Below are 57,671 nucleotides of genomic sequence, written 5' to 3'. Positions count from 1 at the left end.
CGAAACCCGCCCCAAAGACGGCCGTGTGCCGGCACCCTACATGGATACCGCGCTGCGCGACCCGGGCGCGCAACGCACCGAAGATGACCCGTTGGACACCAAAGGCTCGGCGGATTCCGCACTGGTGGCGGCGAAGTAACGACATAGCCCCGAACGTGCGAGATGCCCGAAACGGTTCAGGCAGCCGCAGGTGGGGTTCGCCAATACGCTCGGAATTTGCGCCAATTCCGGCTTATACTTATGCGTTTGGTTGACCGAATGATGGGTGCAGATGCAGGTCATCCGCGGCATTCATAACCTGGGCGCCCACCCACTGGGCTGTGTGGCGACGATCGGCAACTTCGACGGCGTGCATCGGGGGCACCGGCATGTGCTGCGGCATCTGCTCGAGCGGGGACGCGCACAGGGTTTACCGGCGACCCTTATCACCTTCGAGCCCCAACCGCTCGAGGTGCTGGCCCCGCAGGCGGCCCCGGCGCGACTGACGCGGCTGCGCGAGAAGCTCGCGGCCGTCGCCGATTGCGGCATCGAACGGGTGGTCCTGCTCGGTTTCGGTCCGCGCCTGGCGGCAATGGCGCCCGCCGAGTTCGTCCGCGATCTGCTCGTCGATCGCCTCGGGGTCGCCTGCCTGATGGTCGGCGATGATTTTCGCTTCGGCCGCGGGCGCGGTGGCGACATCGAACTGCTACGCGCGATGGGTGCCGAGTTCGGCTTCGTCGTCGAGGACCTGGCAACCCTGACGCATGGCACCGAGCGCATCAGCAGCACCCGGATCCGCGAGGCCCTCGAACAGGGCGACCTGGACCAGGCCCGGCATCTGCTGGGGCGTCCTTACCGGATCTGCGGGCGGGTCGTGCATGGCGATCAGCGCGGCCGGGCGATCGGCTTTCCGACGGCCAACATCGGACTCAACCGCCGCGTGAGTCCGCTCCGCGGCGTCTATGCGGTCATGGTTCAGGGTGTCGCCGAGGCGCCGTGGCCAGGCGTCGCCAATATCGGCTGGCGACCAACGGTCGGCGACCAACCCCGCCCGCTGCTCGAGGTCCACCTGTTCGACTTCGCCGGCGACATCTACGGCCGCCACGCCGAGGTCGAGCCGCGGCTCAAGCTGCGCGACGAGCGGCGCTTCGACTCGCTTGCGGAACTGACGCAGCAGATCGGGCGCGATGTCGCCGCAGCCCGGACCTATCTGGACTGTCCGGCCAGGATCGCTCGATGACCCCGGCCGGTACCTGACCGGAGCGCCCGGTCCAACGATTTCGCACCGCTTCCTTCGAGAGACCCTATTCGTGGCTGATTACAAAGATACGCTGAACCTGCCGAAGACCGGCTTCCCGATGAAGGCCAACCTGCCCCAGCGCGAGCCGGAGATGCTGGCCCGCTGGGGCGAGCTGGATCTGTACGGGCGGATCCGGACCGCACGCAAGGGACATCCGACCTTCGTGCTCCACGACGGCCCGCCCTATGCGAACGGCGAAATCCACATCGGCCATGCGGTCAACAAGGTGTTGAAGGACATCATCGTCAAGGCACGGACGCTCGACGGCTGCGATGCGCCCTATGTGCCGGGCTGGGACTGCCACGGCCTGCCGATCGAACTGCAGGTCGAGAAGCGCCGCGGCAAGCCGGGCGCGAAGATCAGCGCCACGCAGTTCCGCCAAGCGTGTCGCGAATACGCGGCCAGCCAGGTCGATGCGCAGCGCCGCGATTTCCAGCGCCTCGGGGTCCTCGGCGACTGGGAAAATCCATACCTGACGATGGACTTCCAGTTCGAGGCCGACATCATCCGCGCGCTGGGCCGGATCATCGCCAACGGTCATCTGCAACGCGGCGAGAAGCCGGTGCATTGGTGCATCGACTGCGGGTCGGCGCTGGCCGAGGCCGAAGTCGAGTACAACGACAAGCAATCGATCGCGATCGACGTGCGCTTTCCGGTCGTCTGCGAGGAGTCCCTGTTGGCCCGTTGCGACGGCCGGCCGGAACACCAGGGTCATGGACCGATGGCCATGGTGATCTGGACCACGACCCCCTGGACCCTGCCGGCGAACCAGGCGGTGGCGCTGAACCCCGAGCTCGAATATGTCCTGGTCCAGACCGGCGACGGGACGGCCGGCGAACGGCTGCTGGTCGCCGAAGGTCTGCTCAAGGACACGATGGATCGCTGGGGCTTCGAGTCCTATCGCGTGATCGCGTACGCGCAGGGCGCCGCCTTCGAGGGGCTGAAGCTGCGCCACCCCTTCTACGACCGGGAGGTACCGGTGATCCTCGGCGAGCACGTCACGCTCGAGGCCGGCACCGGGGCCGTGCACACGGCGCCCGGACATGGGCTCGACGACTACATCGTCGGCAACCGCTATGGGCTCCCGGTCGACAACCCGGTCGGCGGCGACGGCCGCTTCCGGCCGGGGACACCCCTGTTCGCCGGCGAGAACGTCTTCAAGGCCAACGAGCACGTCGTCGAGGTCCTGAAGGCGCGCGGTGCCCTGCTGCGCGAGGAGCGCTTCACGCACAGCTATCCGCATTGCTGGCGCCACAAGACGCCGATCATCTTCCGCGCCACGCCGCAATGGTTCATCAGCATGGATCGCCACGGGCTGCGCGCGGCGGCCCTGCGCGAGATCGGCCAGGTCTCCTGGCTGCCCGACTGGGGTCGGACGCGGATCGAGAACATGGTCCTGGGTCGGCCCGACTGGTGCATTTCGCGCCAGCGGACCTGGGGCGTGCCGATCCCGCTGCTGCTCGACAAGACGACGGGCGAGCCGCATCCGCGCACCGCCGAACTGATCGAAGAGGTCGCCCGGTGCGTCGAGCAGCAAGGCATCGAGGCCTGGTTTGCGCTGCACCCGGCGGACCTGCTCGGCAGCGACGAAGGGGACCGTTTCACCAAGGTGCAGGATACCCTCGACGTCTGGTTCGACTCCGGCGTGACCCACGCCTGCGTCCTCGAGCGACGCCCCGACCAGACGCTGCCGGCCGATCTGTACCTGGAAGGGTCCGATCAGCACCGCGGCTGGTTCCAATCGTCGCTGATGACCGCGGTCGCGATGCGCGACCGCGCGCCCTATCGGCAGGTGCTGACCCACGGCTTCACGGTCGACGCCAAAGGCGAGAAGATGGCCAAGTCGAAGGGCAACGTGGTCCGGCCCCAGGATGTCATGAAGACCTTCGGCGCCGACATCATCCGCCTGTGGGTCGCGGCCACGGACTACCGTGCCGAGATGAGCGTCTCCAACGAGATCCTGACGCGCACCGCCGATGCCTACCGGCGGATCCGCAACACCGCCCGCTTCCTGCTCGCGAACCTCGATGGCTTCGACCCGGCGACCGACCTCGTCGCGCCGACGGAGCGGCTCGCGTTCGATCGCTGGGTCGTCGATCGCGCCTGGCGCCTGCAACAGGAGATCATCGAGGCCTATCGGCAGTATCAGTTCCATCTGATCTACCAGAAGGTCCACAACTTCTGCGTCGTCGATCTCGGCGGCCTGTATCTCGACGTGATCAAGGACCGTCAGTACACCACGCGCTCGGACGGACGGCCGCGGCGCTCGTGCCAGACCGCGATGTACCACATCATCGAGGCGATGACCCGTTGGCTCGCGCCGATCTTGAGCTTCACCGCCGACGAGATCTGGCCGCACATCCCCGGCCAGCGCGGTGCCTCGGTCCATCTCGAGACCTGGTACTCGGGGCTCGAACCACTGGCCGCCGACGATCCGTTCGATCGGGCCTTCTGGGATCAGGTGATCGCCGCGCGCACCGCGATCGCCCCGGCGCTCGAGGCAGCGCGCAAGGCCGGGCAGATCGGCTCCGCGCTCGATGCCGAGCTGGACCTCTATGCCGAACCCGCGTCGCTCGAGCGACTGACGCGGCTCGCAGACGAGTTGCGTTTCCTGCTCATCGTGTCGGAGACTCGGCTGCATCCGATCGCGGACCGGCCAGAAGCGGCGGTGGCGACGGTCCAGCCCGATCTCACGGTCGCGGTCACGGCGTCGGCGCACACCAAATGCGTGCGCTGCTGGCACCATCGTCCTGATGTCGGCACGCACCCGAGCCACCCGGCCTTGTGCGGCCGTTGCATCGAAAACCTCGACGGGTCCGGCGAGACCCGGCAGTTCGTCTAGGAGTCGCCGATGGCACGTTGGCTGTGGCTTTCGCTGGCGGTTCTGGTCCTGGACCAGATCACCAAGGTCCTGGCCCTGGGCTGGCTGACCCCGTATCTGCCGTATCCGGTCATTCCCAACTTCAACCTGACCTTGATGTTCAACGAAGGCGCGGCCTTTAGCGTCCTGGCCGATGCCGGGGGCTGGCAGCGCTGGGGCTTGTCGGCCTTCGCCGCCGGGATGAGCCTGGTCCTGGCCGTCTGGCTCACGCGGCTTGGATCCGGCGAGCGGCTCCTCGCCGTATCGCTGGCGCTGATCATCGGTGGCGCGGTCGGCAACCTGATCGATCGCGTCCTGTACGGGCATGTCATCGACTTCGTGCAGGTCTACCTGCCGGTGATCCCACTCGCCCTCTTCAATCCCTGGCCGGCGTTCAACATCGCCGACAGCGCGATCTCGGTCGGCGTCATGCTGCTGCTGTTCGCGTCGTTTCGCGCGGACGGCACAGCCCGGACTAGCAGTGCTCGTGATTGACCTGCCCAGCGCCGGCGCGATGGTCGGCCCGCGCGCTCAGAAGGCCAGACGCAACGCCAACCGATCTGGCATCATGGCTACCGCGCATCCAGCGAATGCCGCCCGACGCACGGCCGAGGCAAGCCGATGAAGATTGCGATCCTGTCACGCGACTCGAGCCTCTATTCGACCCGCCGCCTGGTCGAGGCGGCTCGTGCCCGCGGTCATGAGGCACGGGTCATCGACGTGCTGCGCTGCTACATGAACATCACGTCGCACAAGCCCTCGATCCACTACAAGGGCGAGGAGTTGACGGATTTCGATGCCGTGATCCCGCGGATCGGTGCCTCGGTGACCTTCTACGGGACCGCCGTGCTCCGCCAGTTCGAGATGATGGGCGTCTACCCGCTGAACGAGTCGGTCGCGATCAGCCGTGCCCGCGACAAGCTCCGCTCGCTGCAACTGCTGTCGCGCCGCGGTATCGGCCTGCCGGTGACCGGCTTCGCCCATGCCCCGGATGATGTCGAGGATCTGATCAAGATGGTCGGCGGGGCCCCGCTGGTCATCAAGCTGCTCGAGGGCACGCAAGGCATCGGCGTCGTCCTGGCCGAGACCGGCAAGGCCGCCGAGAGCGTGATCGAGGCGTTCATGGGGCTGCGCGCGAACATCCTGGTTCAGGAGTACATCAAGGAGGCGGGTGGCGCCGATGTGCGCTGTTTCGTCATCGGCGACAAGGTGGTCGCCTCGATGAAGCGCCAGGCCAAGGAGGGGGAGTTCCGCTCGAACCTGCACCGTGGTGGCACCGCCGCGTCGGTGCGGATCACGCCGGAGGAACGCTCGACCGCGGTCCGCGCGGCGCGGATCATGGGGCTCAACGTCGCCGGCGTCGACATCCTGCGCGCGAACCACGGCTGCGTGGTCATGGAGGTCAACTCGTCGCCCGGCCTGCAGGGCATCGAGGCAACGACCGGCAAGGACATCGCCGGCATGATGATCGAGTTCATCGAGAAGAATGCCGTCGAAGGCAAGACCCGCACGCGCGGCAAGGGCTGATGTGACCAACGCACCGCTACGTATCGGAAAGCGCTCGATCGAGCCCGGCGAGCGGGTCGATGTCAACATACCGCTGCCGAGCCTCTACACCCAATCGCCGGTCTTTCTGCCGGTACAGGTGCGGCACGGACATCGCCCCGGACCGATCCTGTTCGTCACCGCGGCGATCCATGGCGACGAGATCAACGGCGTCGAGATCATTCGTCGACTGATGGCCTTGAAGACGTTGCGCCACCTGCGCGGCACGCTGCTCGCGATCCCGGTCGTCAATACCTACGGCTTCGTCCGTCAGTCCCGCTACCTGCCGGATCGACGCGACCTGAACCGGTGCTTCCCCGGCTCGGAGACGGGCTCGCTGGCGGCGCGGCTCGCCAATACGCTGATGCGCGAGGTCGTCAATCACGCGACCCACGGCATCGACCTGCATACCGGTGCCGCGCACCGCGAGAACCTGCCACAGGTGCGCACGGCCCTGGATATGCACGAGGACCTCCCGGCGCTCGCGACCTCGTTCGGCGTGCCGGTGATCCTGAACTCGGAACTGCGCGATGGCTCGCTGCGCGCGGCGGCCGCCGAACGCGGCATCCCGCTGCTGGTCTACGAGGCCGGCGAGGCGTTGCGCTTCGACGAGATCGCGATCCGGGCCGGGCTGCGCGGGATCCTCGCGGTCATGCGCCACCTTGGCATGCTCCGTGGCCCCACACAATGGCACGCCCGCGCGCCGGCACCGCCGGTCCTCGCCCGCTCCAGCCTCTGGGTGCGCGCCCACCAAAGTGGCGTGCTGCGCTCGTTGACGGCGCTCGGGGCACGGGTGCAGCGGGGCGAGCGACTCGGTATCATCGCCGATGTCTTTCGCCACACGGAGGACGCGGTCGTGGCGCCGGTCAGCGGGGTCGTCATCGGCCGGACGAACCTGCCGCTGGTGACCGAGGGCGAGGCCCTCTACCACATCGCGCGCTTCGGCCGCCCGGACGAGGCGGCGGAAACCGTCGAGCGTTTCCAGTCGGCGCTCGCCAACGGCGAGCACGAAACGGACCCGAGCCTGCAACCGGATCCCGAACCACCGATTGTCTGAAGATCGACTTGCGCAGCCCCGCTCGCCGGGATCCGTTGGATGAACCATGAATCTGCGTGACCTCAAATACATCATCGCGGTCGCCGAGACCCAACACTTCGGGCGGGCCGCGGAGCGCTGTTTCGTCAGCCAACCGACGTTGAGCGGCCAGATCAAGAAGCTCGAGGACGAGCTCGGCGTCACGCTGTTCGAACGAACCAATCGTTCCGTCGTGGTCACCCCGATCGGCCACACCATCCTCGGCCATGCTCGCACCCTGCTCGAACAGGCCGATGCGATCGAGCGTGCCGCCCGCGCCCATCAGGATCCGCTGCAAGGCCCCCTGCGGCTCGGGGCGATCCCGACCCTGAGCCCTTACCTGATGCCCTTGATCCTGATTCCGTTGCGTCAGCGCTATCCGCAACTGAAACTGGTCCTGTTCGAGGAAATCACCGAGAGCCTGCTGCGGCGCCTGCGCCGACACGACCTGGATGCGGCGCTGCTGGCCACGCCGCTTGACGACCCCGAACTGGCCACACTGCCGCTGTTCGAGGAGCCCTTCTGGCTCGCGCATCCGTGCGGACATCCGTTGGCCGAACGGGACCCGATCGGGCCGCAGGAACTCGAGCAGATCGATCTGTTGCTGCTCGCCGAAGGGCATTGCCTGACCCATCAGGTCATGGAGGTCTGCCGTCTCGCCGAACGACCAAGGCACGGGGACATGGCCGATCTGCGCGCGGCGAGCCTCGAGACCTTGCTGCAGCTCGTCGACGCCGGTTTCGGCTGCACGCTGCTCCCGGCCCTGGCCACCTCGGGCCACCGGTTGACCAACGGCGGTATCCAGATCCGCCCGCTCGAAGTGGCCGATGCCTTTCGGCGCATCTCGCTGGTCTACCGCCGCAGCTTTCCGCGGCGCGAGGCGCTCGAGGCGCTCGCGCGGCTGATCGTCGCGCAGCTGCCCGCGTCGGTGCGCCCGTTGCTATCGCCGTAACAGGCCGCGACCTCATCCGCGTAGGCTCGCCGGCAAGGTGCCCCTCGTCAGCGCCTTGCGAAACGGGCGAGACAACCGATCGGAAGCCGGGCGGGCTCAGCGCTGCTGCTCGAACCACACGGCGACCCCCTCAGCCATAGCGGCCGGTGATGTAGTCCTCCGTGGCCTTCGCAGTAGGATTCGTGAAGATGTGCATGGTGTCGGCGTATTCGATCAGCTCGCCCAAATACATGTAGGCGGTGTAGTCGGACACGCGCGCCGCCTGCTGCATGTTGTGCGTGACGATCAGGATCGTGTACTTCTGCTTGAGCTCGTCGATCAACTGCTCGATCTTGGCCGTCGAGATCGGGTCGAGCGCCGAGGTCGGTTCGTCGAGCAGAATCACCTCGGGCTCGATCGCGACGGCCCGCGCGATCACGAGCCGCTGCTGCTGACCGCCGGAGAGGCCGAAGGCGTTGACCTGCAGACGATCCTTGACCTCGTCCCACAGCGCGACGGCCTTCAACGAGCTCTCGACCACCTCGTCGAGCGTGCGCTTGTCCTTGACCCCCTGCAGCCGCAAACCGTACGCGACGTTCTCGTAGATCGATTTCGGAAACGGGTTCGGCTTCTGGAAGACCATGCCGATTCGGCGCCGCAGCTCGGCGACATCGATGCCGCGCCGATAGATGTTCTCGTCATGCAGGTTGATCGCGCCTTCGATCCGACAGCTGTCGATCAGATCGTTCATCCGGTTGAAGCAGCGCAGCAGTGTCGATTTGCCGCAACCGGACGGACCGATGAAGGCCGTGACCCGCTTCGCGGCGATCGCCATCGTGATCGACTTCAAGGCCTGATCGTTGCCGTAATAGAGATTCAGGTCCTCGACCGTGATCGCGATCTCCTCGTCGGTCAAGGAGCGAATCTTGCGATTCGCCGTGTCGAACAGCGCGGCGTTGAGACTCGGCGCCGCCGCGGCATGGGTTGGGATCATGATGCCTCTCCGATGATCTTCGTCGATTCGCTACAAGCCACGCCAGACGTCAAGACTAATCGCTCTCGGCACGGTACTTCTCGCGCAGGTGGTTGCGGATCGTGATGGCCGTCAGGTTCAGCACGACGATCAAGAGCACCAGGATCAGCGCGGTCGCGTAGACCAGCTGTTCGGCGGCCTCGGCGTGCGGACTCTGGAAGCCGACGTCGTAGATGTGAAAACCCAGATGCATGATCTTGCGTTCGAGGTGGATGAACGGGAAGTTTCCATCGATCGGCAGGGTCGGCGCCAGTTTGACGACCCCCACCAGCATCAAGGGCGCGACCTCGCCGGCCGCGCGCGCGATCGCGAGGATCAGCCCGGTCATCATCGCCGGTGTCGCGAGCGGTACCACGACCTTCCAGAGGGTTTCGCCCTTGGTCGCACCCAAGGCCAACGAGCCCTCGCGGATCGTCGACGGGATCCGTGCCAGCCCCTCCTCGGTCGACACGATGACCACCGGCAGCGTCAAGAGCGCGAGCGTCAACGAGGCCCAGAAGAGGCCAGGCGTCCCGAAGGTCGGTGCCGGTAAGGCCTCGGGATAGAAGGCGCGGTCGATGGCACCGCCGGTCAGATAGACGAAAAAGCCCAAACCGAATACACCGAACACGATCGAGGGCACGCCAGCGAGATTGTAGACCGAGATCCGAATCGTCTTGAGCAAGGGCCCCTGCTTCGCGTATTCGCGCAGATAAATCGCGGCCAACACGCCGAACGGCGTCACGATGATCGACATCACGAGCACCATGACGACGGTCCCGAAGATCGCCGGGAAGATCCCGCCCTCGGTGTTGGCTTCACGCGGGTATCCGAAGATGAACCCGACGAAATCATCGACGTAGAAACCGATCTTCGCCGGGAGCGACATCTGGTTCGGCTGCCAGGCCTTGACGATGTCCGCGAGGCGGATGGTCACCTCGCGTCCATCGGCAGCCCGCATCAGGATGGTGTCGCGTGCCACCTCGCGGTACAACTCATTCAAGCGTGTCTCGAGGACCGCATAGTCCGCCTGCAAGTGCTCGCGGCGCTCCTGCAATTGCGCCTCGAGCTGCTCGGTCAGGGTGCCGCGCAACTCCGCTCGGCGCCGGTCGAGACGGACCCGTTCGAGCGCGAAGTTCACGTTGCCGATCGCCCCCCGTTCGATCGAGCGGATCTCGTCGAACAGATCGTTCGCGCGGCGCACGCGTGTCTGGAACTCCGACCACAGGGCCTCGCCTTCGGCCACCACCCGCCCGTCCTCGAAGAGGCGCACCGGCGTGCCGTAGAAGTCGCCCCATTCACGCCGCTCGAGGACCGCCATGTCTTTCGGGTAGCGCCATTCCTCGAGGAAATCGTCGATGAAGTAGCCGAAGTCCCGGCCCGTCACGTCGCGGTTGCCCATCTTGATCAGATGGCGCGTCACCACTAGCTGCTCTTCGGGGATCGGGATGCCCGTCTCGCGAATCGCCTGCGCGGTCAGTGTCTCCGAACGACGCAGCTCACCGACCACCGGCACCGGATCCTGGCCAGGAAGCTCGTAGACCGTCTCGAACACCGGATGCGGCCAGAAGGCGCCGAATCCGCGCACCAGGATCAGCAGCAACAGGCCGAAGACCATGATCATGCTGATCGTGACCGCCCCCCCGTTCAGCCAGATCCACGGGGCCCCGCTCTTCCACCAGTTCTTCACTTCGCTTACCTCGACTCGGATCCGGGGTTACAGGGACGCGTAACGCTTGCGCAGGCGCTGGCGCACCACCTCGGCGGCGGTGTTGAGCACGAAGGTGAACACGAGCAGGACCAGAGCCGACAGGAAAAGCACCCGGAAGTGCGTCGAGCCGACCGCCGTCTCCGGGAGCTCGACCGCGATATTGGCCGCCAGCGTGCGCATCCCTTCGAACAGGTTGAAATTCACGATCGGGCTGTTGCCCGAGGCCATCAGCACGATCATGGTCTCGCCAACGGCCCGCCCGAACCCGATCATGATGGCCGAGAAGATCCCGGGACTGGCGGTCAAGAGCACCACCCCGGTCACCGTCTGCCAAGGGGTGGCACCAAGCGCGAGCGACCCTTGCGTCAGGTGCTTCGGGACGTTGAACACGGCGTCCTCGGCGATCGAAAAGATCGTCGGGATCACCGCGAAACCCATCGCCATGCCGACGATCAAGGCGTTGCGCTGGTCATAGGGGATGCCGACATCGGTAAACCATTGCCGCATCGATCCATCGAAGAAGGCAATCTCGATCCAGGGGCTCGTGGTGACGACGATCCAGCCGGTCGCGATCACGACCGGGATCAGCAAGGTCGCCTCCCACCCGGACGGGATCAGGTGGCGGAACCCGGCCGGCAGACGCGACCAGAGAAAACCCGCGAGCAGGATGGTCGCCGGGAACAGCAAGGCGCCCGTGACCAGGATCGGCAGGTTGTTCTCGACATAGGGGGCGAGCCAGATACCGGCCAGGAAGCCGAGGATGACGGTCGGCAGGGCCTCCATCAACTCGATCGACGGCTTGACGACGCGGCGGATCGACGGCGCCATGAAGTAGGCGGTATAGATGGCCCCCATGATCGCCAGCGGGGTCGCCAGCAGCATCGCGAACAGCGCCGCCTTGAGCGTCCCGACCGACAGCGGAACCAGGCTGAGCTTGCTCTCGAAGGCATCGTCGGCCGATGAGGATTGCCAGATGAACTCGGGCTGCGAGCGCCCCTCGTACCAGACACGGCCCCACAGCGCGCTGAGCGAGGTCTGCGGGTGCGGGTTGTCGATCTCCAGCACCCGTATGAGCCCCTGCTCCTCGCTCAGGATCAGGGCGCGCGCATTGTTCGGCCCCATCGCCATCCGCGTCACGCCCGCTTCGAACACCGGTTCTTGCGCGAGCGTGACACTCGAGGTCGCGTAATGCAGGCCTACCGTGCCCGAACGATCCCCGGACAGGAATCCCTTGCGCAGATACTCGGGCGCGATGAAATCGACGGCGCCGGGATGGTCGCGGAAGCCTCGGACCAGGGTCACCCTCGGCGTGCCGGTCTCCTCATCGCGGACCAGCATCCACTGGCGGACGCTACCGTCCGACCCGCCGACCATCAGCGACCGGGAGCCGACCAGGAACTCGGCCGCCGTCACACGGACGCCTTCGCCGACCAGATCGACTTCCTCGATCAGGAAGGCGTTTCTCGGATCGACGATGTCATACGAGGCCAATCGCCCGCGGTCATCGATCGCGAACAGATTGCGCAGGGATTCGTTGACGAGGATCTGACGAACCGGCCGCCCCAGCGGCGGCAGCTGGGAGTCCTCGCGTTGTACCTGGACTACGCCCGTCATCAGGTTCCGCCGCGATGAAAACATCGCGACGGCGATGGCGCCCTCTTCGGTACCGACCGCGACGATATAGCCGCCGCGTCCTTCGATCACCGCCAACGCCGAATAATCGCCGGTGATCTCGGCGCCGATCTGGATCGGATCCGAGCCGAGCGGGTAGGACAGCTCGGGACGGATCTGGCGTTCCCCATGGACGAAGACCTGCGCAAAATCGAGCTTCACCGGCAACACGCTGCCATCGGAATAACCGAAGACGAAGAGACTGCGACGGGCCTCGGCGCGGCCGAAGCTGGTGATCCGTTCACCGTCCGGGATCGGCACCTGCAGCCGTTCGCGCGGCTCCCCGGTCAGCGCATCGAAGAAGGTGATGGCGCCCGACTGCGAGAACCGGGCACCGAGCTGCTCGAAGCGGTCGAGTGCCAGATGCAGCGTCGGTGTCCCGTCGATGTCGCCAGGCACCGCATACTCCGCACGTATCTCGACGGCCACCGGTTTCAGCAGCGGGAAGGTCTCGTAGAACAGGTACACGAAGATCAGTGCCAACGCGATGATCACGCCGATACCGCCGGCACCCACGCCGTAGAGCGAGAAGCCGTCGCGCAGCGATCGCCATTTCCGAAGCTTCCGGCGACGCTCTTCGGTCGGCAACAGGGAACGCGGAGCGCGCGCCAGCTCGCTCGAGGACTCGGACATGGTGTACCTCAGACTTGACAAAGGGAGGTAGCGAGAACGTCTTACGAGACAGGCCCCCGCCACCGTGCGGCGGCGAGGGCCTGCATCGGTTCAGCGGGGGCCTCAGTCGAGGTTCGCCTCGGTGCGGAACCGCGCGGCGGCCTCGGCCGACAAGGTCACATAGCCGTCCTTGTGCACCACTTCCTGCCCTTCCTTCGCGAGAACCATCCGGAAGAACTCACGCTCCATCGGGTTCCAGCCATCGTTCGGGTGCTGGTTCGCGGCGATGTACAGGAACCGGGCCAACGGGTAATCGCCGGTCGCGGCGTTGTCGCCGGTGGCTTCGAACGCCTGACCGCCATGCTGCTTGGCGAGAGGAACGACGCGCACGCCCGCGGTGCGGTAGCCGATGCCCGAGTAACCGATGCCGTTCAGGGTCTGTTCGACGCCACGGACGACCGCGGAGGAGCCGGGCTGCTCGTTGATCGTGGACTTGAAGTCCCCGCCGCACAGCGCGACTTCCTTGAAGAAACCGTAGGTGCCAGAGACGGCGTTACGGCTGTAGAGGGTGATGTCACGGTTTTCCCAAGCGCCTGTCAGTCCGACCTGACCCCAGGTCGTGATGTCCTCGCCCAACCCGCAGGCGCGGGTCGCCGAGAAGATCGCATCGACCTGCGGAAGCGACAGGGACTCGATCGGGTTGTCCTTGTTGACATAGACCGCGACCATGTCGATCGCGACCGGCACCAAGGTCGGTGGGTAGCCGTGGCGGTCCTCGAAGGCCCGTTGCTCGGAGTCGCGCATCGGCCGGCTCATCGGGCCGAAGTTCGAGGTGCCTTCGGTCAGGGCCGGCGGCGCCGTCGAGGTGCCAGCGCCCTGGATCTGGATGTTCACGTTCGGATAGAACTTCGCGAACTCCTCGGCCCACAGTGTCATCAGGTTGTTCAGGGTGTCGGAACCGACCGAGCTCAGATTCCCGGAGATCCCCGACACACGCTCGTAGCTGGGCAGATTCGGATCGACTTCGGCGGAGGCGATGGAGGCCGTCAGGCCCATGGCCGCGGCAACACCAAGCGCCAGGGTCGTCTTAAGCAACATCTGGATAGTCCTCAGTTGGCAATGGAAATCATGAGCGGACCCGGGGAAGGAAACCGGGTCCCGTCCCGTGGAGCCGCGCCGCCACGAAGGTCCGCGGTCGCGCAGCGAACATCAGTATGGCGGCTCCTGGTAACGGCAAGATGAAGGAATCGTGACGAAACCATGACAAGCAGCGACACCGGCCTATCGCTGCCTGATCGGCCAACCGGGGCAGCGCGTGGGCCGACCGGCGATCGAGCGCCATCGAACGCCTCTCGAATCGCCGTTCGTGACGACGGGCGGCCGCGCTGATCCGACGGTTGGGGCCTCATCGCAATCCCTCATCGCAATCCCGGTACCGGCTGCTGTGTCGGGTCGAACTCCGGCGGCGCGTCCGGGACGACGATCGCGAGCAGGTCCAGTTCGAAGACCAGGGTCTCCTCGGGGCCGATGACGCCGCCGCCGGCGCGGCCATAGGCCAACTCCGGCGGCACGACGAGCCGCGCACGCGTCCCGACCGGGAGTGACACCAGGGTCTCGCGCCAACCGTCGATGGTGCGCGCGACCGGAACTGTCGCCGGCATGCCGCGACGCCACGAGTTCTCGAACTCGCGCCCGTCGAGATGCCGACCGCGATAATGGACTTCGACCCAGTCGTCCTCGGTCGGAATCTCCCCGTCGCCCGGCCGCAAGACCTCGACCTGCAACCCGCTCGCGAGCGTGACGACCCCGGCGCGCAGGCGATTGGCGGCGCGGTAGGCGGCACCCTCCTCGGCATTCAGCTCGGCGAGCAGGATACGGTCCTCGATCTGCGCCGGGCTCAGGCCGCACGAGCGGACGAACAGGAAGATCCCCGCGAGGGCCACCAGACTCACGATGATGACGCGCAGCATCTCGCTGTCTTCATTGGTGCCTGACCGCCCAGTCTAGCGCCCGCCGACGCGCGGTTCCGACCTCGCCCGCGGACAGCTCGTCCTCGAGCGCCACCCACAGCTGCTGGCCCAACGAATCCCCATTGGCCGCGGCCAGATTGGCCCACATGGCCGCGGCCACCGGATCCGGTTCGACCCCCCGTCCCGTCAGGTACATGAAGGCCATCCAACCCTGTAGTTCGGCATGGCCGCCGTCCGCACCGATCCGGGTGAAGTGCGCCGCCCGCTCGGCATCGACCGGATGACCGCCGATCCCTTCGATGTACAAGCGGGCGATGAAATAGGCCGCCGGCGCCAGCCCTTCGGCGAGGGCCTGGTCCAACAATTCACGTGCCTCGAACACCCGCTCCGGCGCGCGCCCACCCTGCGCATCGGCGATCAGCACCGAGGCCCAGGCGACCCGCGCCGGCGCGTGACCGGCCTCGATCGCCCGCCGAAACCAGCCCTCGGCCGTCGCCCGATCGCGCGCGACTCCGTCGCCGCCGAGATACATCCAGCCGAGCTTGACGGCAAAGTCGTGGGCCCCGCCGCGCGCCGCTCGCGCATACCAATCGGCCGCCGCGCGGCCATCGGCGGGGACCCCATGTCCTTGCTCGTAAATCCAGCCGAGGTAGGCCATCGCAGTGACCGACCCGGCCTCGGCGGCCTCCTCGAACGCAAGCCGTGCCGCCGCCCAGTCGGGCGGCTGCCGTTCCAGGTAGGCGTGGGCGCGCGCCTCCGGCCCGCTTGCCGAGGGTCGGGCGGCTTCCTCATCGGCCGCCGTCGCGGGTAAGGCGACAATCAGGGACGCGACTAAGAAGGCGGCCACGAGGATCCGATCCACCCACGGCGGTCGGGGGCCAGGAATGCGAGGCATCAGACTATCGTCCTGTGCTGCTGGCGATCGCGTGATCTTATGACACGAAGATGACCATTCTGTGACGCCCAACCATCGGCCCCGCGCGGACCAGAGACACAAGGTCCATCGGAACAGGCTCTACGTTCGGCTCAACCCCCGGCTGGGATCGGTGGTGGTGCATTCCTTGCCGATCCGTTTCGCCATTTGCCAATCACATCCCGGTTGTCGGCTAGAATTCGAGTCATGATGGTCCGGCCGGATGCTCTCTGCCGAGTTTGCGCCGGGCCGTGGAGCACAGGCCCTGTGGCAATGAAGCTCCGAATCTGCCGGCCAAAGAACCGGGGCGTCCGTGACCGGGTCGGGTCGTCGAGAACTCGACAGCGGTTGGCCGCGAAGCTCGACTCGAGTCCAACCGACCGGGTCACGGATGGAGACATCATTGACTTCCGCTGCGCATCTGCCTTCCGCATACCGGCCCTTCGGCGACGACCTCCGCCTGCGAGCCCTTCTCGAGGCCCTCCCGGATCTGGTGTTCGAGGTCGATCGGGATGGTCGCATCCATGCCTACCATGCGCCGACCGAGGACGCACTGGCCGTCCGGCCGCCGGACTTGCTCGGTCGCCCCCTCGGTGAAATCCTGCCCGAGAAGGTGGCCGGGGTCTGTCTCGCGGCACTCGAGGAGGCCGCCGGCACCGGAGCCTCGCGCGGCTCCCAGTACCGGCTCGATACGCCGGCGGGGCGCCGTTGGTTCGAACTGTCGATCGTCGAGCTGGGGCGTTCAGACCACGCCGACAGGCGTTTCCTCGCACTCGCGCGCGACATCACGGATCGGCGACGATTCGAAACCGCACTGGATCTGCTGACGACCCGACTCGCCGGTTTGTCCGGCGAGGCCTTCCACGAGGCCATCTGCCGGCATCTTGCCGAGGAATTGGAGGTCGATCGCGTCTTCATCGGCCACCTCGACCCCGCGGGAACCGGGCGGCGGTTGGTCGCCGGTTGGGTCAACGGGCAGCCAACGAGGCGATACGATGATCCTGTGGCGGAACGCGGCGGCTCCGACGAGATCGTCGGAGACCCGACCCCTGTCGGCCTCGTCGGGGTCGCCGAGAGCGACGAGGGATCCAAACCGACCCAGGACATCGCCGCCCGCTATGAACTGCCTTTGTTCGATGAACATCGGGTCCCGCTCGGGATCATCCTGCTCGAAAACCGCCGCCCGTTCGCCGACCTCGGCGCCGTGCGGATGCTGGTCGATATCTTCGACAGGCCGGTGGCCGCCGAGCTCGAGCATGCTCGGCTCGATGCCGCGTTGCGGCACAGCGAGGGGCGATTCCGGCAACTGTTGGAGCGGCTCCCGCGCATCTCGGTCCAAGGCTACGATGCGAATCGGCGCGTGATCTTCTGGAACGAGGCGAGCGAAGAGATCTATGGCTACACGGCCGACGAGGCCATGGGCCAGCGACTCGAAGACCTGATCATCCCCGAGACGATGCGGGCCACCGTCATCCAAGGCATCAGCGATTGGATCGAACGAGGCATCCCCATCCCGGCCGCGGAGTTGGAACTGCTTCGCAAGGATCGCACGCGCGTGCCGGTGTTCTCGAGTCATGTGATGCAACGTCGCGCAACGGGCGAGCCCGAGATGTACTGCATCGATATCGACCTGACCGACCAGAGGCACGCGCAGCACCAGGTGAAGCTGGCCGCCAGCGTCTTCACACATGCGCGCGAGGGAATCCTGATCACGGATCCTTCCGGGGTCATCGTCGAGGCCAACGAGGCCTTCTGCCGCTCGCTCGGCTACGACTACGGGGAGCTGGTCGGCCAGACCCCGCGAATTTTCCGCTCGGCCCGGCACCCGACCGAGTTCTACGCGCGGATGTGGCAACGTCTCCGCGAGCGAGGCTACTGGACCGGCGAGATCTGGAATCGCACCAAGGATGGCCAGATCCGCCCGGCGATCCTGACGATCAGTGCGGTGCGCGACGAGATGGGTCAGACCCGGCAATACGTCGGACTCTATGCCGACATCTCGGCCCAGAAGGCGCATGAGGCCGAGCTCGAGTTCCTCGCTCATTACGACCCGCTGACCAGGCTACCCAACCGCAATCTGTTGCGCGATCGCCTCGAACAGGCGCAGGCCCAATCGATTCGCCGGCGACGACTCGTGGCCGTGGCCTACATCGACCTCGACGGCTTCAAGACCATCAACGACCGGCACGGTCATGAGTTCGGCGACCGGGTACTCATGGTCCTGGCCGACCGCATGAGGGCCTCGTTGCGCAAGGGGGAGACCTTGGCCCGCATCGGCGGGGACGAATTCGCCGCTGTCCTCGTCGACCTGTCTGACCAACGCGAAGTCACGCCCTTCGTCGACCGCCTGCTCGGCGTGATCGCCGAACCGATTCCGCTCGACGACGAGGAGCTGACGATCTCGGCCAGCATCGGCATCAGCATCTATCCGCAAATGGAGCCCCTCGATGCCGAGCAACTGTTGCGCCAAGCCGATCTCGCGATGTACGAGGCCAAAAGGTCGGGCAAGAATCGTTTCAACCTGTTCGATGCGGATCTCGACCGTCGTGTCCGAATCCATCATGCGCAACTCGCGCGGATGCGTCGCGCGATCCATCAGAAGGAGATCGAGCTCTTCTACGAGCCCAAGGTCGACATGCGTACCGGGACCGTCATCGGCTGCGAGGCCTTGCTGCGCTGGCGCCATCCGGAACAGGGGCTGCTGTCCCCGGCCAGCTTCCTGCCGGAATTGGACCAGGGCACCATGGGTATCGAGCTCGGCGAGTGGGTGCTCGACCAGGCGCTGAGGCAACGCCAAAGCTGGCAAACGCGCGGCTTGGACCTCTCGCTCAGCGTCAACATCGCGGCCTATCACCTGCAACGGCCCGACTTCGTTCAATGGCTGCGCCGTATGTTGACCGTGCATCCCGGGGCGGCCGGCGGGCTCGAGCTCGAGGTGCTCGAGACCAGCGCCTTGACCAATCTCGCGGCGGTCGGCCGCGTCATCGAGGCCTGTCAGGACCTCGGCGTCAAGGTCGCGCTCGACGATTTCGGAACGGGCTATTCGTCGCTGACCTATCTTCGCCATTTGCCCGCCGGCCTGATCAAGATCGACCGCAGCTTCGTCGCAGGGATGAGGGAGCACCAAGATGACCTGACGATCGTCGAGGGGGTGCTGGGCCTGGCCCGCGCGTTTCGCCGGCAGATCCTGGCCGAGGGGGTCGAGACCGTCGAACATGGTCGCTGGCTGCTCCGGCTCGGCTGCCGGTTCGGCCAAGGCTACGGCATCGCCCGCGCGATGCCGGCCGACGAACTGCCAGAATGGCTGGCCGGGTGGCAACCGGACCCGACCTGGTCCGGCATCCGCGAACTCGACACGACCGACAAACTGCTTCTTCACGCGATGGTCGAGGTCAGAACCTGGAGCCGCGCGATCCAGGTTCCCGGCCGAACGGACGGGCCGTGCCAGCCGAGGATCGGCCATGACGGAAGCGCTCTGGCTCGCTGGCTCGCCAGCGCTGGGCGCACGGGCGCCGACCCGCATCTCGTCACCGTGCTGAGAGAACGGCTCGCCCACGCCCGGGGCCTGTCGTGCGGTGGACAGCACCACGGCATAACCGAAGCCCCACCCGACCACGACCCGGTCGCCGATTGCCGCGATGCGCTGCTCGAGGTCTTGGAGCGACTCGCCGCCCGATGACGTCGCTCGACCATACCGCATCGGGCATACACGGAGCATCATCGACGCCTGCGGCGACGGTCCTGTTGGATCCGGTGGACGGCACCCGACCTGTCCGCCGCCTGACGGCTTCCCAACGTGACCCGATCGAGTGGGCGCCATTGGACCGGCGTTGCAACGCCCCCATTGTCGCCGCTCAGTAGCGGGCATGATCGCCCCACCGGAGACCAAGCGGGTGGCGGGCGGTCGGCCGCAGGCCCTGATGGCTTTCCCACCGAATCGCGCAAGGTGGCAACCCTCGCCCGATCCCTACCAAGGCCGCGACCCATCGGGTCCTCGCCTCATTGAACCGATGGGGTTGTAGGACCGAATTCAGGACGATCGTTTCTCATGCTGTACGTCGAGAACCTCTGTAAGCGCTTCGATGGCACCTTCGACCAGCCGCTGTTCGAACTGGTCTCGCTGGCGCTCGCACCGGGTGAGACGGTCGCGATCATGGGCGAATCCGGTGTCGGCAAGTCGACGCTGCTCAACTGTCTCGCCGGCCTCGAGCCCGTCGACGGCGGCCGGATCCGCTTGCACGATCAGGACCTGACCCGCCTCGGGGAGGACGCGTTCGCGTTGCTGCGACGGCGCGCGTTCGGCTTCGTCTTCCAGGCCTTTCACCTGCTGCCGCACCTGACGCTCGCGCAGAATGTCGCCGTGCCGCTGTGGCTGCTCGATCAGGACGAGGCGCTTGCGGACCGGCGTGCCCGGACCATGCTCCAACAGGTCGGTCTCGGCGCACGTGCCGACGACTGGCCACGCCACCTGTCCGGTGGCGAGATGCAGCGGGTCGCGATCGCCCGGGCGCTGGTGCACGAGCCGGCGGTCGTACTCTGCGACGAACCGACCGGCAACCTGGATCCCGAGCGGGCCACCGGGGTGCTGGATCTCTTGTTCGCGCGCATCCGCAGTGCCGGTGCCATCGGGATCCTGGTCACCCATTCGCGGGTCGCCGCGGCGCGCGCGGATCGGATCCTGCGTCTGACCCGTCACGGCCTGGTCGCCGACCCCTCGGCCGACGAGGCGCCGCGCCCGGTCGCAGCGGCGCAGGAATGAACCGCCCGCACATCGACCCGGTGCTGCGCCACCTATTCATCGCGAGCCTGTGGCGCCGGCGGTTGGCCACGACACTGTCGCTGATCGCGATCGCGCTGGGCGTCGCGCTCGGTCTCGCGGTCCAGCTGATCCACGCCGCGGCGATCGATGAATTCGGCCGCGGCCTACGGCTATTGAGCGGCGAGGCCGACTTGCAGGTGGTCGGGCCGCGGAGCGGCTTCGATGACAGGCTCTACCTGGAGCTCGCCCAACGACCCGAGATCGCCGAGGCCAGTCCGCTGCTCGACATCGAGGCGCGGCTGCCGGGCCGCGACGAGACACTGCGCATCTTCGGCATCGACCTCTTTCGCGTCGGCGCCGTGACACCGCCTTTGATACCGGTGGCCGAGACCCCCTTCGAGACGGACGCGGATGATCCCGCCGCGCCGACCGATCGACTCGCCGCCTTGCGGCCAGACGCCCTCTTTCTGAGTCCGGCGGCCGCGACCCGATTGGGGTTGGCGGTCGGCGATGAACTGCTGGTCCAGGTCGGCCTCCACGAAAAGCCGCTGCGGATCGCCGGCGCGGTGCCTGGGGCCGGGGTCGGACAGGCCCTCGCGGTCATGGACATCGGCGCGGCCCAGCAGCTGTTCGATCGGATCGATCGACTGACCCGGGTCGATCTGCGGCTGGCCGCCGGTGTCGACCGCGACCTCGCGCAACGGCGGCTCGCCGACAAGCTCCCCGCCGGCGTCAGCCTGCTGACGCCGCGCGAGGCCGAGTCCGAGGCGCTAGGCGTGTCGCGCGCGTACCGGGTCAACCTGACGATGCTCGCGGTGATCGCGCTGGTGACCGGCGGTTTCCTGGTGTTCTCGGCGCAATTGCTCGCCGTCGTGCGCCGCCGCCAGGAGTTCGCGTTCCTGCGCGCGCTCGGTCTCGACCGCCGCGGCCTGGCCCGCGGGCTGCTCGCCGAAGGGGCGATGCTCGGGCTGATCGGCGGCCTGATCGGTGTCGCGCTCGCACACCTGCTGACGGCGCTGGCGTTCCGTATCATCGGTGGCGATCTCGGGGCCGGCTTCTTCCAAGGCGTCGCCCCGCCGTGGCGCCCGGAGCCCGAGCTCAGCCTGCTCTACCTGGGTCTCGGCCTGCTCGCCGGGTTGGCCGGGGCCTGGCTGCCGGCGCGCGAGGCGGCGCGAATGGTCCCGGCGCGTGGACTGCGCGCCGGCGACGAGGCCGAGGTCTATCGGGCACGGCCGCGCTGGGGCGCAGCACTCGCGGCGCTCGGACTCGCCGCGGCGTTGAGTCTGCTGCCTCCGGTCGACGGCCTTCCGATCTTCGGCTATCTCGCGGTCGCACTGATCCTCGCCGGGTCGGTCCTCGCGCTGCCCGGCGCGACGCCTTGGGCCATGCGCCTGTTGAAGCGACGGCGCACGACACTCGTTCGCTTGGCCCGCGCACGCCTCGCCGCGGCCCCGGGCCAGGCGGTCGTCGCCGGCGCCGGCGTCCTCGCCAGCGTCGCGCTCGCTGTGGCCATGGCAATCATGGTTGCCTCGTTCCGCGACTCGGTCGACGACTGGCTTTCGCAGATGCTGCCGGCCGATCTCTATCTGCGGGCCTCCTCGTCGGTCGCTAGCGGTTACCTGGATCTGAACGCCGTCGACCGGGTCACGGCCCTGCCTGGGGTCGCATCGGTGCGGCCGGTACGCTTCGAGACGGTGCGTCTGGATGCCGCGCGCGAGTCGGTCGCGCTGATCGCGCGCCCGGTACTGGGTGGTCACAGCCTGCCGTTGGTCGCCGGTTCGCTGACGCCCGTGCTCGGACCCGATGCACTGCGACCGGCGTGGATCTCGGAGGCGATGGCCGATCGGCTGCGCCTCGGCGTCGGCGATCGCCTCGAGGTGCCGCTGGCCGAACGGCGTTACGCGTTCGAGGTCGCTGGCATCTGGCGCGATTACGCCCGCCAGTATGGCGCCGTGGTGATCGAGCTCGACGACTTTCGCGCGCTGACCGACGATTTTCGTACCAACGACCTGGGGGTCTTCCTCGCCCCCGGAACCGATCCCGAGATCGTCATGGCCGCGATCCGCGTCGCGCTTGGCGAGCGCGTCAGCGAGATCGCCGAGCCCGGCGCGATCCGCGCGCTCATCCTCGAGGTCTTCGATCGCACCTTCCTGGTGACCTACCTGATGCTGATCGTGGCCGTGCTGATCGGCCTTTTCGGCGTCGGCACCACGTTCGCAGCGCTGGCCGCCAGCCGCCGCCGGGAATTCGGCATCCTGCGCCACCTCGGATTGCGGCGGCGTCAGGTCGGCACGCTGATCGCGCTCGAGGCCGCGCTGACCGCCGCGGTCGGCGTCGCGATCGGGTTGGCGGCCGGCGGCGCCATCGCGATCGTGCTGATCGAGGTCGTCAACCGTCAGAGCTTCCATTGGAGCATGGACCTGCAACTGCCAGCCGGTCTGCTGGTGATCTTCAGCATCACGCTGGTGACGCTGGCCGCGTTCAGCGCGCGACTCGCCGGCCGTCAGGCGATGCGCCAGGATGCCGTGCTCGCCGTGCGCGAGGATTGGTGACGATTGGGATGAGCCACGGATGATCTCTCCGCCCGTGGTCCATGATGTGCCTCACACGAGGCCGCGACCCACCACCGTTGGAGGAACGAATCAGCGATGACGAAACTCGCCCGTTTCGCGCGGACCGTCGGTCTTGCGCTCCTGATCTCGCTGCCATGGACCCCGCCGCTCGGCGCGGATCCGTTCGCCGCGGTCGTCGACGGGCGCCTGCTGTCGTTCCCCGAGGACACCGGCGCCCATCCCGACTACCGGACCGAATGGTGGTACATCACCGGCTGGTTGACCGACGACGCAGGCCATGAGCGCGGCTTCCAGGTGACCTTCTTTCGCATCGGCACCGGGATCGGCGCTGACAATCCAAGTCGTTTCGCGCCGCGTCACCTGATCCTCGCGCACGCGGCAATCGCCGATCCGACGAACGGGCGCTTGATACACGCCGAGCGCGTCGAACGTGCGCTCGAACCGCTGGCCGGCGCCGCGCAGGGGGCGACCCGTGCCTGGATCGGCGATTGGCTGCTGGCCCTCGAAGATGAGCACTATCACACGCGCATCGACGCCGATGGGTTCGCCTTCGATCTGATACTGGACCCGCCCGGCCCCCCGGTCCTCAATGGTCGCGCCGGCTTCAGCCAGAAGACCCCGAACCCGCAGAATGCCAGCTATTACTACAGCCGACCGCAACTGGCCGTCAGCGGCCGGCTCTCGATCGGGGGCCGCGAGCGGCCAGTCTCGGGTCATGCCTGGCTCGACCATGAATGGTCGAGCGAGATCCTGCCCGACGAGGCCCAGGGCTGGGATTGGCTCGGCATCAACCTGCACGATGGCGGCTCGCTGATGGCCTTTCAGATGCGGGCGCGCGACGGAGACGAGTTGTGGGCCGCAGGCACATTGCGTTCGGGCGACGGTCGCAAACAGATCCTCGATCCGGATCAGGTGCGCTTCACACCGCAAAGGCACTGGACCTCGCCGCGCACCGGCGCCCGCTATCCGGTCGCCTGGACCATCGAGATCGACGACCAAACCTGGCATGTGCGCCCATTGATGGACGATCAGGAACTCGATGGTCGCCGTTCGAGCGGCGTCGTCTATTGGGAGGGGGCGGTCTTCGTCGAGGACGCCGAACGCGAGATCGGCCGCGGCTATCTGGAGATGACCGGGTACCTGGACCGCCCGACCGACCTCTAGGGCAAGTCCACGAAGTCAGGGTGACCGCGGCGTTGTCGGGTCACGGCGCGCATCGAGCGCCATACCGGATACTTCGGATTCAGAGTTGGCGCCCCTAACCCGACCTACAGGGTACTGGCGCCTGGTTCCCGCCTCTTTTCACCGTAAGCCAGGCGATAAGCGGGCGGTGCCCCAAGTGGGCGGCGGCACGAGTTTCGCTGGGTTATCTGGCCCTCACCGACCTCGCGTCAGAATCGCCTCCTCGAGCCGGTCGATCTCACTGAGTTCACGACGCAGCTGGCCGCGCTGCTCGACCGGTTGGGACCCCCGGGCCAAGGCCTCATGGATCGCGCGGCGGCGCATCCGCAGCTCGCGCAACCTGAGCTGATCCTGATACCCGATCCCGGCATCCTGCTGCGCCCGACCCGCATCGGTTCGGGCCTGGACACGCGCCGTCCGTTCGTCGCGCAGACGCTGATAGGCCTCCCATTCCGGCTCCGTCAGACCGCCTCGCCCCGTCACAGAATAAGTCGAATCGTCGATTTCGCGGTCATGTGACGCGGCCCGGCACGGGCGATCCTGGTAGAGGATGTGTCCGAGCGCGTCTTCGCATTTGTAAATCGGCGCCGCCTGCACCACCAGGGCGATCCCGGCGACCAACCCCACCAAGGCGAATTTCCTATCCATGTCGCGCACCTCCTTTGCGCTCGCTCCGAGCCTTGAAGGATAACCGACGCCCGACGCGGGGTCACTATCACCGCACGGATCCCGAGGGCGGCATCGAACCCCGCCTGCCTGACGACCCGTCGCGGAACACTGCGTCGACCGCGAATCATCCCCAGCGGGTGTCGAAAGCCTGTGGACAAGCCTGTGCGCGACGCCGGTAACCCTTTGCTCAACCGGCAACTCGCCCCAGATCGACCACGAACTGGTCAGGGGCTCGCGGCACAGCTCTTCGGGGTCTCGTGCCCCTGTGTCGATGCCGACAATGAGGCCGCGCATCCCCTGTAGCAATGCCGACAGACCAGCCGGCGCAGCGATTCCAACGCCTTGATATCGCTGGTTACGGCGGCACCGAAAAACGATGGCATGCCGATTGCTTTGATCGCATCAGTCATTTTCGGTGCGCGGGGCCTGGCCCCGCTTGATGTGGAGGCCGGGCGATGGGCGTTTCCAGCATGGGGAAGGGTAGCGGCAGAGCGGGATGTGCCGCGAGCAGCTGTGGCGGGGCAGCGGATCAACTGGCGCACCTGCCGCCGGCGATTCGCGACAAGGTCCGCGACCATCCCTGTTTCTCCGAGGAGGCTCATCAGCATTACGCCCGGATGCACGTGGCCGTGGCCCCAGCGTGCAACATCCAGTGCCATTACTGCAACCGCAAGTACGATTGCTCGAACGAGTCGCGACCGGGCGTCGTGTCGGAACTCCTGACGCCTGAGCAGGCGGTCCGAAAGGTCCTGGCCGTCGGCGCCCACATCCCGCAGCTGACAGTGCTCGGTATCGCCGGGCCGGGCGACCCGCTCGCGAACCCGGAGCGCACGCTCGCGACCTTCCGCGCACTGTCCGAGCAGGCCCCGGACATCAAGCTCTGTCTGTCGACGAACGGGCTCGCCTTGCCCGGCCTGGTCGATGCGATCTGCGCCCACAACATCGACCATGTCACGATCACGATCAACTGCATCGATCCGGACATCGGCGCCCGGATCTACCCCTGGATCTTCTGGCAACACCGGCGCGTCACGGGCCGGCGCGCGGCCGAGATCCTGATCGAACAGCAACAGCGCGGCCTCGAACAGCTGATCGCCCGCGGCGTCCTGGTCAAGGTCAACTCGGTCATGATCCCCGGCGTCAACGACGACCATCTGAAAGAGGTCAGTCGTCTGGTCAAGGCCAAGGGGGCCTTCCTGCACAATGTGATGCCTTTGATCGCCGAGCCCGAACACGGCACCTTCTATGGCCTGATGGGCCAACGCGGCCCGACGGCCGAGGAGCTTCGCGCGCTCCAGGACGCCTGCGCCGGCGACATGAACATGATGCGCCACTGCCGTCAGTGCCGGGCCGACGCGGTGGGCCTGCTCGGCGAGGATCGGCATCAGGAGTTCACGCTAGAGCGGATCGAGGCGATGGAGATCGATCCGGTCGCGGCGATGGAGCGCCGTCGCCAGGCGCGGGCCGAGATCGAGGCACGCCGCGCGGCGGCGAAGGCGCCGGTCGGTGAGATCCGGGTCGCACTCGCGACGCTGGCGCGGCCCACACCCCCGACACCGCCGCCGAGCGTCCGGCCGCTGCGTATGGCCGTTGCGACCCGCGGCGGGCATCTGATCGACCTGCCCTTCGGCCAGGCGCGCGAGTTCTGGATCTACGAGGTCACCGAGCACGAGATACGGCAGCTCGAGCGGCGCACGATCGACCGGCAGTGTCCCGGCCCGGACGACTGCGGCGATCACGACGCGGCCCTCGACCGAGCGATCGACGCATTGAGCGACTGTTCCGCCATCCTCTGTTCGAAGATCGGGTTCGCGCCCTGGGGCCGCCTGGAAGCCGCCGGCATCGAGCCGAATGGCGAACATGCGGATCGGCCGATCGACTCGGCACTGCGGGCCCTGTACCAAGAGATGGCGGCCGCAGGGCGGGGTCGAGCACCGGCCGCGGCCAGCCGAAAATCAGCGTAAGGCCCCTCTCGGGTTCGGTCACGACGGCCACGATCAGGAGACCGGTCAATGGCTTATCAGATCATCGAAGGTTGCGTCCGTTGCTGGGCCTGTCTGCCGCTGTGCCCGAACGAGGCGATCGTGGCGGCCGAGCCGCATTTCCGGATCGACGCGCGGCGCTGTTCCGGATGCACCGGGGTCTTCGACGACCCGCAGTGCGCCAGCATCTGCCCGGTCGAGGGGGCGATCCTCGACGACCGAGGCCTCCCGGCGAACCCACCCGGCTCCCTGACCGGCATCCCGCCGGAACGTCTGACGGCCGCGATGGCCGAGATCCGCGCACGCTGAGGGTCGCCGTGATGAACGATGCCGTTCAGCACCGCGAGGGGGTCGAGATCGCCGACGGCGTGCATTGGGTCGGGGCGCTCGATCCAGATCTGCGGACCTTCGACATCTGTCTGCACACCGACCATGGCACCACGTACAACAGCTACACGGTGCGCGGGCGAGACGGGGTCGCGGTCATCGACACCGTGAAGGCCAGTCACGCGGACGAGTTCTTCGCGCGACTCGAATCGGTCGCCGACTACGACGAGATACGCGCCATCGTGCTTGATCATCTCGAGCCGGACCACTCGGGCGCGCTGCCGGAATTGATGCGGCGTGCGCCCCAGGCGCGCTTGTATCTGTCGCCGCGCGCCCTCGGCTTGCTGAACGCGGTGCTCAAACCCGCCGACGGGGATCCGCCGCCGTCGGTGGAGACCGTGGACACCGGCGATAGCCTGTCCCTCGGCGATCGCACGCTGCGCTTTCTGCACACGCCTTTCCTGCACTGGCCGGATACCCAGTGCACCTATCTGGCCGAGGACGGCGTGCTCTTCTCGGGCGACATCTTCGGCAGCCACTATTGCGACGGCCGTCTGTTCGACGACCGTGTCGGGGCCTTCGATCCCGAGTTCGACGATTACTACCGACAGATCATGCGCCCCTTCCGGCGACCCCTGATCGCGGCGCTCGAGCTCATGGAGCCGCTAGATCTGACGGTGATCGCACCGACCCACGGCCCCGTGCTGCGCGACCGGCCGCGACGCTATCTGGCCCGCTACCGGCAACTGGCCGAGCGGCCGCGGATCGGCGCGGACAGCGACGGCGCCGGGCCATCCCTGGTCATCCTCTACGCGAGTGCGTACGGCGCCACGGCCCGGATGGCCGAAGCCATCGCGGCCGGGGCCTCGGATCAGGCCGGAGTCCGAGTCACGCACCACGACTTGTCCGACAACGAACCGGCCGCGCTCGTCGATCTGATCGACGGCGCCGACGGCCTGGTGATCGGCTCGCCGACCTTCAACGGCGACGCGGTCAAACCGGTCTGGGACCTGCTGTCGTCGCTGAACACGCTCGAGCTGGCCGGCAAGATCGGCGCGGCCTTCGGTTCCTACGGCTGGAGCGGCGAGGCGGTCCGGCTGATCGAGGAGCGGCTGCGGGCACTGAAGCTGCGGGTACCGGTCGCCGGCGTGCGCGTCAAGCTGGTCCCCTGCGACACGGAACTGGTTGCGTGCCGCGCCTTCGGACACCGCCTGGCCGAGGCCCTGACCGGTACGACGGACACCGGTCGCGTGATCGAACTGGAGGAGCTCGGCTAGGGCAAAGCGACCTGGCGTCTCACCGAGTCCTTCCAGACCGCCGCGGATGCGGGAGCTCGGACCCAGCGCTTGGTCCTTGCCTATGAAGAACGGGACATCCCAGGGCGCGAGCCGCGTTGGACGGATACGACCACATCCACATCAACCTGAACAGGAGAGCACACCGTGGCCAAGGCCAAGATCACCTTCGACGACATCGCACAGACCGTCAACGTCCCCGCCGGCACCCGCGTGATCGAGATCTCCGAGAAGATCGGTGCCGGCATCCTCTATGGCTGTCGCGAGGGCGACTGCGGCACCTGCATGATGCACGTGCTCGAGGGCTGGAACAATCTGACCGAACCCTCGGTACTGGAGGAGAAAGTCCTGCGCGAGAACATGGCCGGCCGTCATGACCGGCTGGCCTGTCAGGCCCAGATCCTCGGCGATTGCCGCGTCAAACCGGCCTGATGCCGGATCGAATCATCCACCACAAGACAACCCTATCGGAGACATCAATGGCACTCGTGACCTTTTCGAACCCGGCCCACAAGGACAAGACCGTGTATGCCGTGGCCGGCAGCCACACCGAGACCCTGCTGAAGCTGGCCAAGACCAACCAGGTGCCGGTCCAGTTCGACTGCCAGGACGGCGAATGCGGCCATTGCGTGGTCCGCGTGACCAGCGTCGACAAGAAGGACCGGATGGGCTATCACCTGACCGACAAGGAGAAAACGGTCCTGCGTGAACTCGGCAAGCTCACCGCCGACGACATCGATCGACTGGCAGTCGACGACATGCCGAGCGAATGGCGCCTGGCCTGTCAGATGATCGTCCGCGACGAAGACGTCCTCGTGGAGTATTGACGTGGCGGCGGCCGCGATACGGCGCGAAGACGAGGCCGAGCGTCTCTATGCGTATCTGATGGCGGCGGCCGCAGGCGATGGCAACCATCATGTCGTGGCTAGCCTCTATGCCACCTGGGCCACCGGCGGCGGCGCGCTGCCGGACTGGCTCGGGCTGACCCCGGCGACCTTGCGGGAGATGCTGACCGAACTCTTTCCGACCACGCGACTCGGCCGCGTCCCGAACCCGGGGCGGCCTCCGCCGCCCGGCCGCGACGACGAGGTCGAGGATTTGGTGCACCTGCTGCTCGCGCACCGCGCCGGCGTATCCCCAACCGAGGTCGGGTTGGCCCGGATCGTCGCGGTCGCCTGCCTCGGTGACGATCACCTGTGGCAGGACCTCGGACTCTGGTCGCGCGCCGATCTCAGCGAGCTGATGCAGCGCAATTTCCCGGCCCTCGCCGCGCGCAATGTCCGCGACATGAAGTGGAAACGCTTTCTCTACAAGCAATTGTGCGAAACGGAGGGGCTGCGCGTCTGTCGCGCCCCGTCCTGCGACGCCTGCGGTGATCATCATGTTTGTTTTGGACCCGAGGAGTGATCTCGGCAGCGCCCAACCGGCGACCCGGCTCGGTGACCGCGCCGCGGCCGCTTACCTGGGGCTCGCGATCGGCGATGCGCTCGGGGCGACCGTCGAATTCATGACCCCGCGGGAGATCCGCGAGGTCCATGGCGAGCACCGGGATATCGTCGGCGGCGGCTGGCTCAGGCTGCGCAAGGGCCGGGTCACCGACGACACCGAGATGAGCCTCGCGCTCGGCCGCACGATCCTCGAGCGCGGTGCCGTAGAGCCACAGGCGATCGCCGAGGCCTTCAGCGACTGGATGCGCAGCAAGCCGATCGATATCGGCCACACGGTGCGACGCGGCATCGCGCTGTATCGCCGCACCGGCGCCACCGAGGTTCCGCCGAACGACTACGATGCCGGAAACGGGGCCTGCATGCGCTGCTTGCCGATCGCGCTGGCGACGCTCGGCGCGCCCCTGGCCGAGGTCGCCGAGGCGAACCGGCGCCAAGCCCACGTCACGCACCACAGCGCGCTCGCCGATCTCGGCACCCTGTGCGTGATCCGCATGGTGCAGACGGCCCTGCTCGGCGGCGACCGTGCCGCGCTGCGCGACCTGGCCAACGAACTGGTCGCCGAGGACCGACGCTACGCGTTCGATCGGCGGCGGATGGAGAATCCCGGGGGCTACCTGGTCGAGACGCTGATCGCGGTATTCCAGGCGTTGTTCGCGACCGCGGACTTCGAATCAGCGCTGATCGACGTCGTCAACCGGGGTGGCGACGCCGACACCACCGGTGCGATCCTGGGCATGATCGCCGGTGCCCTCTACGGCCTCGATGCGATCCCACGCCGGTGGCGCCGGGTGCTCGATGCCGGCATCGAACGCGCGTGCCTGAGCCAGAGTCACGACCTGCTCGCGTTCGCGACAGGTCGCGGTGCCTAGCCGCGAGTCGTCCTGTTCGACCGCCTCGTAGAACTGGAAGCTGTTCCCGCCCGCGCGTTTCGCACGGTACATCGCTTCATCAGCCTGCTTGAAGAGTCGCTCGGGCGTCGCCGTTTCCGACCCGCCGACGGCGATCCCGATGCTGAAACCGATCCGTGCCGTGCGCCCGTCGCCGACGTACAAGGGTCGCGTTCCGGCTTCGACGATCTTTTGGGCGATGCCCTCGATCACGTCGGACCGATCGGTCTGTTCGAGCAGGATCACGAATTCATCGCCGCCGAGCCGACCGACGAGATCCGAGCGCCGAACCAACCGTTTCAGGAGTTGCGCGATGTCGATCAGCGCCCGATCGCCGGCATCGTGCCCCAGCGAATCATTGATCTGTTTGAACAGATCCAGGTCGATCAGCATCAGGGCCACCGACCAACAGGGGTCCGGCAAGCCGTGCCGGAACCTGTCCCGCATCTGGGCCACGAACCCCATCCGGTTCAGCAAGCCGGTCAGCGAATCCGTCTTTGCCGCTTCGAGCGCCTCGAGCTCGACCCGCTTGCGTTCCGTGATGTCATTGACGATACCCTGGAACAGGCGGTCGCCGATCGGGGTCAGGGTCAGGTGAATCCACCTTTCCTGCTGACGGAGGCCGCGCGGAATGGCCACACGAAGGTCCTGATGGATCGAACGATTCTCTTGTCGGCACAACGCGGTCAACGCCTTGACCCGGGTCAAGTCCCCGTCGAACAGGCCGGCGAGGTGCAAGGATCGCTCGCCGGCCGTCGGGGCCGCCTCCTCGAGGATCTTCATGAAGCTCGGATTGTGGGATAACAGCTCGCCGGATCCATTGATCAGGAAGATGCCAGTCTCGGCATGCTCGAAGATCGAACGGTACATGCGCTCATCGATCTCGAGCTCCTGCCGCAATCGCCGCTCCTCGTCGATGTGCGCGACCATGCGTCCGAGCAACCCATTGATATACCGGACCAGCTCGCCGATCTCGTCGGCCTCGTGACCCCGAGGGGGGTCGAGTTGTGCCCCGCGCTCGGGCTGAAGGCCATGGAGTCGCACGGCCACTTGCCGCAAGGGACGGGTGACGAGCACATAGGCGAGCAGCGCCGTTGCGATTCCGATCGCCAGGACCTGAAACAGCATCAGGAGGCCGACGAACCAGGACGCCTGGGCAACCCGTTTGGCGATCTCGCGCTGATCGGGGATCAGCCGGATCTCACCCACCACCTCGGCTGGATCGAAGGGTGAGCGGATCTGGCGGGTCAGGACCCTCGACGAATCCAACGCCGCGGCTGGACCATCGGTGGCCGACGCCAACGGCTTGGCAGCGGCATCGATGAACACCCCCTGGACGATTCGATTGCCAAGGAGTCCCTGCGCGACCTCGCCGGCCAACTGCGGATCCTCGATGAAGCAGGCGATCGCCACCGATGGCTCGACGGTGTCCATGAGCTCGCTGAGCTGCGCCTGGGTCTGCTCCGTCTCCCGCTGCATCCCCAACGTATAGCCCATCCAGACATAGAAGGCGCCAAGCGCTGCGAGCAAGAGCAGGAGCCACAGGGTGTGACGGGTGACCAGGCTGCGCACCATCATGCTGGGCATCGGAGGCCTCGGAGGGGGTCAGGGCGTCAGCCGGAAGACGACCCTGGCCCGGTGATCGACGTTGGCCTCGTCAAGATAGCCGATGGCCCCCGGATTACTGTGAACCAGGTCCAATAGTTCGTCGACGCTCTCGGCCTGCCACGGGGCCGACCCGCGCCCGGTGAAAACCAGCCGGGCCCAGTAGGACTGGATCTCGGCCAGGTCCTTACCGACCAGGCGGGCATAGAAGAGGCGCTTTTCGTCGCCCGGACCGACCAGATCGATGACCAAAGCCCGCTGCCCCCCGGGCAGGCGCCGCTGACGGCCCAGGAACAGATGGATCAGCTCCGCCCGGCCCAGCTCTTCGATCGTGCTCGCCGGGTGGACGATGACGACCAGGTCGCGGCCCACCGCGGTCGAGGGCACGCTCAACCCGAATAGCCACGACAGGACGACAACCAACAGGATCCACGACCGCGGTAGATGACCCGAGGAACATCGCGTTGAAACCAATGATGGCGGGAGTCGCTGCATGGTCGGCCCGCCAGGCTAGAAGACGAAATCCAAAACCAGGCTCACGACCCGAGCTCGCCCATTCCAGCCGGGCTCGGTGTCGTACCACATGAGCGAGGGATTGGTGCGGCTCTCTATCCAGTCGATCTGAAACTTGAGCGCGGCACTGTGCGCGAGATCGAAGCGGGCACCCAACGACAGCGTATCCTGATCGATCTGCGTGGTCCGGAATGCCAGATCGACCCCGCTCGCGAGCGCCGCGAACGGCGGCCCGACCGGCAGGCCGGTCGTGGATGCGGGGCGGTCGGATCGGATCCGAGAAGCGACCAGATAGGGGGTCCAGGACCCGAGGCGGTAACCGGTCGACCAGTACCCGGCCGTATTGTCCAGGTAGGCCCGCGACTCGCTGTCGATGTGGCGAACCTGGAGTTGGCTCTGAAAAGGCCCCCGGTCGTAGGCCACGCCGGCCGTCACGAAATGAAACTGCCGGCCGGCCGCTTTCAGTTCGTCGGCCAGCGCGATGGCCCCGGCGTCACCCGTGTCGCGCAGCGCCCCGGCCAACGCCTGGTATCCGGGAAGGTCCTGAGCCAACCTCATGGTCCCGAGACCGACACGGTACTGCCAGTGGACATCCTGATAATCGAGATAGCCGCCCAGCAGGGTGCTGCCGCGCATCCGGTACTCGGATCGGAACGGCGCTGGGATCGTCTCGTTCAGCCACCCCAAGTAGCCTTTGGCCTTGAGGACGCCATCGCCGAGCGCGCGCGCGATCGTCAGATCCAACCCGTCGAAATGCGTGTAGTGGACCTGACCGAAATAATCGACCGGCGGGCGAACCCACAGATACGAATAGCCGACGTCGCGCGAATCCGATAGCGGATAGACGTCGTAGCCGAGGCGCCCAACCCGTAGGACCGTGTCCGGATCCAAGGCGTACTTAGCGAAGGCCCAGGTGACTTCCGGACGATAGGTACCATCGTAGCGATAGCGAGCGACCAGTTGCAGCGCGCCTTCGAGGTCATCGCGCGGTCGCCAGCCGATCTGCACGCCGAGTCGGGAATCCACCTCGAACGCGGGTTGAGCGCCGCGCGCGCCGTCCGGCTGCGCGCGATCCCGGATGAAGGTCGCCTCGTCCGGGGCCGTGAGCGGACCGCCGACCGTGCCGAAGCCGCTGAAGGAAAAAGGCGAAGCGGACCCTGGATTCGCCGCGTCGAGATCGGCCGCCAGAGCCGACGACAGCCCCATCACGACCAGCAGGATCAAGCACCGAGACAAGGGGCTCGGGCTCATCGACGTCGGCGGCCCGAAAGGCCCGACCCGGTCCTCGGTGCCGCCTTCACCGAAGCCACCTACCAGGATCCTGGCGCGCGCCATCATCCGTGTCCGTGTCCATAAGCTACGACGAACTGAGTCCCATTCAGGGGGCCTTGCAGCTAGCCTTGGCATAAAACAAGTTGCTCAGTATAACCTTCCTAGATCCGGTAATAACAGTCGCCAACGACTTTGATTGGCCCACCGACGGACTGAGGCTCATCGGCGAGCAAATCCCGGAATCGGCGCGACCGAAGACGACAGCCGAGGCAAGCGACCCGTGCACCCAGGGCGTTTCGGGTGACGCGCCACGGGTAACGCGCCGGATGTTGCCTCGCCCTCTCGACGAGGGTCGGAGCACAGCGAACGATTGGAACCAACGCCGCCGGCCTCGTCGCGAGCACCGCGCATGCGCGCGGTGCCGATCCCCATCGACCGTGCGCCGGCGGCGAGGCAGGGTTAAGATACGGGCGCGTACCGTCGGCTGGTTCGGTGTGGGGCGCGACCACCGACCCCCCGTCACGCTTCGGGATCGAGAATGCCCTGACAGCCCGGCAAGCATCTGTTTGGCCCAGCGCGGCGTCAACGCGAAGCATCGGCCGGCTGCCTGTGAACCGAGTTGGGCCGAGCCGCGAAGCGGCGTGCCTGGAAAGCGGCCGTCCGAATCATTCTCCCGTCCTGGCATGACGAGGTGGACCTGTTCCAAAGGTCGGTATGCCGAGCAAGGCTCCTTATCCATCAACAAAGAGGGGGTTATTCGTGTCCGAATCGAGTGAATCGACGATGAAAACGACGGGGTCCAGCGACTCGACCGCCACCCAACCGGCAGCCGCTGCGGCACCCGCGCGCGGCCTTGGCGGGCGATTCTGGGAATGGGTGGCCTTCGCCATCCTCTATGCGCTGGCCGCCGGCGGCCTGCTCTTCATGAACACCGACGCTGGGGCCACCCAGCCTCTGTGGCAGGTGTTGGTCGGGATCGTGGCCGTCGTCGCGATCCTGGCCGGCTGGAGCCGCAGCCGTCGCGGCGTCGGCGGACGGCTCGGCTATCTGATCAAGTCCCTGCTGCATTGGGGCGCCTTGATCCTGGTCCTGTACCTGCTGTTGCTCCATGACGGCCACCTGGCGCTCGACGTCGACGGCTCCTGGCGGCTGCTGGTCTACGTGCTCGGCCTCGGGTGCCTGCTGGCCGGATTGCACCACGACGCGCGGATGTTCTTCTTCGGCCTCTATCTGGTCGGCGCCGGCCTGCTGAGCCAGGGCCTGCTCGACACCAGCCGGATCGACATCAGCCTAGCCGAGGGCTTTTCGAGTCCTGAACAGACCATCATCATCGGCGCCGCGCTCCTCGGTCTGTTGTTGACCGCCGTCGCCGACCTGTTCCGCGCGAAGCGCTGAGCGAAGCACCCGCGTCGGTCTAGGCCGACCGTCGAACCCGGGGGGGAACACGGCCGCCGTGCCGGTTCCCCACGGAATCCCCCCGGTACCCACGGCAAACCCAGGGTCGGGCCGCCGCTCAGCCGCCGTCGCGGACCTGTACCGCGGCCAACGCCGTCATGTTGAGCAAGGCGCGCACCCCGGCGCTCGGGGTCACGATATGCACCGGTTTGGCTGGCCCGAGCAGGATCGGTCCGATCACGGTCCCCTCGCCGAGGACCTGCAACAGGTTGAAGGCGATGTTCGCCGCATCCTGATTCGGCATGATCAACAGGTTGGCCCGTCCGGTCAGCCGCGAATCCGGGAAACGGGCCAAGCGCAGGGCCTCCTCGAACGCCAGGTTCGCGTGCATCTCGCCTTCGACCTCGAGCTCCGGCTCCAACCCGCGCAACAGATACAGGGCCTCGCGCATCTTCGCTGCCGACGGGGTATCGTGGCTGCCGAAGTTGGAATGCGATAGCAGGGCCACCTTGGGCTCGATCCCGAACCGCCGTACCTGCTGCGCGCACAATCGCGCGATCTCGGCCAGGTCCTCGGCGCTTGGATCCTCCTGGACATAGGTGTCGGCGATGAACAGGGTCCCGGTGTGCATCACCACCGCGTTCATCGAGGTCAGCCGCTTGACACCAGGGGCCTTGCCGATGATCTCCTCGACATGGCGCAGATGCCGCAGGTAGCGGCCGACGATGCCGCAGATCATCGCGTCGGCCTCGCCGGTTCGCAACAGCGTCGCGGCCAGGACCGTGGCCTCGCCACGGACCATCTGGCGCGCCTCGGCCGGGGTGTAGCCGCGCCGCTTCACGCTCCCGAAGAAGGTCGCGCAATGCTCGTCGAAACGCGGGTTGTCGGACGGATCCAACACATCCACGTCGATGCCCGGGCGCAACTTGAGCCCCAGCTCGGAGATCCGCTCGTCGATGACCCGCGGCCGGCCGATCAGGATCGGCCGCGCGATACCCTGCATCACGGCCTGCTGCGCGGCCTCGAGGACCCGATGCTTGTCGCCCTCGGCAAAGACCACGCGCCGCACCCGCTCCCGAGCCAGATCGAACACCGGCTTCATCGTCAGGCCGGTGCGGAAGATCCGGTTCTGCAGACTCTGCCGATAGGCCGACAGATCCGGGATCGGGCGGGTCGCGACGCCGGATTCCATCGCCGCCCGGGCGACGGCCGGCGCCAAGTATTCCATCAGACGCGGGTCGAACGGCTTCGGAATCAGGTAATCGGGACCGAAGCGCAGGTTCTGTCCACCGTAGGCAGATCGCACGATATCCGAGGTCTCGGCCTGAGCCAGCTCGGCGATTGCGCGCACGCAGGCGATCTTCATCGCGCCATTGATCTCCGTGGCCCCGCAATCGAGCGCCCCACGAAAGATGAACGGAAAGCACAGGACATTGTTGACCTGGTTTGGAAAATCGGTTCGCCCGGTGGCGATGATCGCATCGGGCCGCGCGGCCTTGGCCAGATCCGGCATGATCTCCGGGACCGGATTGGCGAGCGCCAGGACCAGCGGTCGCGGAGCCATCCGTTCAAGCCACTCGGGCGCGAGCACGCCACCCGCCGACAGCCCCAGGAAGATGTCCGCCCCGTCGAGGGCCTCGGCCAGGGTGCGCTGATCCGTGGCGCGAGCGAAGCGGGCCTTGTAACCATCCATCTCCTCGCTGCGACCCTCGTAGACGACCCCGGCGATGTCGGTCACCGTGATCTGATCGCGCGCCATCCCGAGCTCGACCAGCAGGTTCAAACAGGCGAGCGCTGCGGCCCCGGCCCCCGCGGTCACCAGCCGAACCTTCGCGATGTCCTTGCCGACAACGCGCAGACCATTGAGCACGGCTGCGCCGACGACGATGGCGGTGCCGTGCTGATCGTCGTGCAACACCGGAATCCCGAGGCGCTCCTTCAGCGCCTGCTCGATGATGAAGCAGTCCGGCGCCTTGATATCCTCGAGATTGATCGCGCCGAAACTCGGCTCGAGCCGCGCGACCGTCTCGACGAACCGCTCCGGATCGCGCTCGTCGATCTCGATGTCGAAGACGTCGATATCCGCGAACTGCTTGAACAGGACCGCCTTGCCCTCCATGACCGGCTTCGCGGCCAGTGCCCCGATCGGCCCGAGCCCAAGCACGGCGGTCCCATTCGTGATCACGGCGACCAGATTGCCGCGCAAGGTGTAATCCCTGGCCGTTCCCGGGTCCTTGACGATCTCGCGGCAGGCCGCGGCGACACCCGGGGAGTAAGCCAGCGCCAGATCACGCTGATTCGCGAGCGGTTTTGTCGCACGGATCTCCAGCTTCCCCGGTTTCGGGAGACGGTGATAGTCGAGGGAACATTGGTATAGGTCGTCCGGCATGGGATCGCGTCTCCGAGACAGGGGGGCGTTGGCGACCCGGAAGGCGGACATGGATCCGAACCCGGGCACGAGTCCTATTCTATACCCGTCGCAAATGGGTTTTTCGGTCAGCGCGGTGCGTCGATCGCACCCGAGAGCAAGGCGCGGCGTCGGCACCAAGAAAAAAGAAGGCCCCTGTGACCCAGCGGTCACGGGGGCCAAGCGCTTTCGCGAGGAGGAACCGTGCGTACTTCGGCGGAGGGGTCGGCCATGCCCTGATAGGATCGTCCCGTCACGGACGGACGGCCATCGGGTCTCGGCGAGGCCCGTGCCGTTCGGCCTTTGTCGATCGTCCGATCCGGTTGCCTTTCACTGAAGCAGGTTCCAGGCCATCCACGAAATAACTTGTCATTCAATCCGTTGGAATAACGGCCGACGAGGCAACGGCCCAGGTGCGTCCAAATGTGTCAAATCTCGGCCGTTTCGGACCGCCACACGACCAGGACCCTTCGAGGGTCGGCCGCGACTTGGAGCCGATTGGCGTCGGTCCCAACCTGACCGCTGGGCATGGACGATGAAAGGCCAGTTCCGTACAGTGGCCGTCTGCCGAAACGAGGAGGCTATCACCGTGACCCGATCGAAGGGCTCGACACCCGGCCTGGTCCCTTTCGACGCCGCACAGCGCGAGGTCGCGGAGCGATTTCGGGCTTTGCACGCGCGGCTGATCGCGACACCGGCTCGACGCCAGCGGACCGGTTGGCTCGGGTTTTGGCCAAGCAGCCCAGCGACGCCGGTCACCGGTCTCTACCTCTGGGGAGCCGTCGGACGCGGCAAGACCTATCTGATGGACTGGTTCGTCGAGGCCCTTCCAGTGGCCGACACGCGGCGGTTGCACTTCCATCACTTCATGGGGGAGGTCCATGAGGCGCTGGCACGCCTCCCCAAACAGCCGGACCCCTTGGAGGTCGTGGCCGACCAGTGGCGGCGCTCGACGCGGGTCTTGTGCCTCGACGAGTTTCTCGTCAACGACATCGCCGACGCGATGATCCTCGCCGGCCTGCTGCGCGCGCTCTTCGCCCGCGGCGTCACACTCGTCACGACGGCCAATACACCACCGCGCGAGCTCTATCGCGATGGCTTGCAGCGGACGCGCTTCGAGCCGGCGATCGCGCTCCTCGAGCGTCACACAGAGGTCATCGAACTCGGCGGGGATACCGACTATCGGCTGCGCGCGCTGAGCCAGACCGACATCTATTTGGTGAGCGGCGGCGACGCCACCGAGGCCGTGCTGGAGAACTGGTTCAGGCAACTCTCGGGCGGCCACGAGACGTCCGAAAGGACCCTGTCGGTGCATGGCCGCGAGATCCCAGTTCGACGACTTGCGCGAGACCTGGCCTGGTTCGACTTCGAGACCCTCTGCGGGACCGGCCGGGGCACCGCGGACTACATCGAGATCGCCGAGGTCTTCCACACGGTGATCGTCTCCGGCGTCCCGGAGCTGGGCCCGCGCCACGAGGCCGCGGCGCGGCGCTTCCTGCACCTGGTCGACACCTTCTACGACCGACGGATCAGGCTGATTCTATCGGCCGCGGTGCCGCTCGCCCGGCTCTACGCTGGCGGCCTCGATCGATTCCCCGAGCAACGCCTGTTGAGTCGCCTTGCCGAGATGCAGTCGGCGGCCTATCTGGCCAACAGCCACGCGACAGCTTGAGGGTTCAGCTGGCCAGGATATCCGCGGTCTCCGGGACTTTCTCGAACAGCATCATATAGTTGACGCTAAGTAGCTGGGTATGGCTGAAACGGCGATTCAGCGGGTTCACGCGGACACCCACGCGATCGCGTTCGATGAAGCCGGCGCCGAGTCCGGCGATCAGCTCGCGCGGCTTGACGAGCTTTCGATAATGGTGGGTCCCTTTCGGCAGCCAGCGCAGGATGTATTCGGCCCCGACGATCGCGGTCAGCCAGGCAAGGGGCGTGCGATTGATGGTCGCCACGACCATGACACCGCCGGGCCGGACCAGCCGACCACAGTCGGCCAGGAACTCCGGGAGATGGTCGACGTGTTCGACGACCTCCATGTTGAGCACGGCGTCGAAGGTCTCGCCGGCCTTGGCCAAATCGGCGGCCGTGGTCAGGCGGTAGTCGATCGCCAGACCGCTCCACTCGGCGTGGACACTGGCGATGCGAACGTTCTTCGCGGCGACCTCGCTGCCGACGACATCGGCGCCGAGGCGGGCCAGGGATTCGCTGAGGATACCGCCACCGCAACCGATATCGAGCAGACGCAGCCCGGCCAGCGGGCGCTCGCCGCGCACATCGCGCCCGAAGTGGCGGCACAGCCGTTCGCGGATATACTCGACCCGAAAGGCATTGAGCCGGTGCAGCGGCCAGAAGGGGCCTTCGGTGTCCCACCAACGATGAGCCAGGCGCTCGAAGTAGGCGACTTCGTCGGGGTCGATGCTGGGCGAGACGAGGGGTGGACTGCTCATGATGCGGATCTCCCTTGACGTTGCCCGGGAGATCGTGGCGCCGGTTCAGGATTGCAACGACCGGTCGCGACGGCGTCCGGCCCAGTCGATGACGAGATTGACATGATGACATGGCTCGAGGCCAAAGGGATCGCCGAGGCGATCCTCGATGGATTCGAACGGCACTACCGGCTGTTCCGCGAGATCACCGCCGGCGCCGCGCAGCGGTTCGAGGATGCCGACTGGCCGAGTGTCCAGTCCGCGGCCCGCGCCCGCATCGACTTCTACGACCGTCGCGTCCAGGAGTCCATCGCGGTGCTGCGGCGCGAATTCCGGCTGCGCGACCCGAACGACCACCTGTGGCGCCAAGTCAAGATCGAATACTTGCGTCTGCTGCCGCAGCACCACCAGCCGGAGCTGGCCGAGACCTTCTACAATTCCGTGTTCTGCCGGCTGTTCGACCGTCGCTACTACAACAACAGCAACATCTTCATCTGGCCGCTGATCTCGACCGAACACCTCGAGGCCGAGGTACCCATCTTCCGTCCCTACTACCCGGGACGGGATGGCTTCAGCCGGGTCATCGATCGCGCGCTCGCCGACATCGGCTTCGCACTGCCGTTGCGCAACCGGCGACTGGATCGGCGCAACCTGCTGCGCGCGATCCGCGAGCGTTTTCCGCCGAAGCGGGCGCGCCACCAGAACTTCCAGCTCGCGGTATTGTCTTCGCCGTTCTTTCGCAACAAGGCCGCCTACATCATCGGCAAGGCGATCAACGGCACTGACCGGATCCCGTTCGCGATCGCGATCCTGAACGACGAAGAGGGTGGATTGTTCGTCGATTGTCTGCTGAGCGGCGACGACGAGATCACCGATCTCTTCAGCTTCTCGCGGGCCTATTTCATGGTCGACACCGAGGTCCCGGCGGCGATCGTCGACTTCCTGCTGCCGCTGATGCCGCGCAAGGGCAAGGCCGAGCTCTACACCGCGATCGGCCTGCAAAAGTTCGGCAAGGCGGAATTCTATCGCAACTTCCTGAAACACCTCTTGTATTCGAGCGATGAGTTCGTCGTCGCGCCGGGCATCCGCGGCCTGGTCATGGACGTCTTCACGCTGCCTTCGTTCCCGTTCGTGTTCAAGGTCATCAAGGACCGTTTCCCACCGCCGAAGGAACTGACCCGCGACACCGTCAAGGCCAAGTATCGGCTGGTCCAGTTGCACGATCGCGTCGGGCGCATGGCCGACTCCTGGGAGTATTCGCATGTCGCCTTCCCGCTCGCGCGCTTCTCACCGGATCTGCTCGAGATGCTGACCGAGGATTGCGCCGGCAGCATCGAGATCGACGGCGATCAACTGATCGTCAAACACCTGTACATCGAACGTCGGCTATCGCCCTTGAACCTCTACCTGCAGGAGGCCGACGACGATGAACTGCGCCACGCGATCCGCGAATACGGGGATGCGATTCGGCAACTGGCGGCCGCGAACATCTTCCCCGGCGATTTTCTGTTCAAGAACTTCGGTATGACGCGCCAAGGCCGGGTCGTCTTCTACGATTACGACGAGCTCTGCTATCTGACCGAATGCCGATTCCGCGCGATCCCGCCGCCACCCTACCCGGAGATGGAGTTCGCCGATGAGCCCTGGTACACGGCCGGCCCGAACGATGTCTTCCCGGAGGAATTCGCGACCTTCCTACTGACCGATCCGCAGATTCGCGCGATCTTCCTCGAGTTCCACCGGGATCTGCTCGACCCGGCCTGGTGGCAAGCTCGGCAGCAAGCGATCCACGACCGCCAGCTCGAAGACGTCTTCCCATACCCACTGGAACGACGCTTCCCGCGCCGCCCGCCCAACGCGCACGCCAGGGCCTGACCACGCACCCGGCCAGGGCAGCCATCGCGAGACAGGCTTGCGACAGGCACCCCGGTCACTGATGGCGCGGGGTGACGTGTCCGGGGCAATCGAGATGGACCGGCACGAGGGGTCGCTTGCGGCGCACGCGAACCGCGGTCAGGTGGCCGCCCCACAGGCAGCCGGTGTCGAGCGACCAGACGTTGTCGCCGGCGCGATAGCCGAGCGTCGACCAATGCCCGCACAGGATCCGGTCGTGTCGGGTCCGGCGGCCAGGGACCTCGAACCAGGGCCACAAGGCCGGCGGTTGCGTGCCGACCGGCCCCTTCTCGGACAGCGCCAAGGTCCCATCGGCCGCGCAATACCGAAGACGCGTGAAACAGTTGATGCTAAAGCGCAGGCGCTCGAATCCGGTGAGCTCGTCGGACCAGCGCCGTGGCTCGTCGCCATACATCGCGGCGAGGCCCGCGCGGTGATCCGGCCCGCGCAGCAGCGACTCGACCTCCCGCGCGCAAGCCAGCGCCTGCGTCAAATCCCATTGCGGCGGCAACCCGGCATGGATCATCGCAAAGCCCTTGCGCCGGGAGTGATGCATCAAGGGCCGATGGCGCAACCAATCGAGCAGTTCGTCGCGATCCGGGGCCGTCAGGATCTCGGTCAGGCTGCCGCCATCCTGACCCGATCGGGCACATCCGGCGGCCAGCGCGAGCAGGTGCAGATCATGGTTGCCCAGCACCACGATGGCGCGATCGCCGAGACTGCGGATGAAGCGCAGCACGCGCAGGGAATCCGGCCCCCGGTTCACCAGATCGCCGGCACACCAGAGCTTGTCGCACGCCGGATCGAAATCGAGCCGGTCGAGCAGACGTCTCAAATCGTCGTAGCAGCCCTGGATATCGCCAATCGCGTAGGTCGCCATAGTAGCTGAACGGGTTGGAAGCGAGCGGATTTCGGTGGGCCCAGTGTCCACCCCATCGACCGCCGGGCCAAGGCTACGGCCAGCGGATGGCGGCGGTGTCGGAGGACAGTCCGAAAGGACGACGCCGAGTCGATCGGTTCGATACGACGGACGAGCTCGCCAAACACGCCACGATCAGGAGCCTGAGGGTGGCGACTCGGAATGCAAGCCACCAGCCGCCATGTCAGTGCAATCGACCCGGATGGCCAAGCAGAAACGGGGGGATCGGTGCCTCGAATCGCGTCCCATCGTCGGCGATCATCCCGTAGCTGCCCTGCATGCTGCCGACCGGAGTCGCGATGACGGCCCCACTGGTGTAACGATAGGACTCGCCGGGTGCGATCCGCGGCTGCTCACCGACGACTCCTTCGCCACGCACCTCCTGGACGCGGCCATGGCCATCGGTGATCACCCAATGCCGATCGAGCAGCCGTGCCGCCTGCCGACCCAGGTTCTCGATCGTCACCGTGTAGGCAAAGGCATAACGATCGGCGGCGGGCAACGACTGCTCCGACAGATAGTCACTGCGGACGCTGACCTTGATCAGGTGGTGGTGTGGATCGGCACGGCTCATGGCTAGGCTCCGGTTCGCGGCTTGATGGCATCGCGGGATGGTACCAAAAGTCCTTGTCCAGCAGGCTTGGGCGCGCCGCCTCGTGAACCTTCGCGGCAACGATCGTGAACCTCGGCAGACACAAGGCGGCAAATGCGGGATAATATCGGCCTCGGCATCCCCGCGGGGCGTGAACCCCGAACCAGCGATGACACCCAGACACCGCCGCCAACGCGATCCCTTCAGACTGTTGCTCATCCTCGTGGCCGTCGGGGTGGTCGTCACGCTGGCTTACCAGGTGCACCTGCACCATGGTGCCCTCGATGCGTCCTTCGCCAAGCACTTGCGGACCCTGCTGGCCGAATCGCCGATCGACGGCTGATGGACGACAAGGATCGCCCCTCGATGACCAGAGCCACCGACCTGAGCATGCGAGCCGGACCCGCCCCGGTACGCGTCGCTGTCATCGGCGTCGGCTATCTGGGGCGCTTTCACGCGCTGATCTATGCGCGCCGACCGGACGTCGAACTGGTCGGGGTCGTCGACACGGACCCGGCGCGCGCCCGTGCCGTCGCCGACGAGGCCGGCTGCGACGCCTACGCCGAGATCGGCCCACTGCTGTCGCGGGTCGACGCGGTGAGCGTCGTCGTCCCGACCTCGGCGCATCGCGCGGTCGCCGCGCCCTTGCTGCGCCGCGGCATTCATGTGTTGCTCGAAAAGCCGATCGCGGCGACCCTCGACGAGGGCGCGGAACTGGTGGCGCTCGCCGACGCCCATCAGGCGATCCTTCAGATCGGGCACCTGGAGCGTTTCAACGCCGGTGTCATGGCGCTTGCCGAACGGATTACCGCGCCGAGATACATCGAGGCCCATCGCATGGGCGGCTTCGTCGACCGCGGGACCGACGTCGACGTCGTCTCGGATCTGATGATCCACGACATCGACATCATCCTAGCTCTGGTCGGCGCCGAGCTCGGTGATGTCGCCGCGGTCGGCACGCCGGTCCTGACCGATCACATCGACATCGCCAATGCACGCCTGACGTTTACCAACGGCACCGTCGCGAACGTCGTCGCCAGCCGCGTCTCCGATCGCACGATGCGCCGCATCCGCGTCTTCCAGCCGCAGATGTATCTATCGCTCGACTTCATCGAGCAACGACTCGACATCGCCGAGACACGACCGGTCGCCGGGAGCGAGCGCCCGGAGATCGTGCGCCAGCGCCTCGCGATCGAGCCGGTCAAGCCGCTCGACGAAGAGCTCGCGGCCTTCATCGCCTGTGTTCACGACGGCCGCGCCCCGCTCGTTGACGGCCGTGTCGGCCTAAAGGCCCTCGAGGTCGCGTTCCAGGTGCGTCGCCGAATCGGGCCGATTCGACCGAGCTAGACACCCTCGACCCGCTAGCTGTCGTCGCGCCCGAGCCGAATCTCGACATAGGCCTCGGCCCGCAGCCGCTGAAGCCAGAGCTCGATCTCCTCGTTGGCCTTGCGTTCGCGGATCGCGTCGCGGGCCTTCTGACGCATGACCTCGTCGGTCGTGTCGCGATCACGTCGGTCGAGGACCTGAACGATGTGCCAGCCGAATGGCGAGCGGAAGGGTTCGCTCACCTGGTTCGGCGCCAAAGCATCCAGCTGAGTCTCGAATTCGGGCACCGTGTCACCGGGGCTCACCCATCCGAGATCGCCTCCGCGCAGCGCCGAGCCGGCGTCGTCGGAGTGGGCGCGGGCCAGGGCCGCAAAGTCCTCGCCGCCGACGATGCGCAGCCGCAACTGTTCGAGTCGCCGCTGGGCATCGCTGTCGGCGACCAACTCGCTGGTGCGGATCAGGATATGGCGGGCCTGCGTCTGCGTCACGCTCTGCGGCGTATCGCCGCGGATGTCGGCGAGCCGGATGACGTGAAAGCCGCTCGGGCTGCGCAGTGGATCGCTGATCTCACCGACGGCTAGGGTGAACGCCAACTCGGCCGCCAGGCTCGGCACCGCGGCCATCTCGAACCACCCGAGGTCGCCACCTTCGAGGGCTTGACGACCGTCGGAATGGGTCGCCGCCACCCGCGCGAAATCCGCGCCGCCGCGCAACTGAGCGACCAGGCCCTGCGCCCGCGTCCTGGCCTGCTCGACCTCGGCCGCGGGTGCCCCCTCGGAGACAGCGATCAGGATGTGCTGCAAACGGACCGCGGTCCGTTCGATCAGGCGGCTCGCCTCGCGCTCGAGGAAGCGGTCGACCTCTTGATCGGTCACCTGGATGTTGCGGACGACCTCCTGCGCCTGGAGGTTCGACGTCAGGATCTGCCGGCGCGTATCCTCGCGAAAGTCGTCGAAGCGCATACCGCTCGCCTCCAAGGCCTCGCGGAGCTCCTCGAGCGTCAGGCCGTTGCGCGTCGCGATGTTGACCAACGCCTGTTGCAACATCGCGTCATCGACCTTGAGACCGATCTCCTCCGCCCGCTGCCACTGCAGCCGGTTCAGGATCAGACGGTCGAGGACCTGGCGCTCGAGCGCATCCCGCGGCGGGATCGGGGTGCCGCGTTGCTGCATCTGGGGCACAACGAGATCGATCTCGCTGCGCAATTCGCTGGCGACGATCACATCGTCGTTGACGATCGCGACGATCGCATCGAGCGGGCCAGCCGCCACCGACGACCACAGGCCGATCAGGACCAGAACCAGGGCCAGCCACCGGCGGCGCCACCGATTCCGGCCGTTTTCAATCACTGCGATAACCATAGATCTCCCGTTCGAGGAATTGATCGATCGGATGCCCGAGTTGGCCAAGCCCAGCCAGCTCGAATTGAAGCATGATACTGCTGGTCGCGGGCCGCTCGGGGGCATTCTTGAAACGATGCCCGACCAGTCGCACACGCCAGCAACAGCGCCCGAACTCGATACCGGCCAAGGCCTCCATCGTTTCCTCATGCAGCAACGAGTACAACCAGCGGCCGACGACCTCGACCCCGCCGGCGACCGGCCAGCGAATACCCAGGTCGGCATCCTCGTATCTGGTATCGGGGCTGGTGCCGAGATCGAAGCGGTAGCCGAGATTGAGCACCCGGTCGTGGGCGTCCTGATACTGGAGCTGCACGACCCGCTTCTCCCATTGCGCGCCATCGGCGGCCGGATTCGGATCCCATTGGACGCTGGCACGGGCCGTCCAGTTCGCCCAGAGGCGCGCCGCCAGCTCGCCGGCGATCGCCGACGTCCGTGGCCCCCGCGTGGTCTCCGTCAGCCGGACCTGCGGCTGATCGAAATACAGGATCTGGCCGAGACTGACCCGCAGGCGCTCGTCGCCGTCCCGGTCGTCCAGCGTGCGTGACGTGAGACCCAGGGTCAACTGGTTCGCGTCGCCGATCCGATCGCGCCCGGTGAAGCGATTCTCGCGGAACAGGTTCGAAAAACCGAAACTCAGTTCGGTCGTGTCGAACAGCGGGATGTCATCCTGATCGTGGTAGGGGGAATAGAGGTAGAAGAGCCGCGGCTCGAGGGTCTGCAGGGCCGGTGCGCCGAACCATTGCAGGGTCCGCTCGAAGTTGAGTTGCCCGTCGAGGCTGAACCTCGGCACCAGGTAACCGGGGCTCGTCGACGCACCGGGCTCGCGCGGTGCCGACAGGCTGTAGCCCGCGCCGAAGAGACGCGCCTGCGGGATCAGGTGGCCATAACCGCGCCGCAGCGGATAGCGCATGAACGGGGCCAGCGCGACCCGATGACCCTGTTCCCGATCGTCATGGGCGAAGTAAACGTATTCGAGGTCCCCGCCCACCTCGAATCCGCTCGGATGGCGCCAGGTATCGAGATCGAGCAGCCACTGCGGCAATCGTCCGTAGGGCCGGTCCGCGGCCGGGAGTCCGTCATCGACGGTCTGGAAGGCCTGTAGCCGCGTGAGCAGGCGCCAACCATCGCCGATGTAGAGAAGATCACCACGGCGCTCGATATTGCGCACACTGGTGACATCGAGCCGATTGCCGAAATCCTCGAGGTAGCGGGCATCGGAGACCTGGTTCAGGTCCAGATCGGTGCGCCAGCGCCGACCTGGCGCGCTCTGGTGACTGATCTGGATCAGACCACGCGATCCTTTGTCGCGCGTGCCCTGATCGCGGGGCAGCCACTCGCCGTAGATCTCACCGCTCTGACGGCGCGTCAGGAACCGCCACTCGCCGCCTAGCATCAGTCCGCGACGCGACATATAGCGCGGCGACAGGGTCGCGTCCATCGCCGGCGCGATGTTGAAATAATAGGGCGTGGTCACATCGAAACCGGTCGTCGTCGAGTTGCCGATCGTCGGCACCAGAAAACCGCTGTGACGCCGGCCGTCGATCGGGAAGCGCAGATAAGGCGTGTACAAGACCGGCCAGGGACCAACCCGCAACCGGGCATGACGGGCCGTGCCGACCCCGGCCTCCTGGTCGATCGTCAGCGTTCGCGCGATCAGCGACCAGTCGCTGTAACCCGGCGGACAGGTGGTATAGGTGATGTCCCGATACCGGCTCAGTCGCGGGGCCACGACCTCCGCCTCGACCGCGGTCCCGCGGGCATTGAGGTCACCGCTGAAACGGTACTGCGCATCCGCCAGCCGACCTTCTTGGCGATCGAGATTCCAACGCGCACGATCGCCGACGAGACGCAGACCGGTCTGCTCGACGAAGGTGCGGCCAGCCGCCGTCATCTCGCCGGTGCGCCGGTCGTAAACCAGGATATCGGACTCGAGGCGCTGGTCGCCGCGCTCGGCCTCGATCCGGCCGCGCAAGGTGACCCGCTCCGTGTCCTGGTCGTACTGGGCGTCGTCGGCATCGACGACCAACAGGGGTTCGTCGAGCACCAGCGGCGCCGGTGCTGGCCCGAGCCCGGCCGGACGCGGACCGCAAAAGGACCAATCGAGATTGCGGTAAAGCCGGGTGGCATCGTGCGGAAGCGCGATGCTCGTTTCGTCGCCAGTCGCCGCGGCGGCCCATCCGAGCGGCACCAGCAACAGCCCAATCAATACCAAAGCCACGGGTAGGGGATGCGTTCGTTCAAGGGTAGGCCAGCAGCGACCGAAACCGTGAAACCGGTTCGACACCGGTCACCAACAGCCAACATCGCACAATTGGGATGCGCCATCAAATCGGATCGCTTCGGTCAGTCGCGCGGATGCAGCCTCGCGGTGCCGATCGTCTGCTCCGGCGCGGGGCCATGCCAAGGCCACGGGTAGGTCCGCCCAGACAGCCAGTCGTCGAGCTGATCGGTGCGATAGCGCGACAGCCGGTGCCCGGATTGTCCAAGCGGCATCGACCCGCGCGTCCGGCCCCAGTCGCCCGGGGTATAGACGACGCGCAGCGACGGGATGAAGAGGATCCGCCCCGGATCGTGCGGCGCGGCCTTGGCGACATTGACGGTCTGGCTGCCGCCGCCGAGCCCGATCGGCCCGACGCTGAACAGGCGCCCGATCCAAGGGATCCGGTCGAACGCGTGCGGGAAGCTCAGGGTCCGGACCTGATCCAGCCGCCGGCCGGCCGCCTCCTCGGCGGCAATGCGCAGCGCGCGGGTCCAGACGGCGACCTGGCCGCCGCCGTCGTCCCAGAAACTCGATCGCCCGCTGCGCACCGCCTCCAGCAATGGGCTATAGGAGCTGGTGCTCAGCGCCATCAGCTGAGTGGTCAGCTCGTCACCGAGCGCCGGGCCGAACAGCGCGCGATACAGGGCCGGCTCCAACAGCACCGCGAGCGCCGCCTCAGGACTGGCCGGGTTCATCTCGCCATCCCAGGCAAGCAGCCGTTCGGCGATCACCGCGGCCGTCGGATCGAGCCGCTGCAAGTCCGGAACCAGCCGTGCGAGCGCCTGGTGATAGCGGCGCGCCTCGATCGCGACTCGGTCGAACTGCATCGCGACCAGATCTTCGGCGCCGAGAGGCCGGTCGGTCGCAAGCAGCTCGGCGATGCGCTGCGCTCGATACGGGGCCATCCAGACACGTCCGACCCGACCCGAGTCATCGAGCGTCCCGATGCGATGATTGGCGGCGATCAGGACCTGATCCGGCGGGCCGATGCCGCCGGGGTTCTCGTCAGGCGGGACATAGCTGCCCCACCCCACGCCCGCGGCCCAGCCCGGGGATGGAAAGACGCCGTCGCCGGTCTTGCGCACCGGCAATCGACCGCTGACCTGCCAACCGATGCCGCCATCCCGATGGGCCAGCAGCAGCGTCTGCGACACATGGCGAAAATCCAGGATCGCCGCGCGCGCATCGGCGAGACTGGTGGCCATGTTCAGACGCTGGAGTCCGGCGAAGGCCCGGTCCGGCACATCGGTCGTCCAGCGCAGGGTCAGCAGGAACCCGGTGTCGACCGCGGGCAGGTCCATCGCGGTGCCGGTCCCGGCGCCCAGCACCGGGTTGAGGATCACGCCATGAGAGGTCGACCGCACGATCAGTTCATCAGGGGCATCCCAACCGGCCACCGGGATCCGCTCGATCCGTTCCCGTATCGCTTCGGGCCGGCCATCGGGCCGTTCGACATGGGCACCATCGGCGGTGACCCGTTCGAGGAACAGGTCCTGCGTATCGGCCATCGTCGTCGCGAACCCCCAGGCCAGGTCGTCATTGTGGCCGATCATGACGAACGGGACGCCGGGCAACGCGGCGCCGGCGACATGGATCTCGGGCGATTCGAGCTCCAGCAGATACCAGATCCCCGGCATCGACGCAGCCAGATGCGGATCGTTCGCGAGCAGCGCTTGGCCGTCGCGGGTTCGCTCCCCGGCCAACGCCCAGCCATTGCTCGCGGCACCGGGCATGGGTAGGCCAAAACGCGCAGGCAACCGGGCCAGTCGATCGATGGTCTGACCGAGCGCGCCGGCCAGATCGGGATCCAGACGCGGCAAGTCCGGGTGTGGTGCGGGTGCCCGGATCCCCTCATCGGTCGGGAAGAGTTCCGCCGCGCGCTCGTTACCAAGCCGTGCGGCGAGGTTCAAATAGGTCAATTCGGCGCGGGCGTTGAACGACAGGATCCACGCCATGTAGGCACCGATCACCAGGCTGTCCTCGGGCCGCCAGGGCGCCGGGGCGAATCCCGCCAGCCGGTATTCGAGCGGCAGCCGGCCGCGGGCCTGCTCCTGGTAAGCGTTCACGCCCCGGGCGTAGTCCGCGAGCATCCGGCGATGGGCTTCATCAAGGTCGGCCAGGCTAGCGCGGGCTGCCACGCCGAGACCGATGGTTCGAAACAGGCGGTCGGCCGCCAGGGCCTCGGGACCCATGACCTCGGCTAGTCGCCCGCCGGCGAGCCGTCGCATCAGGTCCATCTGCCACATGCGTTCGCTGGCCACGGCATAACCCTGCGCAAACAGCAAATCGGCCAGGTCGTCGGCCTCGATGGTCGGCACCGCGTGGGGACCGTAACGAATCGTCACCGGCGCGGTCAGGCCAGGGAGCCAGACATCTCCGTCGTAGCGTGGCTCGGCGATCTTCGCGATCCACGCCAGGTAACCGACCGCGACGGCCAGCAGCAGCACCGGCAACAGGATCAAGCCGGCTACCCAATGGCGGGCGCGTAGCACCATGGTCCCTCCCATCGTCTCGCCCTTGTTCATCTCGCCTACCACGGCACCCGGCGTTCAGGCGCCGGTCCGACAGGATCGACCCGGTCCGCCACCCGGGGCATGCGGCCGAATCCCGCTGGCCGACGGCGGGCTTTTCCCCCTACCATCGGGGGCCTTCCCAGCAGCGAGCGAGGTTCAGTATGCCGCTCTCGTACATCGAGCGCATCCTCCGGGCACGGGTCTATGACGTCGCCATCGAAACCCCGTTGACCCGCGCGACCCTGTTGTCGCGGCGCATCGGCAACCAGGTCTCCCTGAAACGCGAGGATCTCCAACCGATCTTCTCGTTCAAGCTCCGCGGCGCCTACAACAAGCTGGTCCAGCTCGATGCGGACGCGCGCTCGCGCGGGGTCATCGCCGCTTCGGCCGGCAATCACGCGCAGGGCGTCGCCCTTGGGGCTAGCCGCCTGGGGCTGTCCGCGATCATCGTGATGCCACGCACGACACCGATGATCAAGGTCCAAGCGGTGCGCAATCTGGGGGCGAAGGCCGTGTTGCATGGCGATTCCTACGACGAGGCCTATGGTCACGCCCAGATCCTCGCCGCCGAACGGGCATTGACCTTCATCCACCCGTTCGATGACCCGGATGTGATCGCCGGCCAGGGGACGATCGGCATGGAGATCCTGCGGCAACACCCGGACCCGCCAGATGCGATCTTCGTCCCGGTCGGCGGCGGAGGCCTGATCGCCGGTATCGCCGCCTACGTCAAATACGTCCAGCCGAGCGTTCGCGTCATCGGCGTCGAACCCACGGAGGCACCGACGCTGGAACGGGCCCTGGCGGCCGGCCGGCCGATCGAGCTCGCGCAAGTTGGGCTCTTCGCCGACGGCGTCGCGGTCAGGCGGATCGGAGACGAGACCTTCCGCGTCGCACAGCGCACCGTCGATGAGGTCGTGCTCGTCGACAGCGACGAGATCTGCGCCGCGATCAAGGACATCTTCGACGACACGCGCGGGATCGCCGAACCCGCCGGCGCCCTGGCCGTCGCCGGTCTCAAGCGGTACGCGCAACGACACGGCTTGCGCGATGCGTCGCTGATCGCGATCGAGAGCGGCGCCAACATCAATTTCGATCGGTTGCGTCATGTCGCGGAACGCGCCGAACTCGGCGAACGTCGCGAGGCCCTGCTCGCGGTCGAGATCCCGGAGCGCCCGGGCAGTTTCTACAGCTTCTGCCGCACGCTTGGACGACGCCAGATCACCGAGTTCAATTACCGCTATGCCGACCCGCGCCGAGCACAGGTGTTCGTCGGCGTCGAGCTCGGCGGCGGCGACCGGGAGCGGACCGACCTGATCGCGCGCCTCGAGGCCAAAGGTCTATCCGTCCTCGACATGACCGACAATGAAACCGCGAAACTGCATATCCGCTACATGGTTGGCGGTCACGCCCCGGACCTGACCGACGAGCGGCTAATTCGCTTCGAGTTTCCGGAACGGCCCGGCGCCCTGCTCGATTTCCTGGCGGCACTGGGCCGGCGCTGGAACATCAGTTTGTTCCATTACCGCAATCATGGTGCCGCCTACGGCCGTGTTCTGATGGGGATCCAAGCCCCGCCGGACGATTGGCCGGCGATCCACGAGCAATTGGCGACGTGCGGCGTGTCATTCTGGGACGAGACCGACAATCCGGCCTACCACCTGTTTGCCGGTGCTGGCACGGGTCGGGTGGCAGCGCCTCGATGACACGGGCTCCGATCGACACACCCAGCGCAGCCGGGCTTCTTGCCCCGTCAGCGAATCCCGCCGACGGACAGCGCGCCGCGGACCCTCGATGCCCGATCGGCAGCCCACGACGCGCGAGGCCACCGAAGCCGTGGCCATCTAGATCCGATCGCGGCCACGCGGGCCCTCTTCGGTCATGACAGCGGCCAAGCGGACATCCCAGGGCCTGGATCGCAGGCGCGTGACCCGCTGGCACGCGTGGGCGGCACCGATCAGGCAAGGCCGTCGCCAGTGGCGGCAGCGCCTGAGGCGGGCAAGGGTCCGATCATAGAAGCCCCCGCCCATGCCGAGACGCTGGCCCTCGTCGTCGAAGCCGACCAGAGGCACCAGGATCAAGTCGAGCGACAAGGCCATCCGGCGACGACATCCTTGCCTCTTCGGCTCCGGGATGCCGAAACGGTTGGGGACCAATGGCTCCCCGGGACGCCACCGGGCGAAGAACAACGTCTTTCGAGGATAGCGACGCAAAACCGGGAGAAACCACTGCCGACCCCGATCGCGATCGATCAGCAGACGCGGATCGATCTCCCCATCGGCCGGCCAATAGAGCGCGACGCGCCGAGCGCGGCGAAAACGGACCGATTTCGTTAGATGGCGGGCAAGCCGACGCGCGTGATCCCTCTGCTCGGATCTGGTCAAGGCTTGCCGGGCATTACGCAATGCGCGCCTCAGCCTGCTCGAAGGCACGGCAGGCGAGTCGGGAAGGCGACACCCCCCGCCTGTGCCGTCTCCGGCCATCGCTCTTGAACCTGTCGGTTCAAGTGGGAACCCTCGACGCGGCTTCAGGCTCCCCGCTGATTGGCGGGTCTGCACAACGGCCTCGTCTCCAGGTCCCCAGGGCATAGATTAGGCTCAAGAAAATACCCCGGCCTCATCGCGCACCGCAGGGGATGTCAGGTCCTAGGCTATACCCTTTCGTTGCGGCCGTCCAGTTCTGCCCGCGCGGCCAGCGCGGCCTCGATCCGCTCCTGCATCATCAACAGCCGCTTGGCGGTGCCATCTTCGACGCCGCTCTCGGTCTTGCGCTGGACAACCAGTTCGTGGGCGATGTTCAAAGCCGCCATCACCGCGATGCGATCGGTACCGACGACCCGGCCCGAGCGTCGGATCTCGCGCATCCGCTCATCGAGCATTCGGGCGGATGCGAACAGCTCGTCTTGTTCGTCGGGATGGCAACCCACGTGGTATTCCTTATCGAGAATCCGCACCGTGACAGGGACTGTTTCGGTGCTCATAGGGTGTCCTCCATTGTTCTTAGGCGCGCGAGCGCAGTCTCGATCCGTTGCCGAGCCTGTTCGTTCTTCTCGATCAATTCGGCCCGCTCCGCCGCTAAAGACTCCTGACGAGCGAGCAAAATCTGATTCTCCTGCTGCAGCCGCCGACAGCACGCGATGAGTTCGTCCACCTGTTTCTCCAGTCGGTCGATGTCGAGGTAGGCCACGAATTATCCTCCGTGAGGGGATCATCGCACTATAGGAGCGGTCATGACCCGGGTCAATCCGCGCCGGCGCCGTGCTATGATCCAGTTTTGACGAAACGGACCGGCCTTAGCCATTTCAATGACATGCCCGCCGTTGGAGATCACGACGCTGTCCGAATATCAGCAGATGACCGAGCTTTTGGCGGATCGCCCGATCAGTGCGGCCGAGGCCCATGGGACCCTATGCGGGCTCTTGTGCCGCAAGCCGCACGAGGCTCGTGACGATGCCGCCGGACTGTGGCTCGGGGAGGTACTCGGGAACCACGACGAGCCGGATTCCACGGCACGCGACCTGCTGATCGGGATCGCCGAACGCACCCAAGCGGAGTTGACCGACCCGGATTGTACCCTGTCCCCGCTTTGGCCAGCCGACGATCGTCCGCTGCCTGAGCGCGTCGAGGCCGTCTACGACTGGAGCCGTGGCCTCGTCTACGGCCTCGGGTTGGCCGGCGTCGAGATCCAGCGGCTGTCCCCGACGTCGCGCGAAGCGCTCGACGACCTGATCGCCGTCACCCATCTGGATCTCGATCACCTCGACGCCGGGGAGGAACCGGAGCAGGCATTGGCCGATGTGGCCGAATTCGTGCGGATCGCGGCGTTGCTGCTCTATACCGAGTGTCGCCACGGGACCGAGACATGACGATCGTCGAGTACCGCCGTCGCCGTGACCGTCTGGCGGGGATGATGCCGCCGCGCTCCCTTCTGGTGCTGCCCGCCGCGAACGAAACGACGCGCAGCCGCGATGTCCATTTCCCGTTTCGCCAGGACAGCGACTTTCTCTATCTGACCGGCTTCCCGGAACCCGAGGCATGGATGGTCCTCGCGCCGGCTCGACCCGATGGCGACCTCGTGCTCTTCTGTCGTCCCCGCGACCCGGCCCGCGAGATCTGGGACGGACGGCGTGCCGGCGTCGCGGGCGCCACGGAAAGGTATCGCGCCGACCAGGCCCATCCGATCGGCGACCTCGACAAGGTGATGCCGACCCTGCTCGAGGGACGCGAACGGGTCTACTTCCCGATCGGCCGCGACCCGGATCTGGACCGGCGCTTGATGGGCTGGGTCGCCACCGCGAAAACCAAGGCCCGAGCCGGCGTCATCGCGCCGAGCGAATTCCTCGCCAGCGATCGGCTGCTCGCCGAGCAGCGTCTGCGCAAGAGCCCGCTGGAACGACGCACGATGCACAAGGCCGCGCGGATCTCGGCCGCTGCCCACCGGGCCGTCATGCAGCGCTGCCGACCAGGGCTCTGGGAATACCAACTCGAGTCCGAATTCGTCCACCAATGCGCGCTGCGCGGCGGCCGTACCCAGGCCTATCCGCCGATCGTCGGCAGCGGCGCCAATGCCTGCGTGCTCCATTATGTCGACAACCGCCACCGGCTCCGGGACGGCGACCTGGTCCTGATCGATGCCGGATGCGAACTGGCCGGTTATGCCTCCGACATCACCCGGACCTTCCCCGTCAATGGCCGCTTCAGCGATGCCCAGCGGACGCTCTACGAGCTGGTGCTGGCCGCTCAGCAGGCGGCGATCGCGAAGGCCGTGCCGGGGAACCGCTGGGACGACCCGCACAAGGCCGCCGTGCGAACCCTGACGGCCGGCCTGGTGGAACTCGGGATCCTGCCTGGTGGACCGCGAGCGGTGGCGAGACTGATCAAGGAGGAGAAGTACAAGCCCTTCTTCATGCATCGCACCGGCCACTGGCTCGGCATGGACGTGCATGATGTCGGCGATTACAAGGTCCGCGGGAAATGGCGGCGACTGGAACCGGGCATGGTGCTGACGATCGAACCGGGACTCTACATCGCCGCTGCCAACGACGCGGCGCCGGCGCCCTTCCGGAACATCGGCATCCGGATCGAGGACGATGTCGCGATCACCGAAGAAGGGCATGAGATCCTGTCGGCCGATGCGCCCAAGGATCCGACCGAGATCGAGTCCCTGGTCGGCACCCGTTCCTGAACCGGGGCTTTATCCACGGGTATGACACGGACATCGATCATGGCATCGACCGAGACGGTGACAAGACCGTGCGCATGACGTCCAGCGACTATGATGTGGCCATCGTCGGAGGGGGTCTGGTCGGCGGCTGCCTCGCCTGCGCGCTGGGCCGCACTGGCCTGCGGACCCTCGTCATCGAGGCGGTCGCCCCGCGCACCGATCGGCATCCGAGCTACGATGAGCGGGTGATCGCGCTGTCGTGGACCAGCCAGCGCATTCTGGCCGGAATCGGTCTATGGCCACGGATCGCCGATGGCGCCGAACCGATCCACCAGGTCCAGGTCTCGCAGGCCGGCGGCTTCGGCATCACCCGGATCCGAGCCGACGAGGAGGCCGTCGAGGCACTCGGCTACGTCATCCCGGCGCGTCTGCTCGGCATCGCCATCCACGAGGTCCTGTCCGAACAGACCAACCTGACCCTGCTGGCCCCCGCTCGCCTGAGCGAGTTCCAGATCGACGCGGAATCGGCGAGCCTCGTGGTCCGCGCCGGCGAGGACCTCGTCCGGTTGCGCGGCCGCTTGCTGGTCGCGGCCGATGGCGGCGACTCGAAGGTTCGCCAACGGCTCGGGATCCGGGTCCGCGAACACCGCTACGGCCAGGACGCGGTCATCGCGACCGTGACCGCCGAGCGGCCGCAACCCGGCACCGCGTTCGAACGCTTCACCGAGACCGGTCCACTGGCCTTGCTGCCGCTGTCGGGAGGCCGCTATTCGGTGGTCTGGACCACGCTCGAGGAGCAGACCGCCGAGCTGCTATCCCTCTCGGACGAGGCCTTCGTCGCACGGCTGCGAGATCGGTTCGGCCTGAAGCTCGGGCGGTTTCTCGAGCCGTCGCGCCGCCTCGCTTATCCGTTGCGACTGATGCTGACGCCCGACCCGACCGGCCCACGCACGGCCTTGATCGGCAACGCCGCCCACACGCTGCATCCGGTCGCCGGGCAAGGCCTCAATCTCGGGTTGCGCGATGTCGCGGCCTTGGCCGAGGTCTTGAGCGCATCGAACCGCGCCGGCCTGGATCCCGGCAGCGCGTCGGTGCTGGCATCCTATCGTGACTGGCGCCGCGCGGACCATGCCGCGGTCGCCGCCGTCACGGATGCCCTGGCCCGTCATTTCATCCACACCTGGCCGCCGCTGCGCCTGGCGCGCGACCTCGGACTTCTCGGTCTGGGTCTATTCGCCGGTCCGCGCCATCTGCTGGCACGCCGCCTGATGGGGCGATAC

The 57,671-nt window shown here is 66.7% G+C and carries 46 protein-coding genes, 1 other RNA gene and 1 pseudogene (2 of these 48 cut by a window edge); 27 read left to right on the top strand and 21 right to left on the bottom strand.

Features of this window, described 5'->3' with window-relative positions:
- The 7 genes from ABC977_RS09210 to ABC977_RS09180 form a co-directional block, all read left to right on the top strand.
- Positions 1–139 carry the 3' portion of a B12-binding domain-containing radical SAM protein gene (locus ABC977_RS09210; protein WP_369666956.1) on the top strand. The gene continues 1,736 nt to the left of window position 1, outside the view, so only the last 139 of its 1,875 coding nucleotides appear in the window; its start codon lies beyond the left edge, outside the window; it ends in the stop codon at positions 137–139.
- Between the two features lie 132 nt (positions 140–271).
- The gene (ribF, locus tag ABC977_RS09205; protein WP_369666955.1) at positions 272–1,219 is read left to right on the top strand and encodes a bifunctional riboflavin kinase/FAD synthetase; all 948 of its coding nucleotides are present in this window, start codon (positions 272–274) and stop codon (positions 1,217–1,219) included.
- 70 nt (positions 1,220–1,289) lie between these two features.
- Positions 1,290–4,121, top strand: coding sequence for an isoleucine--tRNA ligase (gene ileS / locus ABC977_RS09200; protein WP_369666954.1), 2,832 nt, complete (start codon positions 1,290–1,292; stop codon positions 4,119–4,121).
- A gap of 9 nt (positions 4,122–4,130) precedes the next feature.
- Positions 4,131–4,634 carry a signal peptidase II gene (lspA, locus tag ABC977_RS09195; RefSeq protein WP_369666953.1) on the top strand — a complete coding sequence of 168 codons (504 nt, stop codon included), beginning with the start codon at positions 4,131–4,133 and terminating at the stop codon, positions 4,632–4,634.
- 126 nt (positions 4,635–4,760) lie between these two features.
- Positions 4,761–5,666, top strand: coding sequence for a 30S ribosomal protein S6--L-glutamate ligase (gene rimK / locus ABC977_RS09190; protein WP_369666952.1), 906 nt, complete (start codon positions 4,761–4,763; stop codon positions 5,664–5,666).
- A 1-nt stretch (position 5,667) separates the two neighbouring features.
- Positions 5,668–6,741: a succinylglutamate desuccinylase/aspartoacylase family protein gene (locus ABC977_RS09185; protein ID WP_369666951.1), complete on the top strand. Its 1,074-nt coding sequence runs from the start codon at positions 5,668–5,670 to the stop codon at positions 6,739–6,741.
- Positions 6,742–6,787: 46 nt separating this feature from the next.
- Positions 6,788–7,711, top strand: coding sequence for a LysR substrate-binding domain-containing protein (locus ABC977_RS09180; RefSeq protein ID WP_369666950.1), 924 nt, complete (start codon positions 6,788–6,790; stop codon positions 7,709–7,711).
- A 130-nt stretch (positions 7,712–7,841) separates the two neighbouring features.
- Here ABC977_RS09180 and pstB read toward each other — a convergent pair whose 3' ends face one another.
- The 6 genes from pstB to ABC977_RS09150 all read right to left on the bottom strand — a co-directional run bounded on the left by pstB (position 7,842) and on the right by ABC977_RS09150 (position 15,513).
- Positions 7,842–8,684, bottom strand: a complete 843-nt coding sequence (pstB, locus tag ABC977_RS09175; RefSeq protein ID WP_369666949.1) for a phosphate ABC transporter ATP-binding protein PstB — start codon at positions 8,682–8,684, stop codon at positions 7,842–7,844.
- A gap of 55 nt (positions 8,685–8,739) precedes the next feature.
- Complete coding sequence (pstA, locus tag ABC977_RS09170) at positions 8,740–10,392, bottom strand: phosphate ABC transporter permease PstA (protein ID WP_369666948.1); 1,653 nt, start codon at positions 10,390–10,392, stop codon at positions 8,740–8,742.
- A gap of 27 nt (positions 10,393–10,419) precedes the next feature.
- On the bottom strand, positions 10,420–12,717 hold the full coding sequence (locus tag ABC977_RS09165; protein ID WP_369666947.1) for an ABC transporter permease subunit: 2,298 nt from the start codon (positions 12,715–12,717) through the stop codon (positions 10,420–10,422).
- A gap of 102 nt (positions 12,718–12,819) precedes the next feature.
- Entirely contained in the window at positions 12,820–13,794 is a 975-nt protein-coding gene (locus ABC977_RS09160; RefSeq protein WP_369666946.1) for a PstS family phosphate ABC transporter substrate-binding protein, read from the bottom strand.
- 320 nt (positions 13,795–14,114) lie between these two features.
- Positions 14,115–14,666, bottom strand: a complete 552-nt coding sequence (locus tag ABC977_RS09155; protein WP_369666945.1) for an FKBP-type peptidyl-prolyl cis-trans isomerase — start codon at positions 14,664–14,666, stop codon at positions 14,115–14,117.
- A 10-nt stretch (positions 14,667–14,676) separates the two neighbouring features.
- Positions 14,677–15,513, bottom strand: coding sequence for a tetratricopeptide repeat protein (locus ABC977_RS09150; RefSeq protein ID WP_369666944.1), 837 nt, complete (start codon positions 15,511–15,513; stop codon positions 14,677–14,679).
- Between the two features lie 469 nt (positions 15,514–15,982).
- On the opposite strand from ABC977_RS09150, the gene ABC977_RS09145 reads away from it, so the two are divergent.
- From ABC977_RS09145 to ABC977_RS09130, 4 genes are all read left to right on the top strand, one after another.
- Entirely contained in the window at positions 15,983–19,258 is a 3,276-nt protein-coding gene (locus tag ABC977_RS09145; RefSeq protein ID WP_369666943.1) for a sensor domain-containing protein, read from the top strand.
- 369 nt (positions 19,259–19,627) lie between these two features.
- On the top strand, positions 19,628–20,338 hold the full coding sequence (locus ABC977_RS09140; RefSeq protein ID WP_369666942.1) for an ABC transporter ATP-binding protein: 711 nt from the start codon (positions 19,628–19,630) through the stop codon (positions 20,336–20,338).
- Positions 20,335–22,890: an FtsX-like permease family protein gene (locus tag ABC977_RS09135; RefSeq protein WP_369666941.1), complete on the top strand. Its 2,556-nt coding sequence runs from the start codon at positions 20,335–20,337 to the stop codon at positions 22,888–22,890. The genes ABC977_RS09140 and ABC977_RS09135 overlap by 4 nt, the downstream gene beginning before the upstream one ends.
- 96 nt (positions 22,891–22,986) lie before the next feature.
- On the top strand, positions 22,987–24,075 hold the full coding sequence (locus ABC977_RS09130; protein WP_369666940.1) for a lipocalin-like domain-containing protein: 1,089 nt from the start codon (positions 22,987–22,989) through the stop codon (positions 24,073–24,075).
- Between the two features lie 213 nt (positions 24,076–24,288).
- Here ABC977_RS09130 and ABC977_RS09125 read toward each other — a convergent pair whose 3' ends face one another.
- The gene (locus tag ABC977_RS09125; RefSeq protein WP_369666939.1) at positions 24,289–24,741 is read right to left on the bottom strand and encodes a DUF4124 domain-containing protein; all 453 of its coding nucleotides are present in this window, start codon (positions 24,739–24,741) and stop codon (positions 24,289–24,291) included.
- Positions 24,742–25,217: 476 nt separating this feature from the next.
- Between ABC977_RS09125 and nifB the strand changes: the two genes are divergently transcribed.
- The 7 genes from nifB to draG all read left to right on the top strand — a co-directional run bounded on the left by nifB (position 25,218) and on the right by draG (position 30,683).
- Positions 25,218–26,726 carry a nitrogenase cofactor biosynthesis protein NifB gene (gene nifB, locus ABC977_RS09120; protein ID WP_369666938.1) on the top strand — a complete coding sequence of 503 codons (1,509 nt, stop codon included), beginning with the start codon at positions 25,218–25,220 and terminating at the stop codon, positions 26,724–26,726.
- A gap of 48 nt (positions 26,727–26,774) precedes the next feature.
- A complete protein-coding gene (locus ABC977_RS09115; protein ID WP_369666937.1) occupies positions 26,775–27,053 on the top strand; it encodes a 4Fe-4S dicluster domain-containing protein in 279 nt (92 codons plus the stop codon).
- 11 nt (positions 27,054–27,064) lie between these two features.
- Positions 27,065–28,348, top strand: a complete 1,284-nt coding sequence (locus ABC977_RS09110) for an FprA family A-type flavoprotein (protein ID WP_369666936.1) — start codon at positions 27,065–27,067, stop codon at positions 28,346–28,348.
- 165 nt (positions 28,349–28,513) lie between these two features.
- Positions 28,514–28,798, top strand: coding sequence for a 2Fe-2S iron-sulfur cluster-binding protein (locus ABC977_RS09105; RefSeq protein WP_369666935.1), 285 nt, complete (start codon positions 28,514–28,516; stop codon positions 28,796–28,798).
- Between the two features lie 47 nt (positions 28,799–28,845).
- Entirely contained in the window at positions 28,846–29,193 is a 348-nt protein-coding gene (locus tag ABC977_RS09100) for a 2Fe-2S iron-sulfur cluster-binding protein (RefSeq protein WP_369666934.1), read from the top strand.
- Position 29,194: 1 nt separating this feature from the next.
- Entirely contained in the window at positions 29,195–29,773 is a 579-nt protein-coding gene (locus ABC977_RS09095; protein WP_369666933.1) for a nitrogen fixation protein NifQ, read from the top strand.
- The gene (gene draG, locus ABC977_RS09090; RefSeq protein ID WP_369666932.1) at positions 29,748–30,683 is read left to right on the top strand and encodes an ADP-ribosyl-[dinitrogen reductase] hydrolase; all 936 of its coding nucleotides are present in this window, start codon (positions 29,748–29,750) and stop codon (positions 30,681–30,683) included. The genes ABC977_RS09095 and draG overlap by 26 nt, the downstream gene beginning before the upstream one ends.
- A 45-nt stretch (positions 30,684–30,728) precedes the next feature.
- Here the strand turns inward: draG and ABC977_RS09085 are convergent.
- From ABC977_RS09085 to ABC977_RS09075, 3 genes and pseudogenes are all read right to left on the bottom strand, one after another.
- Positions 30,729–31,571 (bottom strand): annotated as a pseudogene (locus ABC977_RS09085) (diguanylate cyclase domain-containing protein); the annotation flags it as partial.
- Positions 31,572–32,306: 735 nt separating this feature from the next.
- Positions 32,307–32,729 (bottom strand): type 2 periplasmic-binding domain-containing protein, encoded by a 423-nt coding sequence (locus ABC977_RS09080; RefSeq protein WP_369666931.1) that lies wholly within the window; start codon positions 32,727–32,729, stop codon positions 32,307–32,309.
- 87 nt (positions 32,730–32,816) lie between these two features.
- On the bottom strand, positions 32,817–34,157 hold the full coding sequence (locus ABC977_RS09075) for a hypothetical protein (RefSeq protein WP_369666930.1): 1,341 nt from the start codon (positions 34,155–34,157) through the stop codon (positions 32,817–32,819).
- A 717-nt stretch (positions 34,158–34,874) separates the two neighbouring features.
- Here ABC977_RS09075 and ABC977_RS09070 point away from each other — a divergent pair.
- On the top strand, positions 34,875–35,486 hold the full coding sequence (locus ABC977_RS09070) for a hypothetical protein (protein ID WP_369666929.1): 612 nt from the start codon (positions 34,875–34,877) through the stop codon (positions 35,484–35,486).
- A 118-nt stretch (positions 35,487–35,604) separates the two neighbouring features.
- On the opposite strand, the gene ABC977_RS09065 is transcribed toward ABC977_RS09070, so the two are convergent.
- Positions 35,605–37,875 (bottom strand): NADP-dependent malic enzyme, encoded by a 2,271-nt coding sequence (locus tag ABC977_RS09065; protein ID WP_369666928.1) that lies wholly within the window; start codon positions 37,873–37,875, stop codon positions 35,605–35,607.
- A gap of 607 nt (positions 37,876–38,482) precedes the next feature.
- Here ABC977_RS09065 and zapE point away from each other — a divergent pair.
- Positions 38,483–39,565 (top strand): cell division protein ZapE, encoded by a 1,083-nt coding sequence (gene zapE, locus ABC977_RS09060; protein ID WP_369666927.1) that lies wholly within the window; start codon positions 38,483–38,485, stop codon positions 39,563–39,565.
- Between the two features lie 4 nt (positions 39,566–39,569).
- Here zapE and ubiG read toward each other — a convergent pair whose 3' ends face one another.
- Positions 39,570–40,343, bottom strand: a complete 774-nt coding sequence (gene ubiG / locus ABC977_RS09055) for a bifunctional 2-polyprenyl-6-hydroxyphenol methylase/3-demethylubiquinol 3-O-methyltransferase UbiG (protein ID WP_369666926.1) — start codon at positions 40,341–40,343, stop codon at positions 39,570–39,572.
- A gap of 105 nt (positions 40,344–40,448) precedes the next feature.
- Here ubiG and aceK point away from each other — a divergent pair, with 105 nt between their 5' ends.
- A complete protein-coding gene (aceK, locus tag ABC977_RS09050) occupies positions 40,449–42,197 on the top strand; it encodes a bifunctional isocitrate dehydrogenase kinase/phosphatase (protein ID WP_369666966.1) in 1,749 nt (582 codons plus the stop codon).
- A gap of 55 nt (positions 42,198–42,252) precedes the next feature.
- Here aceK and ABC977_RS09045 read toward each other — a convergent pair whose 3' ends face one another.
- Positions 42,253–43,095, bottom strand: a complete 843-nt coding sequence (locus ABC977_RS09045; protein ID WP_369666925.1) for a symmetrical bis(5'-nucleosyl)-tetraphosphatase — start codon at positions 43,093–43,095, stop codon at positions 42,253–42,255.
- 223 nt (positions 43,096–43,318) lie between these two features.
- Positions 43,319–43,708 carry a Co2+/Mg2+ efflux facilitator ApaG/CorD gene (apaG, locus tag ABC977_RS09040; protein WP_369666924.1) on the bottom strand — a complete coding sequence of 130 codons (390 nt, stop codon included), beginning with the start codon at positions 43,706–43,708 and terminating at the stop codon, positions 43,319–43,321.
- Positions 43,709–43,895: 187 nt separating this feature from the next.
- Between apaG and ABC977_RS09035 the strand changes: the two genes are divergently transcribed.
- A complete protein-coding gene (locus ABC977_RS09035; RefSeq protein ID WP_369666923.1) occupies positions 43,896–44,069 on the top strand; it encodes a hypothetical protein in 174 nt (57 codons plus the stop codon).
- Between the two features lie 23 nt (positions 44,070–44,092).
- Positions 44,093–45,073 carry a Gfo/Idh/MocA family protein gene (locus ABC977_RS09030; RefSeq protein WP_369666922.1) on the top strand — a complete coding sequence of 327 codons (981 nt, stop codon included), beginning with the start codon at positions 44,093–44,095 and terminating at the stop codon, positions 45,071–45,073.
- 14 nt (positions 45,074–45,087) lie between these two features.
- Here ABC977_RS09030 and ABC977_RS09025 read toward each other — a convergent pair whose 3' ends face one another.
- The 3 genes from ABC977_RS09025 to ABC977_RS09015 all read right to left on the bottom strand — a co-directional run bounded on the left by ABC977_RS09025 (position 45,088) and on the right by ABC977_RS09015 (position 51,240).
- Positions 45,088–46,401: a peptidylprolyl isomerase gene (locus ABC977_RS09025; RefSeq protein ID WP_439849179.1), complete on the bottom strand. Its 1,314-nt coding sequence runs from the start codon at positions 46,399–46,401 to the stop codon at positions 45,088–45,090.
- Entirely contained in the window at positions 46,394–48,673 is a 2,280-nt protein-coding gene (locus ABC977_RS09020; protein WP_369666921.1) for an LPS-assembly protein LptD, read from the bottom strand. The genes ABC977_RS09025 and ABC977_RS09020 overlap by 8 nt, the downstream gene beginning before the upstream one ends.
- A gap of 125 nt (positions 48,674–48,798) precedes the next feature.
- The gene (locus tag ABC977_RS09015; protein WP_369666920.1) at positions 48,799–51,240 is read right to left on the bottom strand and encodes a penicillin acylase family protein; all 2,442 of its coding nucleotides are present in this window, start codon (positions 51,238–51,240) and stop codon (positions 48,799–48,801) included.
- A gap of 149 nt (positions 51,241–51,389) precedes the next feature.
- Here ABC977_RS09015 and ilvA point away from each other — a divergent pair, with 149 nt between their 5' ends.
- Positions 51,390–52,934 (top strand): threonine ammonia-lyase, biosynthetic, encoded by a 1,545-nt coding sequence (ilvA, locus tag ABC977_RS09010; protein ID WP_369666919.1) that lies wholly within the window; start codon positions 51,390–51,392, stop codon positions 52,932–52,934.
- A 138-nt stretch (positions 52,935–53,072) separates the two neighbouring features.
- Here the strand turns inward: ilvA and ABC977_RS09005 are convergent, their stop codons facing one another.
- From ABC977_RS09005 to ABC977_RS08990, 4 genes are all read right to left on the bottom strand, one after another.
- Positions 53,073–53,660 carry a 5-formyltetrahydrofolate cyclo-ligase gene (locus ABC977_RS09005; protein WP_369666918.1) on the bottom strand — a complete coding sequence of 196 codons (588 nt, stop codon included), beginning with the start codon at positions 53,658–53,660 and terminating at the stop codon, positions 53,073–53,075.
- A 21-nt stretch (positions 53,661–53,681) separates the two neighbouring features.
- Positions 53,682–53,866, bottom strand: a non-coding RNA gene (gene ssrS / locus ABC977_RS09000) — 6S RNA.
- Between the two features lie 12 nt (positions 53,867–53,878).
- Positions 53,879–54,208 carry a cell division protein ZapA gene (locus tag ABC977_RS08995; protein ID WP_369666917.1) on the bottom strand — a complete coding sequence of 110 codons (330 nt, stop codon included), beginning with the start codon at positions 54,206–54,208 and terminating at the stop codon, positions 53,879–53,881.
- Positions 54,205–54,414: a TIGR02449 family protein gene (locus ABC977_RS08990; protein ID WP_369666916.1), complete on the bottom strand. Its 210-nt coding sequence runs from the start codon at positions 54,412–54,414 to the stop codon at positions 54,205–54,207. The genes ABC977_RS08995 and ABC977_RS08990 overlap by 4 nt, the downstream gene beginning before the upstream one ends.
- A gap of 166 nt (positions 54,415–54,580) precedes the next feature.
- Between ABC977_RS08990 and ABC977_RS08985 the strand changes: the two genes are divergently transcribed.
- The 3 genes from ABC977_RS08985 to ubiH form a co-directional block, all read left to right on the top strand.
- The gene (locus ABC977_RS08985) at positions 54,581–55,093 is read left to right on the top strand and encodes a UPF0149 family protein (protein ID WP_369666915.1); all 513 of its coding nucleotides are present in this window, start codon (positions 54,581–54,583) and stop codon (positions 55,091–55,093) included.
- Positions 55,090–56,412 carry an aminopeptidase P N-terminal domain-containing protein gene (locus ABC977_RS08980; RefSeq protein WP_369666914.1) on the top strand — a complete coding sequence of 441 codons (1,323 nt, stop codon included), beginning with the start codon at positions 55,090–55,092 and terminating at the stop codon, positions 56,410–56,412. Before ABC977_RS08985 ends, ABC977_RS08980 begins: the two co-directional genes overlap by 4 nt.
- A 74-nt stretch (positions 56,413–56,486) precedes the next feature.
- A protein-coding gene (gene ubiH, locus ABC977_RS08975; RefSeq protein WP_369666913.1) for a 2-octaprenyl-6-methoxyphenyl hydroxylase crosses the window boundary here: on the top strand, positions 56,487–57,671 show its 5' portion. It continues 54 nt past the right edge of the window; only the first 1,185 of its 1,239 coding nucleotides appear in the window; its start codon is at positions 56,487–56,489; the stop codon falls past the right edge of the window.

Origin of the sequence: Thioalkalicoccus limnaeus, assembly GCF_041197575.1 — a bacterium.
Lineage (GTDB): Bacteria > Pseudomonadota > Gammaproteobacteria > Chromatiales > Chromatiaceae > Thioalkalicoccus > Thioalkalicoccus limnaeus.
This window is presented reverse-complemented; position numbering and strand designations above follow the sequence as displayed.

Bases quoted from the DNA above. Each gene is read 5' to 3' on its own strand.
- ABC977_RS09135 (WP_369666941.1), top strand. From the start codon at position 20,335: ATGAACCGCCCGCACATCGACCCGGTGCTGCGCCACCTATTCATCGCG.
- rimK (WP_369666952.1), top strand. From the start codon at position 4,761: ATGAAGATTGCGATCCTGTCACGCGACTCGAGCCTCTATTCGACCCGC.
- apaG (WP_369666924.1), bottom strand. From the start codon at position 43,708: ATGAGCCGTGCCGATCCACACCACCACCTGATCAAGGTCAGCGTCCGC.
- ABC977_RS09015 (WP_369666920.1), bottom strand. From the start codon at position 51,240: ATGAACAAGGGCGAGACGATGGGAGGGACCATGGTGCTACGCGCCCGC.
- ABC977_RS09045 (WP_369666925.1), bottom strand. From the start codon at position 43,095: ATGGCGACCTACGCGATTGGCGATATCCAGGGCTGCTACGACGATTTG.
- ilvA (WP_369666919.1), top strand. From the start codon at position 51,390: ATGCCGCTCTCGTACATCGAGCGCATCCTCCGGGCACGGGTCTATGAC.
- ABC977_RS09030 (WP_369666922.1), top strand. From the start codon at position 44,093: ATGACCAGAGCCACCGACCTGAGCATGCGAGCCGGACCCGCCCCGGTA.
- pstB (WP_369666949.1), bottom strand. From the start codon at position 8,684: ATGATCCCAACCCATGCCGCGGCGGCGCCGAGTCTCAACGCCGCGCTG.
- ABC977_RS09115 (WP_369666937.1), top strand. From the start codon at position 26,775: ATGGCTTATCAGATCATCGAAGGTTGCGTCCGTTGCTGGGCCTGTCTG.
- ABC977_RS09165 (WP_369666947.1), bottom strand. From the start codon at position 12,717: ATGTCCGAGTCCTCGAGCGAGCTGGCGCGCGCTCCGCGTTCCCTGTTG.
- ABC977_RS09160 (WP_369666946.1), bottom strand. From the start codon at position 13,794: ATGTTGCTTAAGACGACCCTGGCGCTTGGTGTTGCCGCGGCCATGGGC.
- lspA (WP_369666953.1), top strand. From the start codon at position 4,131: ATGGCACGTTGGCTGTGGCTTTCGCTGGCGGTTCTGGTCCTGGACCAG.
- ABC977_RS09100 (WP_369666934.1), top strand. From the start codon at position 28,846: ATGGCACTCGTGACCTTTTCGAACCCGGCCCACAAGGACAAGACCGTG.
- ABC977_RS09110 (WP_369666936.1), top strand. From the start codon at position 27,065: ATGAACGATGCCGTTCAGCACCGCGAGGGGGTCGAGATCGCCGACGGC.
- draG (WP_369666932.1), top strand. From the start codon at position 29,748: ATGTTTGTTTTGGACCCGAGGAGTGATCTCGGCAGCGCCCAACCGGCG.
- ABC977_RS08980 (WP_369666914.1), top strand. From the start codon at position 55,090: ATGACGATCGTCGAGTACCGCCGTCGCCGTGACCGTCTGGCGGGGATG.
- ABC977_RS09155 (WP_369666945.1), bottom strand. From the start codon at position 14,666: ATGCTGCGCGTCATCATCGTGAGTCTGGTGGCCCTCGCGGGGATCTTC.
- aceK (WP_369666966.1), top strand. From the start codon at position 40,449: ATGACATGGCTCGAGGCCAAAGGGATCGCCGAGGCGATCCTCGATGGA.
- ribF (WP_369666955.1), top strand. From the start codon at position 272: ATGCAGGTCATCCGCGGCATTCATAACCTGGGCGCCCACCCACTGGGC.
- ABC977_RS09180 (WP_369666950.1), top strand. From the start codon at position 6,788: ATGAATCTGCGTGACCTCAAATACATCATCGCGGTCGCCGAGACCCAA.
- nifB (WP_369666938.1), top strand. From the start codon at position 25,218: ATGGGCGTTTCCAGCATGGGGAAGGGTAGCGGCAGAGCGGGATGTGCC.
- ABC977_RS08995 (WP_369666917.1), bottom strand. From the start codon at position 54,208: ATGAGCACCGAAACAGTCCCTGTCACGGTGCGGATTCTCGATAAGGAA.
- ABC977_RS09130 (WP_369666940.1), top strand. From the start codon at position 22,987: ATGACGAAACTCGCCCGTTTCGCGCGGACCGTCGGTCTTGCGCTCCTG.
- ubiG (WP_369666926.1), bottom strand. From the start codon at position 40,343: ATGAGCAGTCCACCCCTCGTCTCGCCCAGCATCGACCCCGACGAAGTC.
- ABC977_RS09070 (WP_369666929.1), top strand. From the start codon at position 34,875: ATGAAAACGACGGGGTCCAGCGACTCGACCGCCACCCAACCGGCAGCC.
- ABC977_RS08985 (WP_369666915.1), top strand. From the start codon at position 54,581: ATGACCGAGCTTTTGGCGGATCGCCCGATCAGTGCGGCCGAGGCCCAT.
- ABC977_RS09065 (WP_369666928.1), bottom strand. From the start codon at position 37,875: ATGCCGGACGACCTATACCAATGTTCCCTCGACTATCACCGTCTCCCG.
- ABC977_RS09140 (WP_369666942.1), top strand. From the start codon at position 19,628: ATGCTGTACGTCGAGAACCTCTGTAAGCGCTTCGATGGCACCTTCGAC.
- ABC977_RS09125 (WP_369666939.1), bottom strand. From the start codon at position 24,741: ATGGATAGGAAATTCGCCTTGGTGGGGTTGGTCGCCGGGATCGCCCTG.
- ABC977_RS09035 (WP_369666923.1), top strand. From the start codon at position 43,896: ATGACACCCAGACACCGCCGCCAACGCGATCCCTTCAGACTGTTGCTC.
- ABC977_RS09075 (WP_369666930.1), bottom strand. From the start codon at position 34,157: ATGATGGCGCGCGCCAGGATCCTGGTAGGTGGCTTCGGTGAAGGCGGC.